This is a genomic window from Pseudaquabacterium inlustre, assembly GCF_038066595.1.
In the GTDB taxonomy this organism is placed as follows: Bacteria; Pseudomonadota; Gammaproteobacteria; order Burkholderiales; family Burkholderiaceae_C; genus Pseudaquabacterium; species Pseudaquabacterium inlustre.
This window is the reverse complement of record NZ_JBBUTH010000009.1, coordinates 228676-283620: the sequence shown is the minus strand read 5'-3', so window position 1 is coordinate 283620 and position 54945 is coordinate 228676. Positions and strand designations below refer to the sequence as shown.

The window sequence follows — 54945 nt, the reverse complement described above, 5'->3', positions numbered from 1 at the left end:
CCGAGGCCACGGCGGCCAAGCACCGCCACGGCATGGACGCGGCCTGAGCGCCACCAGCACAACACCACCGCGAAACACGCGTTCTCTCTCTCTTCCTTTCCACCCCGCCACCACCCCGCGAGGCACCGCATGATCATCGACGTCCACGGCCACTACACCACGGCGCCCAAGGCGCTGGAGAACTGGCGCAACCAGCAGATCGCCGGCATCAAGGATCCCGCCCTGATGCCCAAGGTGAGCGACCTGAAGATCAGTGACGACGAACTGCGCGAGAGCATCGAGCTGAACCAGCTGGCGAAGATGAAGGAGCGCGGCAGCGACCTGACCATCTTCAGCCCGCGCGCCAGCTTCATGGCCCACCACATCGGCGACTTCAATGTCTCCAGCACCTGGGCGGCGATCTGCAACGAGCTGTGCTACCGCGTGAGCCAGCTGTTCCCCGACCACTTCATCCCGGCCGCGATGCTGCCGCAAAGCCCCGGCGTGGACCCGGCCACCTGCATCCCCGAGCTGGTGAAGTGCGTGGAGCAGTACGGCAACGTCGGCATCAACCTGAACCCCGATCCGTCGGGCGGCCACTGGACCTCGCCGCCGCTCTCCGACAAGAGCTGGTACCCCATCTACGAGAAGATGGTGGAGTACGACATCCCGGCGATGATCCACGTCAGCACCAGCTGCAACGCCTGCTTCCACACCACCGGCGCCCACTACCTGAATGCCGACACCACGGCCTTCATGCAGTGCCTGACCTCGGACCTGTTCAGGGACTTCCCGACGCTGAAGTTCCTGATCCCGCATGGCGGCGGTGCCGTGCCCTACCACTGGGGCCGTTTCCGTGGCCTGGCGCAGGAGCTGAAGAAGCCGCTGCTGAAAGACCACCTGCTGAACAACATCTTCTTCGACACCTGCGTGTACCACCAGCCGGGCATCGACCTGCTGACCAAGGTGATCCCGGTGGACAACATCCTGTTCGCCAGCGAGATGATCGGCGCGGTGCGCGGCATCGACCCCGAGACCGGCTTCTACTACGACGACACCAAGCGCTACATCGAGGCCAGCACGCTGCTGACCGCAGAGCAGAAGCAGCAGGTGTACGAGGGCAATGCCCGCCGCGTGTTCGGCCGTCTTGACAAGCACCTGAAAAGCAAGGGCCTGTGACCGCTGGCTGATGCCGCTTCACGCCGTCGCCCGCCAACCAAGTTAGGAACCAAGCCATGTACGAACTCGGTGTCGTCTACCGCAACATCACCCGCACCGACCGCGCCACCGCCGACGCGCTGGCGGCCCTGGGCAGCGCCACGGTGCACGAGGCCATGGGCCGCGTGGGCCTGCTCAAGCCCTACATGCGGCCGATCTTCCCGGGCGCGCAGGTCTCGGGCACGGCCGTGACCGTGCTGCTGCACCCCGGTGACAACTGGATGATGCATGTGGTGGCTGAAGCCATCCAGCCGGGCGACATCGTGGTGGCCGCGATCACGGCCGAGTGCACCGACGGCTACTTCGGCGACTTGCTGGCCACCAGCTTCCAGGCCCGCGGTGCGCGTGCGCTTGTCATCGACGCTGGCGTGCGCGACGTCAAGACGCTGAAGGAGATGAACTTCCCGGTGTGGAGCAAGGCCATCAGCAGCAAGGGCACGATCAAGGCCACGCTGGGCTCGGTGAACATCCCGGTGGTGTGCGCCGGCATGTGGGTGACGCCCGGCGACGTGATCGTGGCCGACGACGACGGCGTGGTCTGCGTGCCGCGCGCCAAGGCCGAGGAGACGCTTGCCGCCGCGCAGGCCCGCGAGGCCAACGAAGGCGCCAAGCGCGAGAAGCTGGCCAGCGGTGTGCTGGGCCTGGACATGTACAAGATGCGCGAGCCGCTGGCCGCCGCCGGCCTGAAGTACATCGACTGAACGAGCGCAGCGATGACCCGCGTTGATCGCCGCTCCCTGCTGCTGTCGGCCACGGCTGCGGCCATCCCGGGCCTGGCTTCGGCCCAGGCCGGTGGCAAGCCGGTGAAGATCCTGGTGGGCTATGGCGCCGGTGGCGCGGTGGACGTGATCGCGCGTGCCATCGCCCAGCGCCTGCAGGCCGACCTGGGCCTCCTCTTCATCGTCGACAACAAGCCCGGCGCCGGCAGCAACCTGGCGATCAAGGCCACCATCGACGCGCCGGCCGATGGCAGCACGCTGCTGATGGCGGCCAATGCCGTGGCCGCCAACATGGCGCTGTACCAGCCGCAACCTTTCGATGCCGAACGGGATCTGGTGGCCATCTCGCTGGTGGGCCGGGTGCCGGTGGTCATCGCGGTGAACCCGGCTTCGCCCTACCAGACGCTGGCGCAACTGGTGGCGGCCGCCAAGGGCAAGCCCAACACCATCAACTACGCCACGCCGGGCAACGGCGCCACGCCGCATCTGGCGGTGGAACTGTTCACCCGCGCGGCGGGCATCGACCTGTTCCACGTGCCCTACAAGGGCGGTGCCCAGGCCATCACCGATGTCATCGGTGGCCAGGTGCCGGTGCTGGCCGTCAATGCGCTGGAGGTGCTGCCGCACGCGCGCAGCGGCAAGCTGCGCGTGCTGGCGGTGCTGAGCGCCAGCCGCGCCGCCACGCTGCCCGATGTGCCGACCATCGCCGAGAGCGGCTATCCCGGCTTCGAGGCCTCGGTGTGGTACGGCCTGATGGGGCCGGCGGCGATGCCCAGGGACAAGGTGGCGCAACTGCACGGCGCCGTGCAACGCGCGCTGGCCACGCAGGACATCAAGGACCGCCTGGCCGCCGTGGGCGGCGAGGTGGCGCCGGCCACGCAGGAGGCTTTTGCCGCCCACCTGAAGGCCGAGCATGCGCGCTACGAGCGGCTGATCCGCGCCGCCAAGATCACCCCGGATTGAACCGAGCATGAACACCGATCCCAAGCAATGGCGTGTGGGCCTCGTCGGCTACGGCGAGGTGGGCAAGATCCTGGCCGAGGACCTGCGCGTCCAGGGCGTGGCAGTCAGCGCCTGGGACCTGAAGTTGGCCAGCCCGGCCCCCTCTGAGGTTCGCGAGCCGCTGCGCAGCCATGCCGCACAGCACGGCGTGGTGCTGGCCGCATCGGCCGCCGAGTTGGCGGCGGGCAGTGACTTCATCGTCAGCGCCGTCACCGCCAGCCAGGCCGTGCCGGTGGCCGCCGATTGCGCGCCGCACATCGCCCGCGGCGCCTTTTTCCTCGACTTCAACTCGGCCTCGCCCGGCGCCAAGCAGCGCGCGGCCGCGCTGATCGACGGGGCAGGGGGGCGCTACGTGGAAGGCGCGGTGATGACCAGCATCCCGCCGTACCGCATCAGGGTGCCGCTGCTGCTGGGCGGCGCCTCGGCCGCCGAGCTCAGCCCGCTGATCAATGCGCTGGGCTTTGCCAGCAAGCTGGCCAGCGAGCGCCTGGGCGTGGCCAGCGCCACCAAGATGTGCCGCAGCGTGATGATCAAGGGCCTGGAGGCCATGGTCATCGAGAGCTTCACCGCCGCGCGCCACTACGGTGTGGAAGACGCGGTGGTGGCCAGCCTGGTCGAGACCTTTCCCGGCATCGACTGGGAGAAGCAGGCGGCCTACTTCTTCCAGCGCGTCATCGAGCATGGCCGGCGCCGCAGCGAAGAGGTGCGCGAAGTGGCCGAGACGGTGAAGGACGCCGGGCTCACGCCCTGGAGCGCCAGCGGCACGGCCGAGCGCCAGGCCTGGGTGGCCGACCTGGGCGATGCCGGCCTGTTCGGCACCCGGGGTGCGGCCGGCTTCGCCCGCAGCGCCGATTGGCGCACCGAGGCCGACCGCATCCTGGCCCACGTGAATTCAAAGAAGGATTGACCCCCATGAGCCAAGCCAACGACAAGCCCACCTCGGGTGACTTCACCAAGACCGCCGGCTGGCTGGACTGGTACACCGGCCCCGCCAAGCCCAGGTTCCAGCTGCCCGCCGGCGCGGTGGATGCGCACTGCCACGTGTTCGGCCCCGGCGCCGAGTTCCCGTATGCGCCCGAGCGCAAGTACACGCCGTGTGACGCCAGCAAGGCGCAGCTGTTCGCGCTGCGCGACCACCTGGGCTTTGCGCGCAACGTGGTCGTGCAGGCCACCTGCCACGGCGCCGACAACCGCGCCATGGTCGATGCCTGTCTCGCCAGCGGCGGCAAGGCGCGCGGCGTGGCCACCGTGCGGCGCAGCATCACCGATGACGAGCTGCAGCAGCTGCACGCCGCCGGCGTGCGTGGCGTGCGCTTCAATTTCGTCAAGCGCCTGGTCGACTTCACGCCCAAGGACGAGCTGATGGAGATCGCCGGCCGCATCGCCCAGCTGGGCTGGCATGTGGTGATCTATTTCGAGGCGGTGGACCTGCCCGAGCTGTGGGACTTCTTCACCGCGCTGCCCACCACCGTGGTGGTCGACCACATGGGCCGGCCGGATGTCAGCAAGCCCATCGACGGCCCGGAGTTCCAGCTGTTCCTGAAGTTCATGCGCCAGCATCCCAACGTGTGGAGCAAGGTCAGCTGCCCCGAACGTCTGAGCGTCACCGGTCCCAAGGCGCTGAACGGCGAGCAGGCGGCCTACCGCGATGTCGTGCCGTTTGCGCGCAAGGTGGTGGAAGAGTTCCCCGACCGCGTGCTGTGGGGCACCGACTGGCCGCACCCCAACCTGAAGGACCACATGCCCGACGACGGCCTGCTGGTCGACTTCATCCCGCACATTGCCCCCACGGCCGAGCTGCAACGCAAGCTGCTGGTCGACAACCCGATGCGCCTGTACTGGCCTGAACTTTGACTCCCCCCGAAGCGGCTTCGCCGCGTCCCCCCAGGGGGCGCCGCCAGCGGCCCGGCGAAGCCGGTTCCGCGGCGACTGCTGGGTGGGGTCAGTGACCTCGCAGCGTTCGACACAACAGGACCATTTCAGGAGACAAGCATGGCCCACCGACTGATTGCCACCACCGCTGTAGCCGCCGCAGCCGCCACGTTGGCGGGCTGTTCCTGGATGTCGTCCAAGCCCGACAGCACCCCGGCGACGGCCGGCGCCACGGCGCCGATGCGCAACGTGGCGGACACCTGCCGCAGTCTGGCCGGCCAGATCATCGAACCGGGCCAGATCGGCGCCAGCGCCAAGCTGGCCAGCGGTCCGGCGCGCATCGACTCGGCCAGCTGGCAATCGGCCGCGCCCATCGCCGTGGCCGAACGCGGGCCCACGCCCGCGGCGCTGATCACCCCGGCCACGCCGGCCTACTGCAAGGTGCTGGGCCAGATCGCGCCGGTGGATTTGAAGGCGCCACCGATCCAGTTCCAGATCAACCTGCCGGCGCAATGGAACGGCCGCTCGGTGCAGTACGGCGGTGGCGGCTTCAATGGCACGCTGATCACCGGCCTGGGCCTGCTGCCTGCGGCGCGCTTCGACCAACCGGCGCCGCTGGCCCGGGGCTATGTCACCTACGGCACCGATTCGGGCCACCAGACCAAGCCCGGCGAGGCACCCCAGGCCTTTGCGCTGAACGACGAGGCGGCGCTGAACTTCTTCCACGCCTCGTACAAGAAGGTGCGCGATGTGGCTGTGGCGGTGATGGGCCAGGCCTATGGCCGCGCGCCGGACAAGCTGTACTTCGTGGGCAGCAGCGAGGGCGGGCGCGAGGGTCTGATGATGGCCCAGCGCTACCCGGCCGACTTTGACGGCATCTTCAGCCGCGTGCCGGTGCTGCACTGGACCGGCCTGCAGTTTGCCGGCGCGCGCAACGGCATCGCCACGATGGACGGCGGCTGGATCCGCCCGGCCCAGGTGAAGCTGGTGCACGAGGCCGTGCTGGCCGCCTGCGACGCCGCCGACGGCGTGGCCGATGGCATCGTCAGTGACGCGGCGGGCTGCCGCGGGCGTTTCGACGTCAGCCGCCTGCGCTGCCAGACCAGCGGCGGCGCGCCGGCCAGCGACAACTGCCTCAGCGATGCCCAGGTCAAGGCGGTGCAGGCCCTGCATTCGCCGTACCGGTTCCCGTTCACACTGGCCAACGGCCTGACCGACTACCCCGGCTGGGGCGTCTCGGGCGAGAACACCACCAGCTACGGCCCCACCGGCGGCTGGCTGAGCTGGTGGCTGGGCAAGGCACCGCCGGCCGTGCCGCCCGCGGCCGACAACAGCATCGCCTGGGTGTACGGCGCCGGTGCGCTGCAGTACGTGTACGCGCGCGACCCCAAGATCGACCCGCGCCAGGTCACGCCAGAGAAGTACGCCGCCCGCGTGCGCGAGGTGTCGGCTTTGATGGACGCCACCAACCCCGACCTGTCGGCCTTCCATGCCCGCGGCGGCAAGCTGATCGTGCTGGAGAACATGGCCGACTACGCGCAGAGCCCGTACGCCGGCATCGGCTATGTCGAATCGGTGCAGGCCCGCATGGGCGCGGGCAAGACGGCCGAGTTCCTGCGCCTGTACACCGCGCCCGGCGTCGACCATGTGGGCAGCGGTGCGCCGTCGCAGGTGGACATGCTGCAGGCCCTGGCCGACTGGGTGGAGAAGGGCCGCGCCCCGGCCGGCCTGCAACTGGTGGAGCAGGCACCCAAGGCACCCTTCACCGTGCAGCGCGCCCGCCCACTGTGCGAATGGCCGGCCTGGCCGCGCTACCAGGGCAGCGGCGATGTCAACGCCGCCGCCAGCTTCGCCTGCACACGCTGACCCACTACAAGCACCCACAAGGAGGCCGCGATGGCACTCGACAAGCCGTACAAGGACATCCCCGGCACCACCATCTTCGATGCCGAGCAGTCGCGCAAGGGCTACTGGCTCAACCAGTTCTGCATGAGCCTGATGAAGGCCGACAACCGCGAGCGCTTCAAGGCCGATGAACGTGCCTACCTCGACCAGTGGCCGATGACCGAGGAGCAGAAGCAGGGCGTGCTGACGCGCGACCTGAACCGCTGCATCGCCGCCGGCGGCAACATCTACTTCCTGGCCAAGATCGGCGCCACCGATGGCAAGAGCTTCCAGTACATGGCCGCCAGCATGACCGGCATGACCCAGGAACAGTACGCCGCCATGATGCTGGCCGGCGGCCGCTCGGCCGAAGGCAACCGCTACATCGGCGAGAAGGCCGCCACGCAATCGAACAAGGAACAAGCCTGATGGCCAAGATCACCGCCAGCGTCTACACCTCGCACGTGCCGGCCATCGGCGCCGCGCTCGACCTGGGCAAGAGCAGCGACCCGTACTGGCAGCCGCTGTTCAAGGGCTACGAGCCCAGCAAGCAGTGGATGAAGGACAACCGGCCCGACGTGGTGTTCCTGGTCTACAACGACCATGCCACGGCCTTCAGCCTGGAGCTGATCCCGACGTTTGCCATCGGCTGCGCGGCCGAGTTCAAGCCGGCCGACGAAGGCTGGGGCCCGCGCCCGGTGCCGGTGGTGCAGGGCCATCCCGAGCTGGCCTCGCACATCGCCCACAGCGTCATCCAGGACGAGTTCGACCTGACCATCGTGAACAAGATGGACGTGGATCACGGCCTCACGGTGCCGATGTCGCTGATGTTCGGCCAGCCCGAAGCCTGGCCGGTGAAGGTGATCCCGTTCGCGGTCAACGTGGTGCAATATCCGGTGCCTTCGGGCAAGCGCTGCTTCGCACTCGGCCAGGCCATCCGCCGCGCGGTGGAGAGCTTCGACGAAGACCTGAACGTGCAGATCTGGGGCACCGGCGGCATGAGCCACCAACTGCAGGGCGCGCGCGCCGGCCTGATCAACCGCGAGTGGGACAACGCCTGGCTCGACCAGATGATCGCCGACCCGCAGGCCTGCAGCCAGGTGCCGCACATCGACTACGTGCGCGAGGCCGGCAGCGAGGGCATCGAGCTGGTGATGTGGCTGATCGCCCGCGGCGCGATGGCCGATGTGGCCGGCGGCCCCAAGCCCACGGTCAAGCACCGCTTCTATCACGTGCCTGCCAGCAACACTGCGGTGGGCCATCTGATTCTGGAGAACAACTGACATGACCATCAAAGTCGCACTCGCCGGCGCCGGCGCCTTCGGCATCAAGCACCTGGACGGCATCAAGAACATCGCGGGCGTCGAGGTCGTCTCGCTCGTCAGCCGTGATCTCGACAAGACCAGGGAAGTGGCCGCCAAGTACGGCATCGGCCATGTCAGCACCGACCTGGCCGACAGCCTGGCGCTGCCCGAGGTGGATGCGGTGATCCTGTGCACGCCCACGCAGATGCACGCGCAGCAGGCCATCGCCTGCATGAAGGCCGGCAAGCATGTTCAGGTGGAGATCCCCCTGTGCGACATGCTGGCCGAGGGCGAGGAAGTGCTGCAGGTGCAGCGCGAGACCGGCAAGGTGGCCATGTGCGGCCACACCCGCCGCTTCAATCCCAGCCACCAGTGGGTGAACCACAAGATCAAGGCCGGCGAGTTCAACATCCAGCAGATGGATGTGCAGACCTATTTCTTCCGCCGCACCAACATGAACGCGCTGGGCCAGCCGCGCAGCTGGACCGACCACCTGCTGTGGCACCACGCCGCGCACACGGTGGACCTGTTCGCCTACCAGGCCGGCAGCCCCATCGTGAAGGCCAATGCCATCCAGGGCCCGATCCATCCGACGCTGGGCATCGCGATGGACATGAGCATCCAGCTCAAGGCCGCCAACGGCGCGATCTGCACGCTGAGCTTGAGCTTCAACAACGACGGCCCGCTGGGCACCTTCTTCCGCTACATCGGCGACACGGGCACGTACATCGCGCGTTACGACGACCTGTTCAACGGCAAGGAAGAGAAGATCGACGTGTCCAAGGTGGCGGTGTCGATGAATGGCATCGAGCTGCAGGACCGCGAGTTCTTCTCGGCAATAGCCGAGGGCCGCGAGCCCAATGGCAGCGTGGCCCAGGTGCTGCCCTGCTACCAGGTGCTGCACCAGCTCGAGCAGCAGCTCAACGCGGGCTGAACGCAATGGCACTGCCCCAGCGGCGCATCGGCGCCTTCGAGGTCTCGGCCATTGGCTTGGGCTGCATGAACCTCAGCCATGCCTATGGCGCGCCGGTGTCGGCCGAGCAGGGCGAGCGCGTGCTGCTGGCGGCACTCGATGCCGGTGTGACGCTGTTCGACACCGCGGCGCTGTACGGCTTCGGTGCCAACGAGTCGCTGGTCGGCCGCGTGCTCAAGGCCCACCGCAGCCGCATCACGCTGTGCAGCAAGGGCGGCATGACCGGCCAGCCGGTGGGGCCCGGCGGTGCCTTGCAGCGCGTGATCGACGGCCGGCCTGCCAGCATCCGCCGCGATGTCGAGGCCAGCCTGCAGCGCCTGGGCACCGACGTGATCGACCTGTACTACCTGCACCGCTGGGACAAGCAGGTGCCCATCGAGGACTCGGTGGGCGAGATGGCGCGCCTGCAGGCTGAGGGCAAGCTGCGGGCGCTGGGTTTGAGCGAGGTGTCCACCGCCACGCTGCGCCGCGCCCATGCCGTGGCGCCGATGGCCGCGCTGCAGAGCGAGTATTCGCTGTGGAGCCGCAATGCCGAGCTGGGCACGCTGGCCGCCTGTTCCGAACTGGGCATCGCCTACGTGGCCTTCAGCCCGGTGGCGCGCGCCTACCTGACCGGCACATTGCGCGATGTGAGCGGCTTTGACGCCAAGGACATCCGCCGTGCGATGCCGCGCTTCACGCCCGGCAACTACGCCAACAACCTGAAGCTGCTGGACGGCCACGCCGAGCTGGCGCGCGAGGCGGGCTGCACACCGGCCCAGCTGGCCATGGCCTGGCTGCTGCACCGCGGCCCGCATGTGCTGCCCATCCCCGGCACCACCTCGGTCGAGCACCTGCACGAGAACCTGGGCGCGGCCAGTGTGCGCCTGTCGGCCGACCTGATCGCCCGGCTGGACGCACTGTTCGCACCGCAGGCCATCCACGGCGCGCGCTACAACGCCACCAACTCCGCCGAGGTCGATACCGAAGCGTTCGCCGAGGGATCCGCGCCCGGTGCTTGAACTGGTCAACCTCACCGGGCCGATCTTCGCGCTGATCGGCCTGGGCTGGCTGGCTGTGCGCCACGGCGGCATCGAGCGCACCATGCTGCCCGCGCTGGGCCGCTTCGTGATGTTTTTCGCCCTGCCGGCCTTGCTGGTGCGCACGCTGGGCCAGCGTGATCCGGTGGAGGTCATCAACGGCCGCTTCCTGCTGGCCTATGCCGCGGGGTCGCTGCTGGCCATGGGCGCCGGCCTGCTGTGGGCGCGCAGCCAGGGCCAGCCGCGGGAGCGCGCGGCCATCACCGCCATGGGCATGTGCTGCTCCAACTCGGCCTTCGTGGGCTTTCCGCTGGCGGTGCAGCTGGTGGGCCACGAGGCCGCCGTGGCGCTGGCGCTGTGCATGCTGGTGGAGAACTTCCTGATGATTCCGCTGTGCCTGGCGCTGGCGGATTCGGCCTCGGCGCGCCAGCAGCCCATGCACCGGGCCATCGGCAGCGCGATCTGGGGCCTGCGCAGGAACCCCATCGTGCTGGGCATGGTGGCCGGCGTGCTGGTGGGCACGCTGCGCACCCATGCGGGGCTGACGCTGCCGGCCGTGCTGCACAAGGCCATCGAGCTGCTGGCCGGCGCCTCGGCGGGCGTGTCGCTGTTCTACATCGGTGGGGCACTGGTGGGCCTGCAGCCAGGGCAGGGCGTGCGCATACAGGTGCTGTCGGTGGCGGCGGGCAAGCTGTTGCTGCATCCGCTGGCCGTCGGTGCGCTGATGCTCAGCCTGCCGGGCGTGCCGGTGTCGCTGGCCTGGGCGGGCGTGGTGCTGGCCGGCGCGCCGATGCTGGGCATCTACCCGATCCTGGGCCAGCGCTACGGCCTGCAGGCCCTGAATGCGGCCTGCATGCTGGGCGCCACGCTGGGCTCCTTCGTCACGCTGGGGCTGGTGATCTCGGCGCTGCGGGCGCTGCTGGGCGCACCCCACTGAGCCGCCGCGCATCCGGCAGGGCTTGACCCCGCTATCCATCATGTTGGATGATTGATTCCAACATGATGGATGACACCGATCTCAACCACCGCATCGCCGCCCGCGTGCGCCAGCTGCGCCAGGGCGCCGGCCTGTCACTCGATGGCCTGGCGGCGCGCTGTGGCGTCAGCCGCTCGATGCTGTCGCTGATCGAACGCGGCGAGACCAGCCCCACGGCGGTGGTGCTGGAGCGCGTGGCGCATGGCCTGGGCCTGGCGCTGGCCGAGCTGTTCCAGCTGCCGCCGGCGGGTGCCGCGCCGCAGCCGGTGGCGCGCCGTGCCGACCAGGCCGAGTGGACCGATCCGGCCTCGGGCTACCGCCGCCGCAACCTCACGCCACCCGGCGTGGACACGGTGATGCAGCTGGTGCAGGTGCACTTTCCCCCCGGCGCGCGCGTGGCCTACGAGACCGGCGCGCGTGAGCCGGCCGTGCAGCAGCAGGTGTGGCTGATCGCCGGCGAACTGCAGGTCACCGTGGGCGCGCAAACCCACCACCTGGCCGCCGGCGACTGCCTGGCCATGCGCCTGGACGCCCCCACCGCCTTCCACAACCCAGGCCGCGAGCCCGCGCAGTACCTGGTGGCGCTGGCCACGCTGCCGGCGCGCTGAACCCCTTGGCAGGAGCCCGCATGACGCCTGACCCCCTCACCGTGCACGAACTCACCGCGCCCAGCCGCAGCGATGTGGCCGGCCTGGCCGCGGTGCTGCTGGACTGCGTGGCCGGCGGCGCCTCGGTGTCCTTCATGGCCGATCTGACACCGGCGCAGGCCGAAGCCTTCTGGCAGGGTGTGGCCGACGACGTGCAGGCCGGAAAGCGTGCGCTGCTGGTGGCCCGCGACGCGGCCGGCGCGATCGTCGGCACCGTGCAGCTGGTACTGTCGCAGCCCGACAACCAGCCGCACCGCGCCGACCTGGCCAAGATGCTGGTGCACCGCCGTGCCCGGCGCCAGGGCCTGGCCGAGCGCCTGATGCGCGCAGCCGAAGCGCTGGCCCGCGAGCGCGGCAAGTCGCTGCTGGTGCTGGACACCGTGACCGGCGGCGACGCCGAGCGCCTGTACACGCGGCTGGACTGGCAGCGCGTGGGCGTGATCCCCGACTACGCCTTGTGGCCCGACGGCCGGTACTGCGCCACCACGGTGTTCTTCAAGCGGGTCTGAATCCGGCTCAGACTTCGTCCGCCACCAACCCCGCGGCCACCTCGTCCAGCGTGCGCCGCAGCCACTGGTGCAGCGGATCGGCCTGGTGCCGCACATGCCAGATGGCGTACATCGGCATCGTGGGGCAGGGCAGGGGCGGCGCCACGCTGGCCAGGCCGCGCAGCAGGCCCGCACTCAGCCGGCTGGGCGCGGTGCACAGCCAGGCCGAGCCGCGCACGAAGGCCGGCACCCCAGCAAAGCCCGGCACGCTGGCCACGAAGCGCCGCGCCACACCCTGCTCAACCAGCCACTGGTCCAGATCGAGCGCGCGGCGCGGCTCGTAGACCACGGTGACATGCTCGGCCGCCAGGTAGTCGGCCAGGCCGGCCGGGGCAGGGCGCTGCTCGGCGTCGTAGAACACCGCGTAACGGTCCTCGAACAGGCGCTTTTGCACCAGGTCGGCGGCCTCGGGCGGGCGCGGGCTCAGCACCAGCTGGCAGGCGCCGTCGCGCAGCATCTCGGGCGTGGGCACGCCCGAGGGGATCACGCGCAGAACGAGCCCCGGCGCCTGGGCACGCAGCCGGCGCAGCCAGGCCGGCAGCAGCAAATCGCGCTGCAGGTCGTTGGCGGCCACGGTGATGCAGCCCTCGAAGCGCCCCGCATCGAAGCCGCCCGCGGTGGCAAAGCCGCGCATCTGCTCCAGCAGCAGCCGCGCCTGCTGCACCAGGGCCTCGACGCGCGCGGTGGGCACGATGCCGCGGCCCGAGCGCACGAACAGCGCGTCGCCCACGATGGCGCGCAGCTTGTCCAGCGCATGGCTCACGGCCGATTGCGTCAGCCCCAGGCGCTGCGCGGCGCGCGTGACCGACTGCTCCTCGGCCACGGCCAGCAGCAGGCCCAGCAAGTGGCCGTCCAGGTCCAAATGATCGAAATGACTCATGGGTTGTATCGATCAACGCGTCTTTTTCTGAATCATGCCTGAAGCCACACTGCCGTCATGGCTTGGGCGGCGTGCCTTCCCGCGCGGTTTGAGCCACCACAAACCCCACCCGGAGACCGCCATGTCCATCAACGAGCCGCCCATCCCCGGCACCGTGATCTTCGACGGCGAGATGGCCCGCAAGGGCTATGCGCTGAACAAGATGTGCTATTCGTTCAACGACGCGGCCAACCGCGCGGCCTTTCTGGCCGACGAGGATGCCTACTGCGCCAAGTACGGCCTGAATGCCCAGCAGCGCGAGGCCATCCGCGCCCGCAACGTGCTGCAGTTGATCGCGGCCGGCGGCAACGCCTACTACCTGGCCAAGTTCGCCGGCATCTTCGGCCTGGACATGCAGGACATCGGCGCACAGCAGACCGGGCTCACGAAGGAGCAATTCAAGGCCAAGCTCATGGCCGCCCGCGGCTGAACAGGGAGACATCGACCATGGCCAAGATCATCGGTGGCATCACCACCTCGCACGTGCCCGCCATTGGCGGCGCCATCGCCAAGAGCCTGCAGCAGGACCCGTACTGGAAACCCTTCTTCGACGGCTTCGGCCCGGTGCGCCAGTGGCTGGCCGAAACCCGGCCCGACACCGTGGTGCTGGTCTACAACGACCACGGGCTGAACTTCTTCCTGGACAAGATGCCCACCTTCGCCATCGGCGCGGCGGCCGAGTACCGCAATGCCGACGAGGGCTGGGGCATCCCGCAGGTGCCGCCGTTCCAGGGCGATCCGGCGTTCAGCTGGCACTTGATGGAATCGCTGGTGGCCGAGGAGTTCGACCCGGTCAGCTGCCAGGAGATGACGGTCGACCACGCCTTCACGCTGCCGATGGCCCTGCTGTGGCCCGACCAGAAGTGGCCCGTCAAGGTGATTCCGGTGTGCATCAACACCGTGCAGGCGCCGCTGCCGAGCGCCAAGCGTTGCTGGAAGCTGGGCGAGGCCATTGGCCGCGCCGTGGCCTCATGGGCCGGTGACGAGCGCGTGCTGGTGCTGGGCACCGGGGGCCTGAGCCACCAACTCGATGGCGAGCGCGCCGGCCACATCAACAAGCCATTCGACCTGCAGTTCATGGACAGCCTGGTGGGCGCGCAACCCGACTGGGCGACGAAGTTCAGCACGCGCGAGATCGTGGAACTGGCCGGCACGCAAGGTGTGGAACTGCTGATGTGGCTGACCACCCGCGCCGCACTCGGCGCCAAGGTGACCGAGCTGCACCGCAACTACCACATCCCGATCTCCAATACCGCAGCGGGACTGATGCTGCTGGAACCCAGCGTCTGAGCGGCTACAGCCTGACCGTGCGCGGATCCGGCACGTTGCTGTACAGCGCGATCACCTCGGCCGCGCGGCGCGCCAGCACCGCGCGCTGGTTGATGTAGCCTTTGTCGGTGATTTCGCCGGCGTCCACGCTGGGCGGCTCATCCAGCACCCGGGCGCGGGTGGGCGCCTGCGACGAGCCCCCGTGCTCGGCGCGCATGGCCACCAGCGCGGCGCGCACGCGCTCGGCCAGCAGATCGGGCGACAGGTCCTTGGCCGCCGGGCTGGGAAAGACCAGGATGCCCACCTCCTCGCGGTCATGCCCGGTCACCACCACATCGGTGGCCAGCGGGGTGAGGGCGGTGACGGCGCGCACGCGCAGCGTGCCCACCGACACCCAGGTGCCGCTCATCAGCTTGAAGTCCTCGGCCACGCGGCCGTCGAAGGCCACGCCCTGGCTCGGATCGGCCTCGTCCACCAGGCGGCCGGCATCGCCGATCAGGTAGTAGCCGTCCTCGTCGAAGGCCTTGGCCGTGAGCTCGGGCGCGTTGCGGTAGCCCGGAAACACGTTGGGCCCGCGCACGCGCATCTCCAGCTTGCCGGCGTTGGGCTCGCACTTGATCTCGGCACCCGGCAACGGGCCGCCGATGCAGCCCGCGCGATCGAGTCGCCAGTACACCGAGGTGATGGCCGGTGCCGTCTCGGTGGAGCCCCAGGCCGAGGTGAACCACACCGGCCGGTCGCGGCCGCGCACGCGCTCGGCCACGCTTTCCAGCCGCTGCCACAGGCTCTGGGGCAGGGCGGCGCCGGCGTAGAACACGCCTTCCAGGTTCTCGAAGAAGTCGGCCGCAAAGGACGCGTCCTGTTCGAGGTAGGGAAGCAGCATGTCGAAGCCGCGCGGCACGTTGAAGTAGAAGTTGGGCTTCACCGCGCGCAGGTTGGCGACTGTCTTCTCGATCAGACCTGGCGCCGGCCGCCCTTCGTCGATGGTCAGCGAGCCGCCATGCGCCAGCACCATGTTGAAGTTGTGGTTGGCGCCGAAGGTGTGGCTCCAGGGCAGCCACTCCAGCAGGTTCAGCCGGTGGCGGTTCAGGAACGGCCACACCTGGGCGATCTGCTGCTGGTTGGCAGTCAACATGCGGTGGGTGTTGATGACCGCCTTGGGCAGACCGGTGGAGCCACTGGTCAACAGGTACTTGGCATGGTCGTCCGGCCGCACGCCGTGGTAGGTGGCCAGCACGGCCGGCGTCTCACGCGTGGCCAGCAGATCGGCGAACGCCCAGGCCCCGGGCACCGTGTCAGCGCCCTGTCCGAACACGCGCAAGGCCTGGCCGCCCCAGCCATCCAGCGCCGGGCCGTACACCGCTGCATCGCTGGCATAGACCAGCGCCGGTTGCAGCGCGTCCAGCATGCCGCGCACCTTGGTGAAATCCTTGGTCAGGCGGCTGTAGGCGCTGGAGATGGTGCACACCGGCCGGCCCACATGCATGGCGGCCAGCAGCAGCAGCGCGTGGTCCACCGAGTTGTCCGACAGCACCACCACCGGCGCACGCTCGGGCAGGCCCCAGTTCAGCAGGGTTTGCGCGATGCGGCCGACCAGGCGCCTCGTCTCGGCATAGCTCAGGCGGCGCCAGCCATCGGCCGCGCGGGCGTCGCGCTCGGCCAGGAACTGCGCATCGGGCGTGGTGGCCGCCCAGTGCTCCAGCCAGGCGCCGATGCAGCGCGCATAGGGTTGCAGCGGCTCGGGATGGCGCAGCACGAAGCCGCCGCCGGGCAGGTCTTCGCGCACCGCGCGCTGCGGTGCCAGCGCGAAGGCGTCGCCGAAGAGGCGCATCGCAGAAGGGCGCTCGGCGCTCATCGCGCGGCTTCCTTCTCGCGCAGCTTGAAGCGCTGGATCTTGCCAGTGGCGGTTTTGGGCAACTCGTCCATGAACTCGATCTGCCGCGGGTACTTGTGCGGCGCCAGGCGCTCCTTCACGAAGGCCTTGAGCAGGCTTTCGGTCTCGGAATCGGCCTGATGGCCGGCGCGCAGCACCACGAAGGCCTTGCTGCGCGTCAGGCCCTCGGCGTCGGGCACACCGATCACGGCCGCCTCCAGCACGGCCGGGTGCTGCACCAGCGTGGCCTCCACCTCGAACGGGCTGACGTACTGGCCGCTCACCTTGAGCATGTCGTCGGAGCGGCCGGCATAGGTGTAGTAGCCCTCGGCGTCGCGCACGTACTTGTCGCCGCTCTTGGTCCAGGTGCCCTGGAAGGTCTCGCGCGACTTGTCGCGGTTGCCCCAGTACATCAGCGCCGCGCTGGGGCCGGCGATGTAGAGATCACCCACCTCGCCGTCGGGCACCGGCCGGCCGTCCTCTCCGCGCAGCTCCACCTCGTAGCCGGCCACCGGCTTGCCGGTGGTGCCGTAGCGCACGTCGCCCGGGCGGTTGGACAGGAAGATGTGCAGCATCTCGGTCGAGCCGATGCCGTCGATGATCTCGGCGCCGTACTGCGCGGTGAAGCGCTCGCCGATGTCGCGCGGCAGGGCCTCGCCGGCCGACGAGCACAGGCGCAGCGCCACCTGGCTGCGCGCCGGCAGGTTCGGCGAGGCCAGCATGCCGGCATAGCCGGTGGGCGCGCCGAAGAACACGGTGGGCTGGTGCATCGTCCAGCGCTTGAACACCGCATCGGGCGTCGGACGCTCGGCCATCAGCACCACCGTGGCGCCTACGAAAAGCGGAAAGCTCAGGCCATTGCCCAGGCCATAGGCGAAGAACAGCTTGGCGGCCGAGAAGCAGATGTCGTTCTCGCTCAGGCCCAGCACCGGGCGCGCATACAACTCGGCCGTCCACCACGGATTGGCATGGGTGTGCACGGTGCCCTTGGGGCGGCCGGTGGAGCCGGACGAATACAGCCAGAAGCCGATGTCGTCCCCCTGTGTGGTCGCCGGCTCGTGCAGTGGCGCGGCGGCTTCCAGCACGTCGGCCAGCGCGCGCGTGCCGGCGGGCAGGGTGCTGGCATCGGTAGGGCGGCTGACCCACACGCCTTTCAGTTCGTGTCCGCCCTTGCCCATCGCCGTTTCCAGCGTCGGCCGCAGCGCCTCGCTGACCAGCGCCCACTGGGCTCGGCTGTGGCGCAGCATGTAGGCGTAGTCGTCGGCGGGCAGCAGCGTGTTCACCGCCACCGGCACGATGCCGGCGTACAGCGCGCCCAGAAAGCACACCGGCCAGTCGGCGTTGTCGTGCATCAGCAGCAGCACGCGCTCCTCGCGGCGCACGCCGGCCGCCAGCAGTGCCGCGGCGCAGCGGCGCACGCGCTCGGACAGTGCGTCGTAGCCGAGCGTGCCGTGGTCGTCGATGAAGGCCGGTTTGGACCCACGGTGCGCATTCAGCGCCAGCAGATGGGCCGCGAAGTTGAAGGGCTGGCCGGGCTGCGGGGCAGGCGGGACGGAAACGGTGTGCGAGGGCGCGCTCATGTCGGTCTCCAGACATGCCGTGGCGGGCACTGGGACACCCGATGCTGGCATGCACTATTATGCGTATCGATGCACGATAGCCAGAGCCATCGACAGGGTCAAGCACAATACTGCATATTGCGGGAATACCCTGTGGGCACGACCGAGACGCGCCGCCGGCGTTGCCACGCGGCCCGACAGCCCGGAAAGCGCGAACAGCCTGCGGCGCAAGGCCTGCAGGCTGTTCGAAGAGACGGCACGCCAACGCCGGGCACCGGCCAGATTGGCCGCGCGCCCGTTTCAGCGCACCGAAGTGTGAAGCGACCGGTGAAGGATCAGCGCTTGGCGGCGGCGCTGGCCTCGTCGGCCTCCTTGCAGCTGGGCGAGCAGACGAACTGCGCCTTGCCCAGCAGACGGCGGGACTTCAGCTGGCTGCGCGGACGATGCTTGCCGCACAGGAAACACGACATCGTCGCCGCGCCAAAGGCGCCGGCCGCCGTGAACGGGGAACCGGGCGCCTTGCTGCGGTAACGCAGTCCGTCGGAATCAATGGTGGTCTTGGTATCGGCTTTGGCCATGGTCAACAGCGTTGTCGGGCAGTTGGGAATATGAGGTTGGCCGCACGGTGCCTGGCCGCGAGGCCAGACAACCCTCCAGTGCATGCACAACATTGCCCGGGTGACGTATTATGCCATGCCTAGTTTATTTAACATAATCATCATCGTCGCGGTTTCAGGCGTGCAAAAACGGCGCAGGGCCTGCCACCCGCGGCAAGCGCTGCGCCGTGCATCGCCACGCGACCGCTGCCCGGCCGGTGCCGGCTCGATCGCGTTCGGTTCTAGTACGTCAACACCGGTGCGCTGGACGCCCGCATCGGTTTGCGCGCCGACACGGGCTGCGGGGCCGGGCCCGGCGCCGGCTCGGCGGCCGAGCGCACGGCGGCGCGGCTCAGTGCAGCCGTCAGGCCGTCGCGCAACTCGCCTTCGCCCACTGGTGCGGCACTGCCCGACGCCTTGGGCTGGCCGTGCGCCGCCAGGCCCTGGGCGGCCGACTGCGATGCTGCGGCGGCCGGTGGCACCGGTTCCGGCAGACGGGCCAGCTGGCCGCTGCCCGGCGTGGCCTGGCACAGCACCAGCAACTGCGCGTCATGGCGCGGCGGCGCGACGGTGGTCTGCGTGGCCTGCCACCAGCGGCCGTACCAGGACTCGGCCGGCGGGCTGCCGCGGGCGCCGTCGATGCGCTGCGACTGGCGCAACACCTCTGCGCCATTCGGGCACAGGCGTTGCGCTTCGTCACGCAGCTGCGCCATCGAGCCGCCGCCCAGCGCATAGGCCGGCCGCTCCACCTCACCGGTGGCCAGCGTGCGCACCTGCACCTGGCCGCAGGCGGCCAGCGTCAGCAGGCTGCATGCCAGGGCACCGCGCCGCAGCGCCGGCGCCCGCGCGGCGGGCGTGTGGCGCAGTCGCGGCATCACTCGAAATCGCTGTCCGATGCGTCGTCGTCGATGGCGCGGTCATGCGCCGCCACGTCGCCCGCGGCGGCGGCCGAGCCGGCCAGCAGCGGCCGGTCCAGCGGCCGACACACACGGCGGTGCAGACGTTCCAGGCGCTCGGAGTGCTCGATCTGGGCCAGCACGGCCTGCGGGTCCAGCATCAGGGCGAAGGGGTTGGCAGCACGGCGTGAGGCTTGCATGACGGGTTTCCAGCAGCGGGTTGCGATGGAAGTGACTCTAGGTCGCCACCCATTTCCGCTGTAGTCGGCCGCCCGACAAGGCGCGTGTCGGAATTTGCCTGACAGCCGCGTCGGGCCGGCGCCCGGTGCCTTGCTGCCGGCCGTGCGCTCACCTGCCGCGTTGGGCCAGCGCCTCGGCCAGCTTCTCGCGGCCCGCCTGGCGCGCGAAATCGGCCGCCGTCAGCTGCTGCTCGTTGCGCAGCGAGGCGTCGGCCCCCTGCTTGAGCAGCATGGCCACTGATTCCTCGCTGCCATTGCGCGCGGCCATCATCAGCGGCGTGCTGCCGTTGGGCGAGCGTGCGTCCACCTTGGCGCCGTGTTCCAGCAGCAGCTGCACCACGGCCACGGCCGGGCCGCTGGCGGCGTAGTGCAGCGGCGTCCAGCCCTCACGCTCCAGCGCCGCGCCGCGGTCCAGCAGCTGCCGCACCGCATCCAGGCGCCCTTTCAGCGCGGCGATCATCAGCGGCGTCTCGCCGGCGGCATTGGCCAGGTCGATGCGGGTCTGCGGGTGCGACAGCAGCGCCGCCGCCACCTGGCCCGAGCCCTCGCGCAAGGCGGCATACAGCGCCGTCTGGCCCCGCGGATCGCGTGAATTGGGGTCGAAGCCGCGCTGCAGCAGCGCCACCACGCCGCTGGCGTTGTCGACCTCCAGCGCGCGGAAGAAGTCTTCGTAGGCGCCGGCGTGGGCGGTCGACAGGCCCAGGGCCAGCAGCAGGCCGGCGAACAGTGGGACGGTGGGGCGCAGCATGGGTTGGCGTTCCTTCAGGCCAGTGCCGGCAGCCCGAACAGGCGCTCGGCATTGCGGCTGGTGGCCTCGGCCACGGCTTCGATGGACAGGCCCTTGGCCTTGGCCAGTTCGGCCGCCACGTGCGGCACCAGCGCCGGGGTGTTGGTCTTGCCGCGCATCGGCACCGGCGCCAGGTAGGGGCTGTCGGTCTCGATCAGGCAGCGGTCCAGCGGCACGAAGGCCGCCACGTCGCGCAGATCCTGCGCGTTGCGGAAGGTGATGATGCCGGAGAACGAGATCATGAAGCCCAGGTCCAGCGCCGCACGCGCCACCTCGGCGGTCTCGGTGAAGCAGTGGAACACGCCGCCGGGGCCGCCGTGCACCACCCCGCCCTGCTCCTCGCGCAGCACGGCCAGCGTGTCGTCGCTGGCGCTGCGGGTGTGGATGACCAGCGGCTTGGCCAGCTCGCGCGCCACGCGGATGTGCACGCGAAAGCGCTCACGCTGCCAGGCCATGTCGGCCACGCTGCGGCCGTTCAGGCGGTAGTAGTCGAGGCCGGTCTCGCCGATGGCCACCACCTTGTCGCGGCGGGCCAGCGCGGCCAGCGTGGCCTGGTCGGGCTCGGTCACGCCCTCGTTGTCGGGGTGCACGCCGGCGGTGGCCCAGAAGTTGTCGTAGCGCATGGCCAGGCCGTGCACGGTCTCGAACTCTTCCAGCGTGGTGCAGATGACCACGGCGCGGTCCACCCGTGCGGCGGCCATGTCGGCCCGGATGGCGTCGACGCGCTCGCGCAGTTCAGGGAAGCTCAGGTGGCAATGCGAGTCGACGAACATGGGCAGGAACAGCAACAAGCAGCATGGTGCCGCCCCGGCGGGACCGGCAAAGCCGCGAAAAACTGGGTGCGTGGTGCAGCGGATGCCGGACGCGGGGCCGGCGAGGCCCTGCCGGCGGCGCGCGCCGCGCTCAGACGGTCTGCGTGGGTTTGGCCGAGGAGATCTGGGTGCCCAGGATCTCCTCGATGCGCAGGCGCAGCAGGCGCGCCTTTTCGTCGGTGGGAAAGCGCACGCCCACGCCCTGGGTGCGGCCACCCGAGGCATTGGCCGGCGTGATCCACGCCACCTTGCCCGCCACCGGGTAGCGCTGCGGGTCCTCGGGCAGCGACAGCAGCAGGTAGATGTCCTCGCCCAGCTTGTAGTCGCGCGTGGTGGGCACGAACAGGCCGCCGTCGGCCAGCATCGGGATGTAGGCGGCGTACAGCGCGCCCTTCTCTCGAAACACCAGCTGGATCACGGCCGGGCGCGGGGTGGCCGCGGCGGTGGCCAGCGGGCCGGGACGGGAGGTGGGCTCGTTCATCGCGGCGAGTGTAGCGAAGCCCCCGCCGCCCGGCCACCAGGCTGGCCGCGCTGCGGTGCCCGCGCCGCCACCGGCCAGGCCGCGGCGGCCTGGCTGACCAGCGATTCGATCAGCAGACCGGCGTTCCACGGGTGCTCGTCGTGCCGTGCCGCGCGCAGCAACTCGCGCTGCCAGGCCACCAGGGCCGGCAGGTCGCCACCCACCGGCAGGCTGGCCGCGGCGTAGTGGCGCGGCGCACCGCCCACGGCCAGGGCCATCGCGTCGTGGGCCAGCTTCAGCAGCAGTTCCACCACCCGCGGGATCGGGCGGCCCTGCAGCACGGCCGGGTCACCCGCAGCCACGCGGCGCGGCAACTCGGCCAGCACCTCGGGCGTCAGGCCTTCGGCGGCCAGCGCCAGGGCTTCCAGCGGGCTGCCGCCGGCCAGCGCCAGCAGCGGGCCGGGCTCGGCCAGGCCCTGGGCGCGCAGCCAGGCGGCGGCCTGCTCGGGCGCCGGCAGTGCCAGCGGCACGCGCTGGCAGCGGCTGCGCACCGTGGGCAGCAGGCGCTCGGGGTCGGCCGTGGTCAGCACAATGCGCAGCTGGCCTGGCGGCTCTTCCAGCGTTTTCAGCAGCGCGTTGGCCGTGGTGGTGTTCATCGCATCGGCCGGGTGGATCACCAGGGCCTTGCCGCGGCCGCGGCCGCTGGTGCGCTGGGCCCAGTCGATGGCCTCGCGCAGCTGGGCGATGCGGATCTCGCGGCTGGGCTTGGCCTCGCCCTTGGGCTTCTCGTCGTCGTCGGCCCAGCCCAGCTGCAGGCGCAGTGCCTCGGGCAGCACCACCAGCAGGTCGGGGTGGCTGCGGCTGCGCACCAGGTGGCAGCTGTCGCAGCGGCCGCAGGCCATGGCCGGCACCGCGCCGTGCCCGGCACTTCGCTGCGAATCTGGCCGCTCGCACAGCCAGGACTGGGCCAGCAGCAGGCCGAATTCCAGCTGGCCGACGCCGGCCGGGCCATGGCCCAGCAGTGCGTGGGCATGGGTCAGGGCATGGGCGCGCTGCAGGGCGTCGCCCAGCCAGGGCAGCGGCAGCTGGCCCTCGGGCCCCACGCCGATGGCGGCGCCCACGTTCACGCCCATGGCTGGGTCTCCAGCGCGTGCTGAACCTGCTGCCACACGGCGGGCAGGCTTTGGTGGCTGTCGATGCGCACGAAGCGCTGCGGCTCGCCGGCGGCGCGTGCGGCGTAGCCCTCGCGCACGCGGCCGAAGAAGTCGAGGTCTTCGCGCTCCAGCCGATCGGCGGCGCGCGCGGCGGCGCGGCGTTCGGCGGCCACCTCGGCCGGCACGTCGAACCACAGCGTCAGGTCGGGGGCGATGAACCCTTCGCCCGGCTGCGGCGCGGTCTGCACCCAGCGTTCGAGCTGGCCCAGCACCGCGCCATCGAACCCGCGGCCGGCGCCCTGGTAGGCGAAGGTGGCGTCGGTGAACCGGTCGCACAGCACGAACTCGCCACGCTGCAGCGCCGGCACGATCACCTGGGCCAGGTGGTCGCGCCGGCCGGCAAAGACCAGCAGCGCCTCGGTCAGCGCGTCCATCGGCTGCGTGAGAAACAGGCTGCGCAGCGCCTCGGCCAGCGGTGTGCCGCCGGGCTCGCGCGTCAGCAGCACGCGGTGGCCGCGGCCGCGCAGCCAATCGGCCAGCGTGGCGATGTGCGAGGACTTGCCGGCACCGTCGATGCCCTCAAAACTGACGAATCTGCCGCGAGCGGTCATGCGAGAAGGGTCATGGGCGCGCGGCGGGTGCAGCCTGCCCGCGCTGGTATTGATTGACCGCGCGATTGTGCGCGCCGAGGTCGTTGCTGAAGACGCTGCTGCCGTCGCCGCGGGCCACGAAATACAGCGCCTGGGTGGCTTCGGGCTTCACCGCGGCGCGCAGCGCGGCCAGGCCCGGCATCGCGATCGGCGTGGGCGGCAGGCCGCGGCGGGTGTAGGTGTTCCACGGCGTGTCGGCCTGCAGGTCGCGCTTGCGCAGGTTGCCGTCGAAGGCCTCGCCCAGGCCGTAGATCACGCTGGGGTCGGTCTGCAGCGGCATGCCGATCCTCAGCCGGTTGACGAACACGCCGGCGATGCGGCCGCGATCAGCCGCCTGGCCGGTCTCCTTCTCGACGATGGAGGCCAGGATCAGCGCCTGCTCGGGCGTGGTGATCGGCAGGCCGTCGGCGCGCTGGGCCCAGGCGGCGTCCAGCTGGCGCTGCATGGCCTGGGCGGCGCGGCGCAGCACGGTGAGGTCGCTGACGCCGCGGCTGTACAGGTAGGTGTCGGGGTAGAAGCGGCCTTCGGCACTGGTGGCGCCGGCCAGCGCCGGCAGGTTCAGCGCGGCCAGCAGCTCGGCCTCGCTCATCTGCGCGGTGCTGGGCTTGAGGTGCGGCGCCTTGGCCAGCGCGGCGCGAAACTGCCGCAGCGTCCAGCCCTCGATCAGGCGCACGCGCTCGTAGCTCTCGTCGCCCTGCACCATCTTGGCCAGCAGGCTGCGTGGCGTGATGCCGGCTTCCACCTCGTAGCTGCCGGCGCGGATGCGCCGGGCCTGGCCGCTGGCGCGGAACCACTGGTACAGCGCCCAGTCGGGCGTCTGCACACCGGCGCGCACCCAGGCGCCGGCCACCTCGCGCGGGCTCATGCCGGGCTCGATGGACAGTTCCACCGCGGCGCCGGCCAGCGGCAGCGGCCGATCCAGCCACCAGGCGATGCTGCCGGCGGTGGCGCCCACGGCCAGCAGCAGCACGACGAGAACAAGACGCCAGGGCTTCATGCCGCACCAGCCAGGACAGGAACACCGAACACGAAGGGAGCGGCCGACCAGCCGACTGCGGTATGGGGCGCTGATGATAATCGGCGCCATGAGCACCGAACCCGTCACCGCCGCCCCCGCCCTGCCCGCTGTGGCTGCCTCTGCCGATGGCGCGCTGCGCCTGGCCGACTGGGGCCTGATCCGCGCCGAAGGCCCGGATGCCGCCACCTTCCTGCACGGCCAGCTGACCCAGGACATCCAGAACCTGAAGCCCGGACAGGCCCGCCTGGCCGGCTACTGCTCGGCCAAGGGCCGGCTGCTGGCCAGCTTCGTGGTGTGGCGCGAAAGCGCCGAGACGCTGTGGCTGGCCTGCAGCGCCGACCTGCTGGCGCCCACGCTCAAGCGGCTGTCGATGTTCGTGCTGCGCGCCAAGTGCAAGCTCAGCGACGCCAGTGCCGAGCGCGCGCTGTGGGGCGTGGCCGGTGCGTCGGCCGCCCCGCTGCTGGGTGGCGCCGCCGTGTGGGCCACGGCCGAGGCCGAGGGCGGCACGCTGGTGCGCCTGCCCGATGCCGCCGGCCTGCCGCGCGCGCTGCTGTGCCGCCCGGCCGAGGCCCCGGCTCCCGCCCTGCCCGCGCTGGACGCCGGCACCTGGGCCTGGCTGGAGGTGCATAGCGGGGTGGCCCGCGTGGTGGCGGCCACGGTGGAGCAGTTCGTGCCGCAGATGGTGAACCTGGAACTGGTGGGTGGCGTCAACTTCCAGAAGGGCTGCTACCCCGGCCAGGAGGTGGTGGCGCGCAGCCAGTACCGCGGCACGCTCAAGCGCCGCGCGATGCTGTTCGACAGCCCGGCTTCGCTGAGCGTGGGCCAGGAAGTCTTCCACGACGCCGACCCCGGCCAGCCCGCCGGCCTGGTGGCCCTGGCCGCGCCGCGGCCCGAGGGCGGCAGCAGTGCGCTGATCGAGGTGAAGCTGGCCGCGCTGGAGGGTGGCAGCCTGCACGCCGGCGCGGCCGACGGCCCGCTGTTGGCGCGTGGCGCCCTGCCCTACGCGCTGCCGCAGGACGCGGCCTGAGGCGTGCGGCTCTACGTCTATTACCGCGTGCCCGAGCCGGCACTGCCCGGCGTGCTGTCCCAGGTGCGGGCCATGCAGGCACGGCTGGTCGAAACCCACCCAGGCCTGCGGGCCGAGGTGCTGCGCCGGCCCGAACTGCGCGAGGGCCAGGTGACGCTGATGGAAACCTATGCTGGCGCGGTGGACCAGGCCTTCGTCAGCGCGCTCGACGCCGCCGCCGCCACGCTGCCGCAGCCGCGCCACACCGAGCGCTTTGTTCCGCTGGGCTGAGCGGCAGCGTTCAGGTCACAGCGAGCGCACCATCTCGATGTGCGGGATGCCGGCTTCCTCGAACTCCGGCCCGCGCGGCGCGAAGCCGGCGCGGGCATAGAAGCCGGCGGCCGAGGTCTGTGCATGCAGGATCACCTCGCGGTCGCCGCGGGCGCGGGCGGCCTGCATCAGCGCGTCCAGCACCGAGCGGCCGATGCGGGTGCCGCGCATCGGTGGCAGCACGGCCATGCGGCCGATCTTGGCCACGCCGGGCACGTGCTCCAGCAGCCGGCCGGTGGCCAGCGGCCGGCCCAGGCGGTTGTAGGCCACGGCATGCACGGCCACCGCGTCGGCGGCGTCCCACTCCATCTCGGCCGGGATCTTCTGTTCCTCGACGAACACGGTGGTGCGGATGGCGCCGGCCTCGCGGCCCAGTTCGTCCCAGGCGCCCACACGCACGTCGACCATCGGCTTGCCGGCCTCGAAGCCTTCGAGCAGGTCGCGCAGCTGTTGCGGCACCGGGCGGCTGCTCATCGTGGCGGGATCGGCGAACACGTAGACCAGCTCGCCGCTGACCAGCAGCTGGTCGCCGCGGAACACCGCGCAGGCCAGCACCATGGATGAATTGCCGATGCGCTGGGTGCGCACGCCCACGTCGATCAGGTCGTCGTAGCGGGCCGAGCCGTTGTACTCCAGCGTGGACTTGCGCACGTACAGATCGCCGTCCAGGTACTGCATGGTCTCCTGGTAGGGCAGTGCCATCGCGCGCCAGTAGCCGGCCACGGCGGTGTCGAAGTACATCAGGTAGTGGCCGTTGAAGACGATGCCCTGCATGTCGATCTCGGCCCAGCGCACGCGCAGGCGCTCGAAGTGGCGGTAGTCAGCTCGGGTCGTCATGCGCTTGTCTCCAGGTTCCAGGCTTTCTTCAAGGCGTCGGCAGCCAGCTGCTGCGCAGCGCCCGCCTCCTTCAGCGCGCGGCCCATCTTGATGAAGTCGTGCACCACGCCGCGGTAGATCTCCAGATCCACCGCCACGCCGGCCGCACGCAGCTTGTCGGCATAGGCGATGCCCTCGTCCACCAGCGGGTCGCATTCGGCCAGGATCACGCAGGCCGGCGCCACGCCGTCCACGTCGCTGGCCTCCAGCGGCGCGAAGCGCCAGTCGCGCCGATGCTGGTGCGGGATGTAGTGGTCGAAGAACCAGGCGATGTTGGCCGCGTCGAGCAAAAAGCCGTTGGCGAACAGGTGGTGCGAGGCCGTGTCGGCATGCGCCGTGGTGCCGGGCGTGATCAGCAGCTGCAGCGCCACCGGGATGCCAATGTCGCGCGCATGGATGGCCGTCACTGCGGCCAGCGTGCCGCCCGCCGAATCGCCGCCCACCGCGATGCGCTCGCTGTCCAGCCCCAGGCGGCGTGCCTGCTCGCTGGCCAGCCAGCGCAGCGCGGCCCAGGCATCGTCCACCGCGGTGGGAAACGGGTGCTCGGGCGCCAGCCGGTAGTCGAGCGCCAGCACCGCGCCGCCGCTGCGTGCGGCCAACTGCCGGCACAGGTTGTCGTGCGTGTCCGGCCCGCCGATGCAGAAGCCCCCGCCGTGCAGGTACAGCAGCACCGGCAGGTGGCCGGCGTGGCCGGGTTCCACCGGGCCGTACAGCCGGGCCGGCAGTGGCGTGCCGTCGGCGGCGGGCAGGTGCAGGTCCTGCACCCAGGGCAGCACCGGGCGCGGCGGCTCCAGCACCTCGGCGGCCTTCAGGTAGGTGGCACGCGCCTCGGCGGGTGTCATGGCATGGAAGGGCACGCGCTGGGCGCGCTGGATGCGCTCCAGCAGGCCGGCCATGGCCGGCGTCAGCAAACGGGTGGTCACCGGGATCGGGAGGGTGGCGGAGGACGGTCGAGCATACCGCCCGCGGCCTGGCCGGCCTGGGCCTGGTTCTTGCACGCCGCCGCGCCACCCGAACCGATCTGCCGCATGCCGATGTCCCTGACCACCCTGCGTCCCGATCCCGACACCCGCCCGATGCTCGAAAGCGAGCGCCTGGGCCTGGCCGCGCACCTGCATGTGGCATTGCGCCGCCGGGTGGGGCGCGTGACCGATGTCGAATGGCTGACGCGTGACGCCACCTACGCCCGGGAGATCCTGGCGCTGGCGCGCGATTGCGGCCATGTCGATGTGCAGGAGTGCGCGCGCAAGCTCGAGCTGGCGCTGGCCCCGCTGCTGCGCCGGCCCGCCGCCGAGCCGGCGCCGGCTCGCGCGCCGGCCACGGCGGTCACATCGCGCGACACGCTGGCGCAGCGCTACATCGGCCGGCTGCGCTGAGCGGCCCCCCCGGCTGCGCGCCGGGCGTCGCGCGCATGACGCCTGCGCGACGCGGCCATGGGCATACTCGGCGTCCCCTGTTGACGCCTGTTGGAGTGCGCCCGTGGCCCGCATCCTGTACCTGACCCAGATCGAGATCGACCATGGCGCGGTGCGCCTGCTGCCCGAGGAATGCCAGCGCATCGGCATGAAGAAGCCGCTGGTCGTCACCGATGCCGGCGTGCGCGCCGCCGGTGTGCTGGATCTGGCGCTGGCCGCGCTGGGCGGCGTGCCGCATGCGGTGTTCGACCAGACGCCCAGCAACCCCACCGAGGCGGCCGTGCGCGCGGCGGTCGAGGTGTACAAGGCCCACGGCTGCGACAGCCTGATCGCCGTGGGCGGTGGCTCCAGCATCGATCTGGCCAAGGGCGTGGCCATCCTCGCCACCCATCCGGGCGAGCTGAAGACCTACGCCACCATCGAAGGCGGCAGCCCGAAGATCAGCGAGGCCGTGGCGCCGCTGATCGCCGTGCCCACCACCGCCGGCACCGGCAGCGAGGTGGCGCGCGGCGCCATCGTCATCGTCGACGACGGCCGCAAGCTGGGCTTCCACAGCTGGCACCTGATGCCCAAGGCCGCCATCCTCGACCCCGAGCTGACCCTGGGCCTGCCGCCGGTGCTGACTGCGGCCACCGGCATGGACGCGATCGCGCACTGCCTGGAGACCTTCATGGCCCCGGCCGTCAACCCGCCGGCCGACGGCATTGCGCTCGATGGTCTGACCCGCGGCTGGGCGCACATCGAGCGCGCCACCCGCGACGGCCAGGACCGCGAGGCGCGCTGGCAGATGATGAGCGCCAGCATGCAGGGCGCGATGGCGTTCCAGAAGGGCCTGGGCTGCGTGCACAGCTTGAGCCACAGCCTGGGCGGCGTGAACCCGCGCCTGCACCACGGCACGCTGAACGCCATGTTCCTGCCGGCGGTGGTGATGTTCAACGCCGCGGCCGAGAGCATGCAGCGCGACCGCCGGCTGCAGCGCATCGCCCACGCCATCGGCCTGCCCGGCTGCGACAGCCTGGGCACCGAGGTGGCCGAGGCCATCCGTGCGCTCAACGCCCGCCTGGGCCTGCCCAGCGGCCTGCGCGCGATGGGCGTGACCGAAGACCTGTTCGAGCGCGTGATCGACGGCGCCATGGCCGACCACTGCCACAAGACCAACCCGCGCATCGCCACCCGCGACGACTACCGCGCGATGCTCGCCGCGTCGATGTGATGCGCTGAGCGCCACCGAGCGCCACCAAGCGCGGGCGACGCCCTGTCGCCCGCCGCTGCAGTCTGTCGCAGCGCGCTCGCCGCGCGCCGGCCCCGTCGTTATGGTGTGCTACCTCAGCAACACACCCGACGGAGACCCGGCACCATGCAGCCCCACTGGGATCACCGCGCACCCATCTACCAGCAGCTGGCCGACCGCTTGGCCGCGCGCCTGCTCGATGGCGACATCGCCGAGGGCGACGCCATGCCCTCGGTGCGCGCGCTGTCGGGCCAGTACCTGCTGAACCCGCTGACCGTCAGCCGGGCGCTGGCCGCCCTTGGCGACGCCGGCCTGCTGGAAAACCGCCGCGGCCTGGGCCTGTATGTGCGGCCCGGCGCCCGCCTGCACCTCCGCCGCACTGAACGCGAGCGCTTTCTGCACGACGAATGGCCGCAGCTGCGCGAGCGCCTGCGCCGGCTGGACATCGCGGCCACCGATCTGACCTGGGAGGAATGAACGCATGGAACCCCTGATCCGCGCCCGCGGCCTGACGCTGGACTACGGCCGGGCGGGCCGCACGCCCAAGCGTGCGCTCGACGACGTGAGTTTCGAGATCCCGCCCGGCCGCGTGGTGGGCCTGCTGGGCCACAACGGCGCTGGCAAGACCACGCTGATGAAGGCCCTGGTGGGCCTGGCCGCCGCCCAGGGCGAACTCTCGGTGCTGGGCCTGGACCCCTGCCGCGACCGCGTGGCCCTGCTCGAGCAGCTGAGCTACATCCCCGACGTGGCCATCCTGCCGCGCTGGGCCCGGGTGCGCGAGCTGGTCACGCTGATGGCCGGCCTGCACCCGCGCTTTTCGGCCGAGCGGGCCCGCACGCTGCTGCGGCGCACCAGCGTGGGCCTGGACGACAAGGTCAAGGCCCTGTCGCGCGGCATGGTGGTGCAGGTGCACCTGGCGCTGATCGCCGCCATCGACGCGCGGCTGATGATCCTGGACGAGCCGACGCTGGGCCTCGATGTGCTGTCGCGCAAGGCCTTCTACGAGATGCTGCTGGACGAGTGGTGCGACGGCGAGCGCAGCGTGCTGATCAGCACCCACCAGGTCGAGGAGATCGAGACCCTGCTGTCCGATGTGCTGATGCTCAACGAGGGCAAGCTGGTGCTGTCCATCAGCCTGGAGGACATCGACCGCCGCTTCGTCGCGCTGGGCCACGACCCGGCCGCCGCCGAGGCCATGGCCGCCGCGCACCCGCTGCTGCGCTATCGCGCGCCGGGCGCGGCCGGCGGCCAGGCGGCACTGTTCGACGGCGCGCCGCCGCCCGAGGTGCAGGCCCTGGGCCAGCGCCTGCGGCCCAGCCTGGTGGACCTGTTTGTGGCGCTGACGCGCCAGCCCGAGATCAACCGCCGCAGCGGCCTGTGAGCGCGCTGCAGGAGAACGATGCCATGACCGCCTCCACGCTTCCCGTCGGCCCGGCCGGCCCCGCCGCCTTGCCCGCGCACGGCCCGTCGCGCACGCAGCGCTTTCTCACGCTGATGCGGCGTGAGTGGCTGCAGCACCGCATTGGCTGGTGGGTGCTGCTGCTGGCGCCTACCGTGCTGTTGCTGGTGCTGGCGCTGTACGACAAGGGCCTGATCGATGTGCAGATAAAGCGCGGCGACGGCACGGCGGTGGTGGGATCCATGACCCAGCTGCCGGCCTTGGCGCAGGTGATGCTGCTGAATGTTGGCGTGACGCTGGCCACGGTGGTGCTGGCCCTGCTGGCCATCGGCTTCCAAATGCCCGGCCTGGCGCGGCGCGATGTGCAGGACCGATCGATCGAGTTCTGGCGATCCCTGCCCACCTCGCACAGCCAGAGCATTGCAGCCACGTTGCTGGTGCACCTGCTGCTGCTGCCCTGGTTGGCGCTGGCCGTGGGTGCGCTGGGCTCGCATCTGGTGGGCCTGGTGACCGTGATCAGCAACCATGGCCTGGCGGCCTGGCTCACCTTGCCCTGGCCCAGCCTGCTGGCCGGGTTGGCTGCCCTGGTGATGCGTGGCGCATGGGGACTGTTGTTGGCGCTGCTGTGGTTGTCGCCGCTGCTGCTGCTGACCATGGCCGCGTCAGCGTGGCTCAAGCGCTGGGGCTTGCCGGTGGTGGCCGCGGCCGCACTGGCCGGAGTGGAGTGGTTGGATCCGCGCCTGCCGCAGGCTGTGGTTCGTCCGGCGCTGGAGCGTCTGCTGCACGAGGCCGTCCGTGCGGTGCAGGCGGTGCCCTCGGTCGAGCAGGTTCGCCTGAATGGCCACGACGACGTGGCCGAATGGCTGCTCGGCCTGCCGGCCTGGGCAGCGCGCGATGCAGCGTCCGCGCTGTCTGCACTGGCCTCGCCCGCCTTCGTGGCGGCCCTGGCCGTGGCGGCCGCAGGCTTTGCGCTGCTGGTGTGGCGCCGCCGCGTGCATTGAGCGCGCGAGGACCGACCGGCCACAAAAAAGGCCCGGCATGTGCCGGGCCTGTCAACCGCGACCCGGGGTAGCCGGGCCACGTTCTCTCTCTCTAGCGGTTCACGCGGCCAGCCACTGCCTGCGCAGCGGCTGGCGGGGGTGGATCAGTGGAACTGTTCTTCCTCGGTCGAGCCGGTCAGCGCCTTGACGCTGGACGAGCCGCCCTGGATCACGGTGGTCACGTCGTCGAAGTAACCGGCGCCCACTTCCTGCTGGTGCGACACGAAGGTGTAGCCGGCTTCGCGGGCGCGGAACTCGGGCTCTTGCACCATTTCGGTGTAGTGCTTCATGCCTTCGCCGCGGGCGTAGGCGTGGGCGAACTGGAACGTGTTGTACCAGTTGATGTGGATGCCGGCCAGGGTGATGAACTGGTACTTGTAGCCCAGCGCCGAGAGCTCGTCCTGGAACTTGGCGATGGTCTTGTCGTCCAGGTTCTTCTTCCAGTTGAAGCTGGGCGAGCAGTTGTAGCTCAGCAGCTTGCCGGGGCTCTTGGCGTGCACGGCCTGCGCGAACTCACGGGCGAAGCCCAGGTCGGGCGTGCCGGTTTCGCACCACACCAGGTCGGCGTAGGGGGCGTAGGCCACGCCGCGGCTGATGGCCTGCTCCAGACCGTTCTTGACGCGGTAGAAGCCTTCCTGCGTGCGCTCGCCGGTCAGGAAGGGCTTGTCGTTGGCGTCGTGGTCGCTGGTGATCAGGTTGGCGGCTTCGGCATCGGTGCGGGCCAGCACGATGGTGGGCACGCCCATCACGTCAGCGGCGAAGCGCGCGGCGATCAGCTTCTCGCAAGCCTCTTGCGTCGGCACCAGCACCTTGCCACCCATGTGGCCGCACTTCTTCACCGCGGCCAGCTGGTCTTCGAAGTGAACGCCGGCGGCACCCGCGGCGATCATGTTCTTCATCAGCTCGAAGGCGTTCAGCACGCCACCGAAGCCGGCTTCCGCATCGGCCACGATGGGCAGGAAGTAGTCGATGAATTCCTTGTGGTCGGGGCCGATGCCGCGGCTCCACTGGATCTCGTCAGCGCGCTTGAAGGTGTTGTTGATGCGGCGGACCATGGTGGGCACCGAGTCGTACGCGTACAGCGACTGGTCGGGGTACATGGTTTCGCTGGTGTTGCCGTCGGCGGCGACTTGCCAGCCGCTCAGGTACACGGCTTCCAGGCCGGCCTTGGCCTGCTGCATGGCCTGGCCGGCGGTGATGGCGCCGAAGGCGTTCACGTAGCCCTTCTTGGCGCCGCCGTTGATCTTGTTCCACAGCACCTCGGCGCCGCGCTGGGCGAAGGTGTACTCGGGCTGCAGGCTGCCGCGCAGACGCACCACGTCAGCGGCGCTGTAACCACGCTTCACGCCCTTCCAGCGGGGGTTTTCGGCCCAGTCCTTTTCGAGGGCGGCGATCTGCTGTTCGCGGGTGAGCTTGCTCATGCTGAAACTCCTTGGGGTGGATGAGAGGGGAGAGGAAGCACTCTTGATGGGCTCTAGCGTACCGCTGACGCGAACTCACTGGAAGACTTATGTCTTATAGAAGAGTGAAATTTGTTCTTATTAAAATCAACGACTTAGACCCGACGTTCCATGTGGCGAAACCAAGTTCTCCGTAATGGAAAACTCTGCTGCGGCGCAGCATCTCATGGTTTCGCATTGCGAAAGACATTTTTCCTGATGTGAAAGCAGCGCAGCAGCCAGAACGGAACGCGCCGCGATGAACCGAGCTTCTCGCATCCCCGAGGTCCGTCATGGTTGCGCCGTGCGGCGGAATTGATGCGGCGCAAGAACCGCAGAGCCCACAGGCGAAGAATGGGCCTCACCCCAAGCTCACAAGGACGAGGTGAACCCCATGGCTGCACGTACCGCCCGCGCCGCAAGACCGGCCCGCACCGCCCCCCCACCCCTGCCCCCGCTGGAGGCGCTGGACCGCACCCACCACGAGATGATGGGCGTGCTGGTCGACCTGACGCACCTGGTCGATCACCTGGAGAACCACGGCGTCGATGCCATCGCGCGCAAGAGCGCCAAGGCCATCTGCGCCTTCTTCACCGGCGCCGCGCGCCAGCACCATGCCGACGAGGAGGCGCTGATCTTCCCGGTGCTGATCCGCAAGGGCGACGCCCAGCTCACCCAGCATGTGCTGCGCCTGCAGCAGGACCACGGCTGGCTGGAAGAAGACTGGCTGGAACTGGCGCCGCAGCTGCAGGCCGTGGCCGAGGGCTACAGCTGGTACGAACTGGACGCGCTGCGCCATGGCGTGGGCGTGTTCACCACGCTCTACCACGAGCACATCGCGCTGGAAGAGTCGCTGATCTACCCCGAGGCCAAGCGCGCCATGGCCGCCGAGGCCGCCAGCCGCGACCAGCGCGTGACCACTGGCGCGGCCTGAGGCAGCACCGCCGGCCGCGGCCGGTGGGCCTAATCCTGCAGCGGCAGCGCCGTGGTGCGCTTGACCGTGCGCAGCACCAGCATCGAGTTCGAGCGTTCCACACCCGGCAGGCGCATCAGCACCTGGGTGTGGAAGCGCTCCAGGTCCTCGGCATCGCGGTAGCTGAAGCGGATCAGGTAGTCGTTGCTGCCGGCCACGTAGAAGCAGTCCAGCACCTCGGGGTGGTCGCGCACGGCCTGCTCGAAGGCGCCCAGCACCTTGTCGTTCATCGTCTGCAGGTTGATGATCGAAAAGCAGGTGCCATGCTGGCCCAGGGCCTTGGCATTCAGCAGCGCCACATAGCGGTCGATCACGCCCGCATCCTCCAGCGCCTTCACGCGCCGCAGGCAGGCTGAAGGGCTCAGGTGCACACGCTCTGCCAGGTCCACGTTCGACAGCCGGCCGTCGGCCTGCAGCTCACGCAGGATCTCGCGGTCGATCGCATCGAGTTGCGGCTTCTGGCTGTCTGTTCGCATTTCGTGTTGCACCTAGTCGGTTGCTTCGCATTTTATTGCGCCGCCGCGTGTTCGGCCCCCAGATTGCGCACGCACATTGCGCGCCAGGCTGTCTAGACTGACACGCATCCTGCGGCATGGCCCCGCGCCTTGCCGCAACCGCCCTGCCCTTACCGCCTGAATCAGGAGCCCGACCCCGATGCGCAAGCCCAACCTCGACGCCTACTGGATGCCCTTCACCGCCAACCGCCAGTTCAAGAAGGCGCCGCGGCTGTTCGTCAAGAGTGAGGGCATGTACTTCACCACCGACGAGGGTCGGCAGGTGCTCGACGGCATCGCCGGCCTGTGGTGCGTGAACGCCGGCCACGCCCGGCCGAAGATCGTCAAGGCCATCCAGGAGCAGGCCGCCGAGCTGGACTACTCGCCGCCGTTCCAGATGGCCCACCCCAAGGCCTTCGAACTGGCCGACCGCGTGGCCCAGCTGCTGCCCGAGGGCCTGAACAAGGTGTTCTTCACCAACTCGGGCTCCGAGAGCGTGGACACCGCGCTGAAGATGGCGCTGGCCTACCACCGCGTGCGCGGCGAAGGCCAGCGCACCCGCCTGATCGGCCGCGAGCGCGGCTACCACGGCGTGAACTTCGGCGGCATCTCGGTGGGCGGCATGGTGGCCAACCGCAAGATGTTCGGCGCCATGCTGGCCGGCGTGGACCACATCCGCCACACGCACGACCCGGCGCGCAATGCCTTCACCGTGGGCCAGCCGGCGCATGGCGCCGAGTTTGCCGACGACCTGCTGAACCTGTGCGCGCTGCACGACCCCAGCACCATCGCCGCGGTCATCGTCGAGCCGGTGGCCGGCTCCACCGGCGTGCTGATCCCGCCCGCGGGCTATCTGCAGAAGCTGCGCCAGATCTGCGACCAGCACGGCATCCTGCTGATCTTCGACGAGGTGATCACCGGCTTCGGCCGCACCGGCAATCCCTTCGGCGCGCAGACCTTCGGCGTCACGCCCGACCTGATGGTGATGGCCAAGGGCATCACCAACGGCTGCGTGCCGATGGGTGCGGTGGCCGTCAAGGGCAGCATCCACGATGCCTTCATGACCGGGCCCGAGCACCTGATCGAGTTCTTCCACGGCTACACCTACAGCAGCCACCCGCTGGCCTGCGCCGCCGGCCTGGCCACACTGGATACCTACGAGGAAGAAGGTCTGCTGACCCGTGCGCAGCAGATCGGCGGCTACTTCGCCGAGGCCGTGCATTCGCTCAAGGGCGAGCCGAACGTCATCGACATCCGCAACATCGGCCTGGTGGGCGGCATCGAGCTGGCGCCCATCGCCGGCAGCCCGGGCAAGCGTGCCTTCGACATCTTCCTCGACTGCTACGACAAGGGCGTGCTGATCCGCACCACCGGCGACACCATCGCGTTGAGCCCGCCGCTGATCATCGAGCGCGAGCACATCGACCGCATCGTCGACACCGTGCGCGACGCGATCCGCCGCCACGCCTGACGCGCAATCTGAGCGACACTGTTCACCACGCACGAGGGCACTGCCTAGCGCACGACGAATCCCGCCGGGGTGCCCGGTGCCATGGCCTCCACCCAGTTCCACCATGACGCAGAACCCCGACGCCTCCGCCCTGCTGCCGCGCAAGCCCGTGGTGCTGGTGCCCGCCTGCAACAAGCCGCTGGGCGATCACCCGTTCCACGTGGCTGGCAAGAAGTACGTGGACGCCGTGCGCCTGGCCGGCTGCACGCCGCTGATCGTGCCCACCGCGCTGCCCGAAGAGATCGGCCCGCTGCTCGACCTGGCCGACGGCGTGCTGCTCACCGGCAGCAAGAGCAATGTGCACCCCCGCCACTTTGACGAGGCGGTGCACGATCCCAGCCTGCCGCTGGACCCCGACCGCGACGCCTGGACGCTGCCGCTGATCCGCGAGGCGGTGGCGCGTGGCATGCCGCTGTTCGGCATCTGCCGCGGCGCGCAGGAGGCCAACGTGGCCTTCGGCGGCAGCCTGCATCAGGCGGTGCAGGAATCCACCGGCCCGCAAGGCCCGTATGCCGACCACCGCGCGCCGGATGGCACGGTGGACGAGCAGTACGGCCCGGCCCACCCGGTGGACGTGGTGCCGGGCGGCCGGCTGGCCGAGATCCTGAACCTGGCGCGCTTCGACGTGAACTCGCTGCACGGCCAGGCGGTGAAGTCGCTGGCGCCGGGCCTGCGCGTGGAAGCCCGCGCGCCCGATGGCCTGGTGGAGGCCTTCTCGGTGGCCGAGGCCAAGGGCTTCAACCTGTGCCTGCAATGGCACCCCGAATGGCAGGCCGCCGGCAACCCGGTGTCGATGGCGCTGCTGCAGGCCTTTGGCGCGGCCTGCCGCAGCTGGCGCGACCGCAAGCAACCCCAGGCCCCCGTGCCTGCCCACCGCACGCCCGTGCCCTAGTGTCGGCCGCACACCCCGACACGCGAGCCGCCGCCCCAGCGCGGCTCGGATGCCCGGCCCGCCGCCCAACCGGAAAGCGGCGCACCCCGGGCCAACGAACCCCACAGGTGATGCATGACGACGACGACCCGAGAGAACTTCAGCTTCGCGGACCTGGAGCAGTGGCTCAACCAGCGCCGCGTGACCGAGATCGAATGCCTGGTGCCCGACCTCACCGGCGTGGCCCGCGGCAAGATCCTGCCGCGCGAGAAATTCACCGAAGACCGCGGCATGCGCCTGCCCGAGGCCGTGGTGGCCATGGGCGTGACCGGCGAGTTCCCTGAAGAGGGGCCGTACTACGACGTCATCACGCCCACCGACCGCGACATGCACCTGAGGCCCGATCCCAGCACGGTGCGCATCGTTCCCTGGGCCACCGATCCCACGGCCCAGGTGATCCACGACTGCTTCGACCGCGATGGCCAGCTGGTGCCGTTCGCGCCGCGCTCGGTGCTGCGCCGCGTGTGCGACCTGTATGCCAGCCAGGGCTGGAAGCCGGTGGTGGCGCCCGAGCTCGAGTTCTACCTGGTGGCGCGCAACACCGATCCCGACATGCCGCTGAAGCCACCGATCGGGCGCAGCGGCCGCAGCGAGACCTCGCGCCAGGCCTACTCGATCGACGCGGTCAACGAGTTCGACCCGCTGTTCGAGGACGTGTACGACTACTGCGGGAAGATGGAGCTCAATGTCGACACGCTGATCCACGAGATCGGTGCCGGCCAGATGGAGATCAACTTCTTCCACGACCACCCGCTGGGCCTGGCCGACGAGGTGTTCCTGTTCAAGCGCACGGTGCGCGAGGCGGCGCTGCGCCACGACATGTTCGCCACCTTCATGGCCAAGCCCATCGCCGGCGAGCCCGGCAGCGCCATGCACATCCACCAGAGCGTGGTGCGTGAGGGCGATGGCGGCAACCTGTTCAGCCTGCCCGACGGCTCGCCCAGCCCCGAGTTCTTCTGGTACATCGGCGGCCTGCAGAAGTACATCCCGGCCTGCATGGCGCTGTTCGCGCCCTATGTGAACAGCTACCGCCGGCTGGCCCGCTACACCGCGGCGCCGATCAACATCCAGTGGGGCACCGACAACCGCACCGTGGGCATCCGCAGCCCGGTGGCGCCACCGCAGGCGCGGCGCATCGAGAACCGCGTGATCGGCGCCGATGCCAACCCCTATGTGGCGCTGGCCGCCACGCTGGCCTGCGGCTGGCTGGGCATCCGCAACCGCATCGAGCCCTCGCCCGAGTGCAAGGGCGACGCCTACCTGGGCGACTACCAGCTGCCGCGCAGCCTGGGCGAGGCGCTGGAACTGTTGCGCGCCGAGAAAGACCTGCACGAGGTGCTGGGCGAGGCCTTCATCACCGTCTACACCGAGGTCAAGGAAACCGAGTACGCCGAGTTCATGAAGGTCATCTCGCCGTGGGAACGCGAGCACCTGCTGCTGCACGTCTGAACACCCGGCCGACCGACAAGGAATCCACCATGATCCCCACCCGTACGACTCGTGAATGGCAGGCCGCCGATTCGGCCCATTTCCTGCACCCCTTCACCGACTACCAGAGCCTGGCCAGGAAGGGCTCGCGCGTCATCACGCGCGCCGACAACATCTACCTCTGGGACAGCGAGGGCCACAAGATCCTCGATGCGATGAGCGGCCTGTGGTGCGTGAACGTGGGCTACGGCCAGCGCGCGCTGATCGATGCCGCCACGCAGCAGCTGGCCGAGCTGCCGTTCTACAACAGCTTCTTCCAGACCACCACACCGCCGGCCGTGGCGCTGGCCGAACTGCTGGCCGAGGTGACGCCGCCGCAGTTCAGCCACGTGTTCTTCGCCGGTTCGGGCTCGGAAGGCAACGACACCGTGGTGCGCATGGTGCGCCGCTACTGGCAGGTGCTGGGCCAGCCCGAGCGCCAGGTCATCATCAGCCGCCACAACGCCTACCACGGCAGCACCATGGCCGGCGCCTCGCTGGGCGGCATGGCGGCCATGCACGAGCAAGGCGGTCTGCCGATCCCGAACATCACCCACATCGACCAGCCCTACTGGGTGCAGCACGGCCAGGGTATGAGCCGCGACGACTTCGGCCGCCTGGCCGCCTCGTGGCTGGAGCGGAAGATCCTTGAGGTGGGCCCCGAGAAGGTGGCGGCCTTCATCGGCGAGCCGGTGCAGGGTGCCGGCGGCGTGATCATCCCGCCCGAGACCTACTGGCCCGAGATCCAGAAGATCTGCGACCGCTACGGCATCCTGCTGGTCAGCGACGAGGTGATCTGCGGCTTCGGCCGCACCGGCCACTGGTTCGGCTGCGAGCGCTTCGGCTTCCGCCCCGATCTGATGACCTTTGCCAAGGGCGTCACCAGCGGCTACATCCCGCTGGGCGGCGTGATGGTGGGCGACCGCGTGGCCCGGGTGCTGATCGAGCAAGGCGGCGAGTTCGAGCATGGCTACACCTACAGCGGCCATCCGGTGGCCTGCGCGGTGGCGCTGGCCAACATCCGGCTGATCCAGCAGCTGAAGCTGGTGGAGCATGTGCACGACGACGTGGGCCCCTACCTGGCCCAGGCTTTCGCGCAGCTGGCCGAGCACCCGCTGGTGGGCACGGCCGAGACCTGCGGCCTGATGGGGGCACTGCTGCTGGTCAAGGACCAGGCGAAGCTGACGCCCTTCGACCCCGCGGTGGGCATCGGCATGGTGTGCCGCGGCCACTGCTTTGCCAACGGCCTGATCATGCGCGCCGTGGGCGACCGCATGATCATCGCGCCGCCGCTGGTCATCACCCGCGCGCAGGTCGACGAGATGGTGGCGCTGATCCGCCGCTGCCTGGACCTGACGCTGGCCGATGCGCAGCGCCAGGGCTGGCTGCAGGGCTGAGGGCCGTCAGGCGCACGCGGGCTTCACGCCCGCGACACGGCACTGTCGCAGCGCGGCAACGTTGGGCTGGCAAAGCGCGTGCGGCACTCATCTTGCTGGGCCTTCGCCGATAGCATCCGCTCGCGAACTGCAATGCCCTGGAGGATGGACATGCGAACCCTGAAAGCCCTCGTGTCGGCCCGCGCCGGCTTCCTGACCCCCGTGGCCGCCGCCGCTGCGCTGGTGGCCGCCAGTGGGGCCACGCCGGTGCAGGCCCAGGAGGCCGCGACCAGCCGCGTCGTGATCACCGGCTCGCACATCCGCCGCGCCGACAGCGAGACGCCCAGCCCGGTGCTCACGCTCAGCGCGCAGGACATCGCCCGCTCGGGCTACAGCTCCATGGCCGACGTGCTGGGCAGCCTGTCGGCCAACAACATGGGCTCGCTGGGCCAGGCCACGCCGGCGGCCTTCGGCGCCGGTGGCAGCGGCATCTCGCTGCGCGGCCTGACCGTGGGCGCCACGCTGGTGCTGATCGACGGCCAGCGCATGGCCTCGTACCCGCTGCCCGACGACGGCCAGCGCGACTTCGTCGACATCAACTCGATCCCGATCGACGCGGTGGAACGCATCGAGGTGCTGAAGGACGGCGCCTCGGCCATCTACGGCTCCGATGCGATGGCCGGCGTGGTCAACGTCATCCTGAAGAAGTCGCACAAGGGCACCACGCTGCATGCCGAGCTGGGCGGCGCCCAGCATGGCGGCGGCCGCTCGGTGCATGTGTCGGGCATCCGCGGCTTCGGTGACCTGGCCAAGGACGGCATCGCCGGCTACCTGTCGGCCGACTTCCGCGAGCGCCGCCCCATCCTGCTGAGCCAACGCTCCTACCTGACCACCAGCGACTACAGCGCCTGGGGCGGCATCTCCGACGGCTACCCGCCCGACAACGGCGAACTGCAGGTGGCGCCGCGCACGCGCACCTACAGCGTGCTGGGCCGTCTGACCACGCGCCTGGCCGGCGACTGGACGGCCGACCTGTCGGCCTCGATGCTGGGCAGCCAGGCCGAGCAGGTGGGCCTGCTGAACTGGGTGTCGCCGTCGGCCGGCATCACCAGCTTCCGGTTCGGCGCAAGCAACCCGAACCCGGTGCCCACCACGCTGAACGGCACCAACATCATTGACCCCGCCACCGGTGCGCCGGTGGATGCCACGCTGAGCGACCTGGGCGCCCAGCGCAGCAAGACCGACAGCCGCTCGTACCGCCTGGTGGCCACCGCCGGCGGCACCTGGCGCGACTGGGACGTGCAGGCCAGCCTGGGCCTGACCCGCGTCAGCACCCGGCTGGACATGCACAACTACGTCAGCCTGCCGCTGCTGCAGGCGGCGCTGAACAACGGCAGCTACGTGGTGGGCGGCAGCAACAGCGCCGCGGTGATCGCCGGCCTGACGCCGCGCGCCAGCAGCACCAGCACCAACGACCTGCAGTTCGTGAACCTGCGCGCCACGCGCGAGATCGGCAAGCTGCCTGGCGGCGACCTGGCCATCGGCACCGGCGTCGAGCTGATGCACCGCGAGCTGAACGAGCGCTTCCCCGACGCCTTCGCCAACGGCACGCAGTCCAGCAACATCTACGCCTTCGGCGTGGGCACGCAGAACATCCAGGCCGCCTATGTGGAGCTGCATGCACCGGTCAGCAAGACGCTGCAGCTGGATGCGGCCGCCCGCATCGACCGCTATGTGGGCCAGAGCTCGTCGGTCACGCCCAAGTTCGGCGCCAAGTACACGCCCACCAAGACGCTGACGCTGCGCGGCACCTATGCCGGCGGCTTCCGCGCGCCCAACCCGGTGGAGATCGGCACCTCGGGCTCCAGCGCCGGCTTCCTGCCCGCGCTGTACGACACCGCGCTGTGCGCCGCCATCGGCCGCAGCCCGTGCGACATCGGCGTGGGCGGCACCCAGCTGCAACTGCCGGGCAAGGACCTCAAGCCCGAGAAGTCGCGCTCGTACACGCTGGGCCTGATCTTCGAGCCGACGCCGAACATCAACCTCTCGGTCGACTACTACGATGTGCGCATCAGCAACCAGATCGTCTCGGTGGGCCTGTTCGGCCAGGCGCAGATCGACAACCCCACGGCCTACGGCACCCAGCTGTACCGCGTGAACAGCCCGACGGTGGCCAACGCCGCGCCCACCGGCGCCGACGACACCATCCTGTACGGCACCTACCCGTTCCTGAACGTCGGCCAGACCCGCACCGACGGCCTCGATGTGGACCTGCGCGGCCGCTGGGAGAGCGGTGGCGACAAGTTCAGCGCGCAGATCCAGTGGACCCACATGTTCCACTACACCATCGACCGCGACGGCAAGCGCTACGAACTGGCGGGCACGCACGGGCCCAGCTTCGTGTCCACCAACACCGGCACGCCGCGCGACCGCGTCGGCCTGACGCTGACCTGGGCGCGCGGGCCGCTGGAGATCTCCAGCACCACGCAGTACACCAGCAGCTTCTCGGTGGTGGACCCCAGCTACGACATCAATGACTGCAGCGCCGCGCTGTCGTACATCTACCCCAACGGTGCGCCGTCCGGCAGCAGCCTGTGCCGCGTGGGCAGCTTCACCACCAGCAACCTGTCGCTGCGCTACACGCAGAGCCCGGCGCTGCAGTGGCGCTTCTCGGTCATCAACCTGTTCGACCGCAAGGCGCCGATCGACGCCTTCGCATCCAGCTCGTCGGGCGGCGGCGTGGCGGCCGGCGGCGCGCACTACAACCCCTCGCTGCACCAGGACGGCGCCGTGGGCCGCTACTTCAACGTGGGCATGACCTATTCGTTCTGAGCCCCACCGTCCACCGCTGCACGCCTACGCCCTGCTGGCTGCCAGCATGGCCCTGGTGGGCAGCTACGTGGGCCTGTCGCGCCTGCTGGTGGCGGTGTTCCCGGTGTTCCTGCTGGCCTGGCTGCGCTTCGGCATCGCGGCCGTGGCCATGGCGCACTGGGTCCGGCGCGCCGATGACGAGCCACCGCTGTCGGCGCACGACCGCAAGCTGCTGTTCTGGGAGAGCTTTCTCGGCAACTTCCTGTTCAGCATCTGCATGCTGTTCGGTGTGCAGCTCACCTCGGCGCTGTCGGCCGGCGTGGTGATGGCGGCCATTCCGGCGGCCGTGGCCATCCTGTCGCGCGTGTTCCTGGCCGAGCGCATCGGCCGGCGCACGGCCGCCGCCATCGCCTGCGCGGCCACCGGCATCGCGCTGCTGGCGCTGGCGCGCTCACCCGCGGCGCCCACGGCGGCGGCATCCCCTGCCCCGGCCACGACCCTGGGCGGCTGGGCGCCGCTGCTGGGCCATGCGCTGCTGCTGGGCGCGGTGTTCTGCGAGGCAGCCTACGTGGTCATCGGCAAGCAGCTCACCGGCCGCGTGAGCCCGCGCCGCATCAGCGCGCTGATCAACCTGTGGGGCCTGGCCCTGGTGACACCGCTGGGCCTGTGGCAGGCCTTGCGCTTCGACTTTGCCGCCGTGCCCGGCGCCACCTGGGCGCTGCTGCTGTTCTACGCGCTGGCCGCCAGCATGGTGACCGTGTGGCTGTGGATGAAGGGCCTGGTGCACGTGCCGGCACCGCAGGCGGGGGTGTTCACCGTGTGTCTGCCGATCGCCGCCGCCGCGGTGGGCGTGGGCCTGCTCGGCGAGGCCGTGACGCCGCTGCACGGCGTGGCGCTGGCGCTGGCGCTCACGGGGCTGGTGATGGCGACCTGGCCAGGGCGTCGCGGATCGCCGCCTCCTGCGCAGCCAGCACCCCGCGCTCGGTGATCAAGCCCGTCACCAGCCGCGCCGGCGTCACGTCGAAGCCGTAGTTCAGCGCCGGGCTGCCGTCGGGTGTCAGCTGCACCTCCACCCGCCGGCCGGTGGCGTCGCGGCCGGTGATGTGCGTCACCTCGCGTGGCGAGCGGGCTTCGATCGGGATCTCGGCCAGGCCGTCGTTCAGCGTGGGGTCCAGCGTCGAGAACGGCATGGCCACGTAGAAGGGCACGCCGTTGTCGTGCGCGGCCAGGGCCTTCAGGTAGGTGCCGATCTTGTTGCACACGTCACCGCGGGCGCTGACCCGGTCGGTGCCCACGATCACCACGTCCACCAGGCCGTGCTGCATCAGGTGGCCGCCGGTGTTGTCGGCCACCACGGTGTGCGGGATGCCGGCCTGGCCCAGTTCCCACGCCGTGAGGCTGGCGCCCTGGTTGCGCGGTCGCGTCTCGTCCACCCACACATGCACGGCCAGGCCGGCCTCGTGGGCCTGGTAGATCGGGGCGATGGCCGTACCCCAGTCCACCGTGGCCAGCCAGCCGGCATTGCAGTGGGTCAGCACGTTCAACGGGCGGTGCGGGTGGCGCGCGGCCAGCGAGCGCAGGATGTCCAGTCCGTGGCGGCCGATGGCGGCGTTGGTGGCCACGTCCTCGTCGGCCAGCGCGGCGGCCAGCGCCCAGGCGGCGCTGGCGCGCTCGGCCTCGGGCAAGGCGCGCAGCGCGCTCACCATGCGCTCGGTGGCCCAGGCCAGGTTCACGGCTGTCGGTCGCGCGCCGTCGAGGTAGGCCTTGGCTTCAGTCAGCGCGGCATCGGTGGCGGCATGGCGGCATTGCAGCGCCAGGCCATAGGCTGCGGTCACGCCGATCAGCGGCGCGCCGCGCACCCACATGTCGGCGATGGCATGGTGCACCGCGTCGATCTGCGCCAGCCGTGCCACGCGCCATTCGTGCGGCAGGTGGCGCTGGTCGATGATCTCCACGGCCTCGCCGTCCTCGGTCGGCCAGATGGTGCGGCGGTGGACGCCGGCGACCTTCACAGCACCCTCCCGGCGATGGTGCGCAACCGTGCCACCACCGCCGGGTCGCGTGCGGTGGGGGCGGTGATCAGCGCATGGTCCAGCGCGCGGCGGCAGGCGCAGCCGGGCCCGTGGCCATCGGCGGCGATGCCTGGCGCGCTGTGCGCCACCAGGGTCTTGGCGTTGCCGGCGTTGCCGCTCAAAGCGGCGATCACGGCTTCCACGGTCACATGGTCGTGGTCAGGGTGCCAGCAGTCGAAGTCGGTCACCATGCTCACGCTGGCATAGCAGAGCTCGGCCTCGCGGGCCAGGCGCGCTTCGGGCAGGTTGGTCATGCCGATCACGTCGGCATTCCAGCTGCGGTAGAGCCGGCTCTCGGCCAGCGTGCTGAACTGCGGCCCCTCGATGGCGATGTAGGTGCCGCCACGCACATGCGGCACGCCGATGGCGCCGAGCGCCGTCTGCACATGGTCGCCCAGCCGGCTGCAGGTGGGATGCGCCAGCGACACATGGGCCACCAGGCCGCTCTCGAAGAAGCTGGCCGCGCGGCCCACGGTGCGGTCGATGAACTGGTCGACGACGACGAAATGCCCCGGCGGCAGATCGGCCCGCAGGCTGCCCACGGCGCTGAGCGAGAGCACGTCGGTGCAGCCCAGCATCTTCAGCGCCGCGATGTTGGCGCGGTACGGCACCTGGCTGGGCGTGAGCCGGTGGCCCCGGCCGTGGCGCGGCAGGAAGGCCAGGCGCACGCCACCCTGCGGTGTGGGCAGCGTGCCGGTGAACACCTGGTCGCTGGGCGCGCCCCAGGGGGTGTCGACCGTGGTCCAGGCGGTGTCGGTCAGGCCCGGCAGGTCGTACAGGCCGCTGCCGCCGACGATGCCGATCTGGGCTGTGGGAAGGGTCATGGGGGCTGTTGTGCTGCGTACAGGAGCCCCGATGATGCCTCGGCCCCGGGCCCTTGATTCAGGCCGTGCGCGCGTGCAGCGCCTGGCGTGCCACCTCGGCGGCCGGCTCGCCCTTCAGCCGGTGGTCGCTCCACACCTGGCGCCAGCGGCGTGCACCGGGGCGGCCGTTCCACAGGCCCAGCATGTGGCGGGCGATGTGGGCCCACGGCGTGCCGCGTTCGGCCTGCTGGCGCGCCATGTAGGCCACCATCTGCTGCTCGATGGCCAGGCGCCAGTCGTCGTCGGCGTCCAGGCGCGTGCCATCGCCGAAGAAGCGCGCATCCCAGCCGGCCATCACCGCGGGGTTGTGGTACGCCTCGCGGCCCACCATCACGCCATCGAGTGCGGCGCCGGCCGGGTCCAGCTGCTCGGCGATCTGCACGTCGGTGGCCAGGCCGCCGTTGATCGCGATGGTGAGCTGCGGAAACTCGCGCTTGAGCTGCGCCACCAGGTCGTAGCGCAGCGGCGGGATCTCGCGGTTCTCCTTCGGGCTCAGGCCCTGCAGCCAGGCGTTGCGCGCATGCACGATGAACACCGTGCAGCCGCCCTCGGCCACGGTGCCGACGAAGTCGCGCACGAAGCCGTAGGCCTCGATGCGGTCGATGCCGATGCGGTGCTTCACGGTCACCGGCAACGCGCCGCCCAGCGCGTCGTTCATGGCCTTGACGCCGTCGCGCACCAGGGCCGGCTCGGCCATCAGGCAGGCGCCGAAGGCGCCGCGCTGCACCCGCTCGCTGGGGCAGCCGCAGTTCAGGTTCACCTCGTCATAGCCCCGCTGCTGCGCGAAGCGGGCGCAGGCGGCCAGGTCATCGGGCTCGCTGCCGCCGAGTTGCAGCGCCACCGGGTGCTCTTCGGCATTGAAGTCGAGGTGGCGGTGCTGGTCGCCGTGGATCAGCGCGCCGGTGGTCACCATCTCGGTGTACAGCCGGGTGTGGCGCGTGATCAGTCGGTGGAAGAAGCGGCAGTGGCGATCGGTCCAGTCGAGCATCGGCGCGACGGACAGGCGCCAGGGGCTGGGCGCGGGGGCGGAGGCGTTCTCGTACACCCCCGGATTATCCCCGGTGCCTGCGGCGGGCCGGGGTCAGCGCGTGGCGGGTGGTCAGGCGCTTGGTCCGGCGCGCTGCGCATTGCCGGCGATCAGCGCCGCGATGCGCGGCAGCAGCGCCAGCGGCAGGTCGTGGCCCATGCCGTCGATCAGTTCCAGCTGGGCGCCGTGGATCTTGCGCGCCAGGTCGCGCCCGCCCTCGGGCGGCACCAGCGGATCGGCGGCGCCGTGGATCACCTGGGTGGGTGCGTGGATCTGGCCGAGCAGCGGACTGCGGTCGCCATCGGCCGCCACGGCCACCAGTTGGCGCGCGGTGCCGGCGGGGTTCCAGGCGCGGCGCACCGAGGCTTCCATGCGTGCCTTCACCCGCGCCGGGTCGTCGCGCCAGCCCGGGCTGCCGATCAGGCCGAACAGGCTGGTCAGGTGCGCCACCACGTCGGCGACGGATTCGCTGCGCGGGCGGCGCAGCAGGGCTTGGCGCACCGTCCAGCCCGGCTGCGGCAGGCGCCAGTGGCCGCTGGTGGTCATGATCAGCGTGAGGCTCTTCACCCGCTGCGGGTGCCGCGCCGCCACATGCTGGGCGATCATCCCGCCCATCGAGGCGCCGCACACATGGGCGCTGGCGATGCCCAGCGCATCGAGCACGGCCACGCTGTCCTCGGCCATGTCGCGCAGCCGGTAAGGTGACGACACATGCAAGTGCAGCGTGTGGCGCAGCGCGGCGCGCCACAGGCTGGGCAGGCCGGCGTCGTCGAAGCGCTGGCTGAGGCCCGCGTCACGGTTGTCGAAGCGGATGACGCGGTGGCCGCGTCCGGCCAGGTCGGCCACCAGTTCGTCGGGCCAGCCGGTGAGCTGCATGCCCAGGCCCATGATCAGCAGCAGCGGCTCGCCGTCGGCCGGGCCCTGGATGTCGACTTCGATGGCGATGCCGTTGGCGCTGATCCTCATGCCCTGCCCTGCGCGTGGTGGTGCGTGTCAGGGCCGATCATCGCAGGCCGGCGGCCTTGGCCTTCTTGCGCGCGGGTGCCTTGCCGGTCTTGGCGGCCCGGCCCGCTTTCACCGGCTGGGCCGGCTTGGCGCCGGCCTTGCCGGTGCGCGCCGCCACCACACCTTGCACAGCGCCACGCACCACGCCCTGGGTCACGGTGTCCACGGCCGACTTGACCACGCCGCCCACGCGCTGCATCACGCCCTCGGCCACCTTGCCGGCCATGCGGCCCGCGATCTGCCCCGCCACCTGACGGCCGGTGCGCGCCAGTTCGGGCAAGGCGGCGGCGCCGGTGGGGCGTTGGCGCGGCGCCAGCAGCGGCAGTTCGTCGAACGCGGCCTGCAGCGCCTCGGCCAGGCGGCGCATGTCGGCCGCGGCGGTGGCATCGGCCACCAGGCCGAACTCCATCTGGTCGGCGTAGCTCTCGACCGTGATGTTCAGCGCCACGCCATGCGCCACGATGGACGTGGGCCAGTTGCTCAGCATGCGCGCGCCGGCCATGTACAGCGGCACCGGCGGGCCGGGCACGTTGCTGATCACCACATTGGCCAGCTGGGGCACGCGCTCGGCCACGCGGGCCTTGCCGTACAGCGCGGTCAGCGCCTCCATCAGCCAGGGCACGCCGATCGACGGAAAGTCGGTCGGCAGTACGCTCTTCAGGCTGCCCATGGTGGCCTTCATCGCGGCGGTGGCGGCCTTGATGTGGGCGAGGCGCCGGCGCGGATCGGACAGGTGCGTGCCCAGGCTCACCTGGCTCATCGAGGCCTGGTTGTCGGCCGTGGTATCGCCCTTGGCGCGCAGCGAGATCGGCACCGCCGCCACCAGGCTCTTGCGCGGCAGCGCCTGGTGGTGGGCCAGGTAGCGGCGCAAGGCGGTGCTGCACAGGTACAGCACGATGTCGTTGAGCGTGGCCTCGTGGGCGTGGGCCACATCCTTCAGCGTGTGCAGCGGCAGGCTCAGGCCGGCAAAGGCGCGGCCGGTGCCCACGTTGACGTTGAACGGCGTGCGCGGCGCCAGGCTCAGGTTGCCGAAGGCGCTGCCGCGGCCATCGCCCAGCAGCGCGCTGTGCTTGAGCGCATCGCCTGCTGCGCCGGCCAGCGTGCCCACGGTGCCGGGCAGGCCCTTGACGATGCGCAGCACCTGCGCCGCCTCGTTGGCCAGCGCACTGCGCAGCATGGTGGCCGAGCCCAGCTCGAACACCTTCTGGCGCTTGCTGGGCCGCAACTCGATCTTGCGGCCCTCGGGCTGCAGGTCCAGCAGCACCTGGGCCAGGGCCACGGCGGCCTGGCCATCGGCGGCGGCATGGTGCATCTGAATGTACAGGCCCAGGCGACGCTGGCCCTGGGGGCCGGGCGGCAGGCCCTCGACGACGTGCATGCGCCACAGCGGGCGGCCGCGGTCCAGCCGCGTGGCGTGCAGGCGACCGATCACCGCTTCCAGCGCCGCCTGCGGGCTGGGCGCGCTGGCGGGCAGCTTCTCCTCGACCACATGCCACTTCAGGTCGGGCTCGGCATCCACCCAGGCCGGATTGGCCAGGTTCAACGGCATCCACCACAGGCGCTGGCGCAACACCGGCGACAGCGGCACGCGCTCGGCCATGTGCTTGCGCAGCCGCGTGACGAACTTGCCGCGCGTGCCCGGCGGCAGCTCGAACACATGGGCCGAGCCCACGTGCATCGGCATCTCGTCGGTCTCGAGGAAGAGGAAGGTCGCGTCCAGGCCGCTGAGCTGTTTCATGGACTCATGGTAGGCCGCGGGCTGGCCGCGTCGGCCCGGTGTTGTCCCCAGGCCGCGGACGGTGCTTGACCTGAATCAGCGCCCGGCGGGCTGGGCCAGCAGGTGGTCGACCCAGTGCGCCAGGCTGTCGTGCACCGCGTCGGCGGCAGCCTCGTCGGCGGGCTTCGGGGCGTGGCCGCTGCGCACCAGCACGCCGTAGCCCACGCCGGCGGCGCGGCCGGCCTGCAGGTCGGAGCCCTTGTCGCCCACGATCACCGAGGCCGGCAAGTCCAGGCCGAGTTCGGCCGCGGCATGCAGGATCATCCCGGGCGCCGGCTTGCGGCAGTCGCAGTCCTGGCGGTAGGCCGCCACCGTGGCATCGGGCAGGTGCGGGCAATGCAGCACCGCGTCCAGCGTGACGCCATGGCGGGCCAGCTCGGCGCGGATGTGGGCGGTGAGTGCCTGGTAGTCGGCCTCGGTGTAGTAGCCGCGGGCGATGCCGCTCTGGTTGGTGACCACCACCAGCGCCCAGCCGGCCGCCTGCAGCCGCGCCAGGGCCTGCGGCGTGCCGGGCACGAAGGCGAAGTCGGCGATGCGGTGCAGGTAGTCGACCTCGGTGTTGATGACGCCGTCGCGGTCGAGGAAGACGGCGCGGCGCAGCGGCTCAGCCACGGCCGGGCTCGCCGGCGCGGATGCGCTGCACCAGCGAGGTGGTGGAGTAGCCGTCGACGAAGGGGATGGCCAGCGACTGCCCGCCCCAGCCGCGCACCAGGCGGGTCTCTTCCAGCGTCTCCATGTCGTAGTCGCCGCCCTTGACGTAGACGTCGGGCCGCACGCGCTCGATCAGCGCGCAGGGCGTGCGCTCGTCAAAGGGCAGCACGAAGTCCACCGCTTCGAGGGCGGCCAGCACCACGGCGCGGTCGGCGGCGGTGTTCAGCGGACGGTCGGGGCCCTTGCCCAGCAGCTTGGCCGAGCTGTCGCTGTTCACCGCCACCAGCAGTGCGGCGCCCAACTCGCGGGCACGCGCCAGGTAGCTGACATGGCCGCGGTGCAGCACATCGAACACGCCGTTGGTGAAGACCAGCGGCCGCGGCCAGGTGTTGTCGAGCAGGTGCTGCTGCGCCGCGCGCAGCTTGGGGTGATCGGCCAGAAGCTCCATGCGCGGCAGTGTAGCCAGCCGGCACAATGCCGCAGACCCTTCCTCCGACCCTGGACACCCCCGCCGTGAGCTCCCTGTTCCTCGCCTTCCTGGACGAACACCGCCGCCTGTTCGCGACGCTCGACACGCTGGCCCCGTCGGTGGGCGCGGCCGCCCTGGTGATGGCCGACAGCCTGCGCCAGGGCGGCAAGCTGATGTTCTGCGGCAATGGCGGCTCGGCGGCCGACAGCCAGCACCTGGCCTCCGAGTTCACCGGCCGCTTCGTCAACGACCGCCGGCCGCTGGCCGCCATCGCGCTGAACACCGACAGCTCGCAGATGAGCTGCATCGGCAACGACTACGGTTTCGACCAGGTGTTCGAGCGCCCGCTGCGCGGCCTGGGCCGCGCGGGTGACGTGCTGGTGGCCATCTCCACCTCGGGCCACAGCCCGAACGTGCTGCGCGCCGTGCAGGCGGCCCGTGAACTGGGCATTCACGTGATCGGCCTGCTGGGCCGCGACGGCGGCGCCATCGGGCCGCTGTGTGACGTGGCCCTGGTGGTGCCCAACCCGGTGACCGCCCGCATCCAGGAGGCGCACATCCTGATCGGCCACAGCCTGTGCGCCGAGGTCGAACGGATGGTGGCCGACGCATGACGTCACTGTGCCTGCGCCGTGCCCTCGCCGGCCTGCTGCTGGCCGCATTCGCCTTGGGCGCCCTCGCCCCCGCCTCGGCCCAGACGCTGCGCGAACGGCTGGGCGCCAGGCGCGGTGGCGAAGGCGAGCCGCTGAGCCTGGTGCACGCCGGCCAGACCCGCCTGTACCGCGTGCATGTGCCGGCCGGCCTCACGCCCGGCCAGCCGGTGCCACTGGTGATCGCGCTGCACGGCGGCGGCGGCAACATGGACGTGCAGGCCAACGACCGCTTCTACGGCTGGATCAGCCAGGCCGAGCGCAGCGGCTTCATCGTGGTGTTTCCCAACGGCTTCAGCCGCCTGCCGGGCGGCCAGCTGGCCACCTGGAATGCCGGCGGCTGCTGCGGCGCGGCACGCGACCAGGGCAGCGACGACGTCGGCTTCATCCGCGCGCTGGTGGCGCAGCTGAAGGGCCGATACGCCATCGACGGCCAGCGCATCTTCGCCACCGGCATGTCCAACGGCGGCATGATGGCCTACCGCCTGGCCTGCGAGATGGCCGACACGGTGCGCGCCGTGGCCGCGGTGGCCGGCACCGACAACACCCGGAAATGCACGCCGTCGCGCCCGGTGGCCGTGCTGCACATCCACGCCCGCGACGACGACCATGTGCCCTTCGACGGCGGCCTGGGGCCGCGCAGCCTCACGCGCGCCGAGCACCCGCATGCCAGCGTGCCCGACACGCTGGCCCGCTGGCGCAGCCGCGACGCCTGCCCCGACACGCCGCCGCGCACCGTGCTGGACACGCCCGGCGCCCGCTGCGAACTGAGCGGCCCGTGCCGCGATGCCAGCGTGGTGCAGGCCTGCATCACCGAGCGCGGCGGCCATTCCTGGCCCGGTGGCACGCAGCCGCGCGGCCATGCCGAGCCCTCCACCGCCCTCGACGCCACGCCCCTGATCTGGAACTTCTTCGCCAGCCTGCCGGCACGGCCTTGAGCCTTGCGCGACACTGGCGCGGCCATGAACCTGCCCGCCTCCCCTTCTGCCCCGGCCCCGCGGCGCCTGCCGCCCTTGTTGCTGACCGCCGGCCTGATGGCCGCCAGCGCGGCGGCTGCCTGGGCCGGCGGGGCGCTGCCGCTGGCCGGCGCGTGGCGCGGGCTGGGCGCGGCCGTGCTGCTGGCCGGTCTGGCGCTGATGCTGTGGGCGGCACTGCACTTCCGCCAGGCCCGCACCACGCTGGACCCGCGCACGCCGGACCGGGCCAGCAGCCTGGTGCGCGGCGGCCCGTTCGGCTTCAGCCGCAACCCCATGTACCTGGGCATGGCGCTGATGCTGGGCGGCTGGTCGGCGGTGCTGGCCACGCCGCTGGGCGTGCTGGCGCTGCTGGCCTTCGTGGCCTGGATCGACAGGCGCCAGATCCCGCCTGAAGAGGCCGCGATGCGGTCGCTGTTCGGCGCCGACTACGTGGCCTACTGCCAGCAGGTGCGGCGCTGGCTTTGAGCGCGCCGGACGGCGGGTGGGTGGCGGGCGCCTGGCGGGTGCACCCGACTCAGGCCACCGGCTGCTTCAGCAGCCAGTCCACATAACGCGCCACGCCGCTGGCCACATCGGCGAAGGCCACGTCGCAGCCGGTGGCGCGCAGCGCGGTCAGGTCGGCCTGGGTGAAGCACTGGTACCTGCCCACCAGGGCCTGCGGAAAGTCGACGTACTCGATCAGCCCGCGCGCCACCAGTTCGGCCAGGCTCAAGGGCGCCTCGCCGGCCGCGGCACGGCAGCCGTTGACCACGCCCACCGCCACGTCGTTGAAGGGCTGGGCGCGGCCCGAGCCCACGTTGACGATGCCACGGGCCTGCGGGTTCATCAGGAACCACAGGTTCACCGCCACCACGTCGTCCACGTAGACGAAGTCGCGCGACTGCTCGCCCGGGCCATACCCGTTGTAGGCGCCGAAGAGCTTGACCTTGCCGTCGGCGCGGAACTGGTTGACATGGTGGAAGGCCACGCTGGCCATGCGGCCCTTGTGCTGCTCGCGCGGGCCGTAGACGTTGAAGTAGCGCAGGCCCACCACCTGGTGCGGTGCCGCGTCGATCATGCGGCGCACCACCTGGTCGGTGAGCAGCTTGCTGTAGCCGTAGACGTTCAGCGGCGCCTCGTTGTCTGGGTGCTCGGTGAAGCGATCGCCGCCGCCATAGGTGGCGGCCGACGAGGCGTAGATCAGGCGCACGCCCTGGCGCTGGCAGGCATCGAGCAGGTCCTTGGTGCAGCGGTAGTTCTGCGCCAGCATGTACTGGCCGTCGTGCTCCATGGTGTCGGAGCAGGCGCCCTGGTGTAGCACGGCATCGACGCGGCCGAAGTCGCCACGGGCGAAGCGGTCGTAGAAGTCGGCGCGGTCGTAGTAGTCCGCGAAACGTGCGGCCTGGGGGCTGCCCAGCAGGTTGCGGTACTTGGGGCCGTCGGTCAGGTCGTCGACGGCGATGATGTCGTCGATGCCGGCCGCGTTCAGGCCGTGCAGCAGGTTGCTGCCGATCATGCCGGCGGCGCCGGTGACGATGACTTTCATGGCGTGGTGCCCTTGTCTTTCGGATCGTTCTCGAACAGTTCGTCGTAGCGCACGGCGGCGGTGCCGAAGCGGCTGACCACGATGCCGCCGGCGCGGTTGGCGATCGGCACCGCCTCGCGCAGCGGCAGGCCGGCGGCCAGCATCGCGGCCAGCGTGGCAATCACCGTGTCGCCGGCGCCGGTGACGTCGAACACCTGGCGCGCCTGGGCCGGCTGGTGCAGATGGCCAGATTGGCCCGGCAGGCCATCCGGGCCGTCGTCGAACAGCGTCATGCCCTCCTCCGAGCGCGTGACCAGCAGGCCGCCCAGGCGCAGCTCGGTGCGCAGCGCATGGGCGCGCCGGTGCAGGTCGGCCTCGTCGGTCCATGGGCCCACAGCCTGCGCCAGCTCGGCCCGGTTGGGCGTGATGACGGTGGCGCCGGCATAGCGGCTGTAGTCGCGGCCCTTGGGGTCCACCAGCACCGGTTTGCCGGCGGCCACGGCCAGGCCGATCATGCGTTCCACATGGGCCAGGCCGCCCTTGCCGTAGTCGCTGAACAGCACGGCGTCGTGCTGCGGCAAGGCGGCCTCGTAGTCCGTGAGCATCTGCGCCAGCAGCTCATGGTCGGGCGCGGTCTCGAAGTCGACGCGGATCAGTTGCTGCGCGCGGCCCACCACGCGCAGCTTCACGGTGGTGCGCAGCGCGGCGTCGCGGCCCAGCAGCGTGGCCACGCCCTGCTCGGCCAGCAGGCGCTGCAGCACACGGGCGGGCTCGTCGTCGCCCACCACGGTCAGCAGCGTGGCCTGTACCCCGAGGGCGCGCACGTTCCAGGCCACGTTGGCGGCGCCACCCAGGCGCTCCTCCTCGCGCTGCACGTGCACCACCGGCACCGGCGCCTCGGGCGAGATGCGGTCGACGTTGCCGAACCAGTAGCGGTCGAGCATGGCATCGCCCACCACCAGCACGCGGGCGGCAGCCAGGCGCTCGGCGCTGGGCCGGGCCAGCGGATTCAATGAAGAGACGGCAGCGGTCATGCGGGCTGGATCAGATCCCAGCGGTTGCCCCAGGGATCCTCGAACACGGCCACGGTGCCATAGGGCTCGTGGCGCGGGGTTTCGGTGAAGCGCGCGCCGTGAGCAGTGAGCCGCTGGGCATCGCGCGCGAAATCGTCGGTGCGCAGGAACAGCCACACCCGGCCCGCGCCCTGGCGGCCGATGGCGGCCTGCTGCTCGGGCGTGGCGGCGCGGGCCAGCAGCAGCGCACTGCCCTGCCCGCCCGG

59 protein-coding genes (2 of these 59 cut by a window edge) are annotated in these 54945 nt (G+C 70.7%); 33 read left to right on the top strand and 26 right to left on the bottom strand.

Features of this window, described 5'->3' with window-relative positions:
- From AACH10_RS18760 to AACH10_RS18695, 14 genes are all read left to right on the top strand, one after another.
- A protein-coding gene (locus AACH10_RS18760; RefSeq protein WP_341412013.1) for a substrate-binding domain-containing protein crosses the window boundary here: on the top strand, positions 1-47 show its end. It extends 658 nt beyond the left edge of the window; only the last 47 of its 705 coding nucleotides appear in the window; its start codon lies beyond the left edge, outside the window; the stop codon is at positions 45-47.
- Between the two features lie 82 nt (positions 48-129).
- Positions 130-1158 (top strand): amidohydrolase family protein, encoded by a 1029-nt coding sequence (locus AACH10_RS18755; protein ID WP_341412012.1) that lies wholly within the window; start codon positions 130-132, stop codon positions 1156-1158.
- Positions 1159-1214: 56 nt separating this feature from the next.
- Positions 1215-1898 (top strand): 4-carboxy-4-hydroxy-2-oxoadipate aldolase/oxaloacetate decarboxylase, encoded by a 684-nt coding sequence (gene ligK, locus AACH10_RS18750; RefSeq protein WP_341412011.1) that lies wholly within the window; start codon positions 1215-1217, stop codon positions 1896-1898.
- Positions 1899-1910: 12 nt separating this feature from the next.
- Positions 1911-2879: a Bug family tripartite tricarboxylate transporter substrate binding protein gene (locus AACH10_RS18745; RefSeq protein WP_341412010.1), complete on the top strand. Its 969-nt coding sequence runs from the start codon at positions 1911-1913 to the stop codon at positions 2877-2879.
- Positions 2880-2886: 7 nt separating this feature from the next.
- Positions 2887-3825 (top strand): NAD(P)-dependent oxidoreductase, encoded by a 939-nt coding sequence (locus tag AACH10_RS18740; RefSeq protein ID WP_341412009.1) that lies wholly within the window; start codon positions 2887-2889, stop codon positions 3823-3825.
- Positions 3826-3830: 5 nt separating this feature from the next.
- The gene (locus tag AACH10_RS18735; RefSeq protein WP_341412008.1) at positions 3831-4772 is read left to right on the top strand and encodes an amidohydrolase family protein; all 942 of its coding nucleotides are present in this window, start codon (positions 3831-3833) and stop codon (positions 4770-4772) included.
- Positions 4773-4910: 138 nt separating this feature from the next.
- Positions 4911-6656: a tannase/feruloyl esterase family alpha/beta hydrolase gene (locus AACH10_RS18730; RefSeq protein ID WP_341412007.1), complete on the top strand. Its 1746-nt coding sequence runs from the start codon at positions 4911-4913 to the stop codon at positions 6654-6656.
- 30 nt (positions 6657-6686) lie between these two features.
- Entirely contained in the window at positions 6687-7103 is a 417-nt protein-coding gene (gene ligA / locus AACH10_RS18725) for a protocatechuate 4,5-dioxygenase subunit alpha (RefSeq protein WP_341412006.1), read from the top strand.
- Positions 7103-7957 carry a class III extradiol dioxygenase subunit beta gene (locus AACH10_RS18720; protein ID WP_341412005.1) on the top strand — a complete coding sequence of 285 codons (855 nt, stop codon included), beginning with the start codon at positions 7103-7105 and terminating at the stop codon, positions 7955-7957. Before ligA ends, AACH10_RS18720 begins: the two co-directional genes overlap by 1 nt.
- A 1-nt stretch (position 7958) precedes the next feature.
- On the top strand, positions 7959-8912 hold the full coding sequence (locus tag AACH10_RS18715; RefSeq protein ID WP_341412004.1) for a Gfo/Idh/MocA family oxidoreductase: 954 nt from the start codon (positions 7959-7961) through the stop codon (positions 8910-8912).
- 5 nt (positions 8913-8917) lie between these two features.
- The gene (locus AACH10_RS18710; RefSeq protein WP_423228626.1) at positions 8918-9952 is read left to right on the top strand and encodes an aldo/keto reductase; all 1035 of its coding nucleotides are present in this window, start codon (positions 8918-8920) and stop codon (positions 9950-9952) included.
- Positions 9945-10907 carry an AEC family transporter gene (locus tag AACH10_RS18705; RefSeq protein ID WP_341412003.1) on the top strand — a complete coding sequence of 321 codons (963 nt, stop codon included), beginning with the start codon at positions 9945-9947 and terminating at the stop codon, positions 10905-10907. The genes AACH10_RS18710 and AACH10_RS18705 overlap by 8 nt, the downstream gene beginning before the upstream one ends.
- 65 nt (positions 10908-10972) lie before the next feature.
- Positions 10973-11554, top strand: a complete 582-nt coding sequence (locus tag AACH10_RS18700; RefSeq protein ID WP_341412002.1) for a helix-turn-helix domain-containing protein — start codon at positions 10973-10975, stop codon at positions 11552-11554.
- 20 nt (positions 11555-11574) lie between these two features.
- Positions 11575-12102 (top strand): GNAT family N-acetyltransferase, encoded by a 528-nt coding sequence (locus tag AACH10_RS18695; RefSeq protein WP_341412001.1) that lies wholly within the window; start codon positions 11575-11577, stop codon positions 12100-12102.
- 7 nt (positions 12103-12109) lie between these two features.
- Here AACH10_RS18695 and AACH10_RS18690 read toward each other — a convergent pair whose 3' ends face one another.
- The gene (locus AACH10_RS18690) at positions 12110-13030 is read right to left on the bottom strand and encodes a LysR family transcriptional regulator (protein ID WP_423228634.1); all 921 of its coding nucleotides are present in this window, start codon (positions 13028-13030) and stop codon (positions 12110-12112) included.
- Between the two features lie 112 nt (positions 13031-13142).
- Here AACH10_RS18690 and AACH10_RS18685 point away from each other — a divergent pair, with 112 nt between their 5' ends.
- Positions 13143-13490, top strand: coding sequence for a protocatechuate 4,5-dioxygenase subunit alpha (locus AACH10_RS18685; RefSeq protein ID WP_341411999.1), 348 nt, complete (start codon positions 13143-13145; stop codon positions 13488-13490).
- A gap of 17 nt (positions 13491-13507) precedes the next feature.
- Positions 13508-14350: a class III extradiol dioxygenase family protein gene (locus AACH10_RS18680; protein ID WP_341411998.1), complete on the top strand. Its 843-nt coding sequence runs from the start codon at positions 13508-13510 to the stop codon at positions 14348-14350.
- A gap of 4 nt (positions 14351-14354) precedes the next feature.
- On the opposite strand, the gene AACH10_RS18675 is transcribed toward AACH10_RS18680, so the two are convergent.
- The 11 genes from AACH10_RS18675 to mltG all read right to left on the bottom strand — a co-directional run bounded on the left by AACH10_RS18675 (position 14355) and on the right by mltG (position 24352).
- A complete protein-coding gene (locus AACH10_RS18675) occupies positions 14355-16184 on the bottom strand; it encodes a feruloyl-CoA synthase (RefSeq protein WP_341411997.1) in 1830 nt (609 codons plus the stop codon).
- Entirely contained in the window at positions 16181-17782 is a 1602-nt protein-coding gene (locus tag AACH10_RS18670; RefSeq protein WP_341411996.1) for a benzoate-CoA ligase family protein, read from the bottom strand. Before AACH10_RS18670 ends, AACH10_RS18675 begins: the two co-directional genes overlap by 4 nt.
- Before the next feature lie 314 nt (positions 17783-18096).
- Positions 18097-18339: a hypothetical protein gene (locus AACH10_RS18665; protein ID WP_341411995.1), complete on the bottom strand. Its 243-nt coding sequence runs from the start codon at positions 18337-18339 to the stop codon at positions 18097-18099.
- Between the two features lie 260 nt (positions 18340-18599).
- Complete coding sequence (locus AACH10_RS18660) at positions 18600-19232, bottom strand: hypothetical protein (protein WP_341411994.1); 633 nt, start codon at positions 19230-19232, stop codon at positions 18600-18602.
- Positions 19232-19453 carry a hypothetical protein gene (locus AACH10_RS18655; RefSeq protein ID WP_341411993.1) on the bottom strand — a complete coding sequence of 74 codons (222 nt, stop codon included), beginning with the start codon at positions 19451-19453 and terminating at the stop codon, positions 19232-19234. The genes AACH10_RS18660 and AACH10_RS18655 overlap by 1 nt, the downstream gene beginning before the upstream one ends.
- Positions 19454-19601: 148 nt before the next feature.
- Positions 19602-20240 (bottom strand): ankyrin repeat domain-containing protein, encoded by a 639-nt coding sequence (locus AACH10_RS18650; protein WP_341411992.1) that lies wholly within the window; start codon positions 20238-20240, stop codon positions 19602-19604.
- A 14-nt stretch (positions 20241-20254) separates the two neighbouring features.
- Entirely contained in the window at positions 20255-21052 is a 798-nt protein-coding gene (locus AACH10_RS18645; protein WP_341412317.1) for a TatD family hydrolase, read from the bottom strand.
- Positions 21053-21182: 130 nt separating this feature from the next.
- Positions 21183-21572, bottom strand: a complete 390-nt coding sequence (locus tag AACH10_RS18640) for a PilZ domain-containing protein (RefSeq protein WP_341411991.1) — start codon at positions 21570-21572, stop codon at positions 21183-21185.
- A complete protein-coding gene (locus AACH10_RS18635) occupies positions 21569-22684 on the bottom strand; it encodes a DNA polymerase III subunit delta' (RefSeq protein WP_341411990.1) in 1116 nt (371 codons plus the stop codon). The genes AACH10_RS18640 and AACH10_RS18635 overlap by 4 nt, the downstream gene beginning before the upstream one ends.
- Positions 22675-23316 (bottom strand): dTMP kinase, encoded by a 642-nt coding sequence (tmk, locus tag AACH10_RS18630; protein ID WP_341411989.1) that lies wholly within the window; start codon positions 23314-23316, stop codon positions 22675-22677. The genes AACH10_RS18635 and tmk overlap by 10 nt, the downstream gene beginning before the upstream one ends.
- A gap of 10 nt (positions 23317-23326) precedes the next feature.
- Positions 23327-24352, bottom strand: coding sequence for an endolytic transglycosylase MltG (mltG, locus tag AACH10_RS18625; protein WP_341411988.1), 1026 nt, complete (start codon positions 24350-24352; stop codon positions 23327-23329).
- Between the two features lie 88 nt (positions 24353-24440).
- On the opposite strand from mltG, the gene ygfZ reads away from it, so the two are divergent.
- A complete protein-coding gene (gene ygfZ, locus AACH10_RS18620; RefSeq protein WP_341411987.1) occupies positions 24441-25400 on the top strand; it encodes a CAF17-like 4Fe-4S cluster assembly/insertion protein YgfZ in 960 nt (319 codons plus the stop codon).
- Between the two features lie 3 nt (positions 25401-25403).
- Positions 25404-25670 (top strand): DUF4936 family protein, encoded by a 267-nt coding sequence (locus AACH10_RS18615; RefSeq protein WP_341411986.1) that lies wholly within the window; start codon positions 25404-25406, stop codon positions 25668-25670.
- A 15-nt stretch (positions 25671-25685) separates the two neighbouring features.
- On the opposite strand, the gene AACH10_RS18610 is transcribed toward AACH10_RS18615, so the two are convergent.
- Together AACH10_RS18610 and AACH10_RS18605 are read right to left on the bottom strand one after the other, a co-directional pair.
- On the bottom strand, positions 25686-26546 hold the full coding sequence (locus AACH10_RS18610; protein ID WP_341411985.1) for a YbgC/FadM family acyl-CoA thioesterase: 861 nt from the start codon (positions 26544-26546) through the stop codon (positions 25686-25688).
- Positions 26543-27481 (bottom strand): alpha/beta hydrolase, encoded by a 939-nt coding sequence (locus tag AACH10_RS18605; RefSeq protein WP_341412316.1) that lies wholly within the window; start codon positions 27479-27481, stop codon positions 26543-26545. Before AACH10_RS18605 ends, AACH10_RS18610 begins: the two co-directional genes overlap by 4 nt.
- A gap of 132 nt (positions 27482-27613) precedes the next feature.
- On the opposite strand from AACH10_RS18605, the gene AACH10_RS18600 reads away from it, so the two are divergent.
- From AACH10_RS18600 to AACH10_RS18580, 5 genes are all read left to right on the top strand, one after another.
- Complete coding sequence (locus AACH10_RS18600; RefSeq protein ID WP_341411984.1) at positions 27614-27961, top strand: hypothetical protein; 348 nt, start codon at positions 27614-27616, stop codon at positions 27959-27961.
- A gap of 103 nt (positions 27962-28064) precedes the next feature.
- Complete coding sequence (locus AACH10_RS18595) at positions 28065-29213, top strand: iron-containing alcohol dehydrogenase (protein ID WP_341411983.1); 1149 nt, start codon at positions 28065-28067, stop codon at positions 29211-29213.
- 144 nt (positions 29214-29357) lie between these two features.
- Positions 29358-29708 carry a GntR family transcriptional regulator gene (locus AACH10_RS18590; protein ID WP_341411982.1) on the top strand — a complete coding sequence of 117 codons (351 nt, stop codon included), beginning with the start codon at positions 29358-29360 and terminating at the stop codon, positions 29706-29708.
- A 4-nt stretch (positions 29709-29712) separates the two neighbouring features.
- Positions 29713-30612: an ABC transporter ATP-binding protein gene (locus AACH10_RS18585; RefSeq protein WP_341411981.1), complete on the top strand. Its 900-nt coding sequence runs from the start codon at positions 29713-29715 to the stop codon at positions 30610-30612.
- 23 nt (positions 30613-30635) lie between these two features.
- The gene (locus tag AACH10_RS18580; RefSeq protein WP_341411980.1) at positions 30636-31631 is read left to right on the top strand and encodes a hypothetical protein; all 996 of its coding nucleotides are present in this window, start codon (positions 30636-30638) and stop codon (positions 31629-31631) included.
- Between the two features lie 143 nt (positions 31632-31774).
- On the opposite strand, the gene aceA is transcribed toward AACH10_RS18580, so the two are convergent.
- Positions 31775-33091 (bottom strand): isocitrate lyase, encoded by a 1317-nt coding sequence (aceA, locus tag AACH10_RS18575; RefSeq protein WP_341411979.1) that lies wholly within the window; start codon positions 33089-33091, stop codon positions 31775-31777.
- A gap of 412 nt (positions 33092-33503) precedes the next feature.
- On the opposite strand from aceA, the gene AACH10_RS18570 reads away from it, so the two are divergent.
- Positions 33504-34043 carry a hemerythrin domain-containing protein gene (locus AACH10_RS18570; RefSeq protein ID WP_341411978.1) on the top strand — a complete coding sequence of 180 codons (540 nt, stop codon included), beginning with the start codon at positions 33504-33506 and terminating at the stop codon, positions 34041-34043.
- Between the two features lie 29 nt (positions 34044-34072).
- On the opposite strand, the gene AACH10_RS18565 is transcribed toward AACH10_RS18570, so the two are convergent.
- Entirely contained in the window at positions 34073-34558 is a 486-nt protein-coding gene (locus AACH10_RS18565) for an Lrp/AsnC family transcriptional regulator (RefSeq protein WP_341411977.1), read from the bottom strand.
- A gap of 178 nt (positions 34559-34736) precedes the next feature.
- Between AACH10_RS18565 and aptA the strand changes: the two genes are divergently transcribed.
- The 6 genes from aptA to AACH10_RS18535 all read left to right on the top strand — a co-directional run bounded on the left by aptA (position 34737) and on the right by AACH10_RS18535 (position 43659).
- On the top strand, positions 34737-36047 hold the full coding sequence (gene aptA / locus AACH10_RS18560; RefSeq protein ID WP_341411976.1) for an omega-aminotransferase AptA: 1311 nt from the start codon (positions 34737-34739) through the stop codon (positions 36045-36047).
- Positions 36048-36150: 103 nt separating this feature from the next.
- Positions 36151-36978, top strand: a complete 828-nt coding sequence (locus AACH10_RS18555; RefSeq protein WP_341411975.1) for a gamma-glutamyl-gamma-aminobutyrate hydrolase family protein — start codon at positions 36151-36153, stop codon at positions 36976-36978.
- 114 nt (positions 36979-37092) lie between these two features.
- Entirely contained in the window at positions 37093-38466 is a 1374-nt protein-coding gene (locus AACH10_RS18550) for a glutamine synthetase family protein (protein WP_341411974.1), read from the top strand.
- A gap of 29 nt (positions 38467-38495) precedes the next feature.
- Positions 38496-39881, top strand: a complete 1386-nt coding sequence (locus tag AACH10_RS18545; RefSeq protein WP_341411973.1) for an aspartate aminotransferase family protein — start codon at positions 38496-38498, stop codon at positions 39879-39881.
- A 150-nt stretch (positions 39882-40031) separates the two neighbouring features.
- Positions 40032-42692, top strand: a complete 2661-nt coding sequence (locus AACH10_RS18540) for a TonB-dependent receptor plug domain-containing protein (protein WP_341411972.1) — start codon at positions 40032-40034, stop codon at positions 42690-42692.
- Between the two features lie 46 nt (positions 42693-42738).
- Complete coding sequence (locus tag AACH10_RS18535) at positions 42739-43659, top strand: DMT family transporter (RefSeq protein ID WP_423228625.1); 921 nt, start codon at positions 42739-42741, stop codon at positions 43657-43659.
- On the opposite strand, the gene mtnA is transcribed toward AACH10_RS18535, so the two are convergent.
- From mtnA to rfaE2, 7 genes are all read right to left on the bottom strand, one after another.
- Positions 43580-44683: an S-methyl-5-thioribose-1-phosphate isomerase gene (gene mtnA / locus AACH10_RS18530; RefSeq protein WP_341411971.1), complete on the bottom strand. Its 1104-nt coding sequence runs from the start codon at positions 44681-44683 to the stop codon at positions 43580-43582. The two genes, AACH10_RS18535 and mtnA, sit on opposite strands and share 80 nt — an antisense overlap.
- Positions 44680-45567: an S-methyl-5'-thioadenosine phosphorylase gene (locus AACH10_RS18525; RefSeq protein ID WP_341411970.1), complete on the bottom strand. Its 888-nt coding sequence runs from the start codon at positions 45565-45567 to the stop codon at positions 44680-44682. Before AACH10_RS18525 ends, mtnA begins: the two co-directional genes overlap by 4 nt.
- Positions 45568-45625: 58 nt before the next feature.
- The gene (gene dusA, locus AACH10_RS18520) at positions 45626-46651 is read right to left on the bottom strand and encodes a tRNA dihydrouridine(20/20a) synthase DusA (RefSeq protein WP_341411969.1); all 1026 of its coding nucleotides are present in this window, start codon (positions 46649-46651) and stop codon (positions 45626-45628) included.
- Positions 46652-46705: 54 nt separating this feature from the next.
- The gene (locus AACH10_RS18515) at positions 46706-47599 is read right to left on the bottom strand and encodes an alpha/beta fold hydrolase (RefSeq protein WP_341411968.1); all 894 of its coding nucleotides are present in this window, start codon (positions 47597-47599) and stop codon (positions 46706-46708) included.
- 37 nt (positions 47600-47636) lie between these two features.
- On the bottom strand, positions 47637-49376 hold the full coding sequence (locus AACH10_RS18510) for a wax ester/triacylglycerol synthase family O-acyltransferase (protein ID WP_341411967.1): 1740 nt from the start codon (positions 49374-49376) through the stop codon (positions 47637-47639).
- Positions 49377-49451: 75 nt separating this feature from the next.
- On the bottom strand, positions 49452-50027 hold the full coding sequence (gene gmhB, locus AACH10_RS18505) for a D-glycero-beta-D-manno-heptose 1,7-bisphosphate 7-phosphatase (protein ID WP_341411966.1): 576 nt from the start codon (positions 50025-50027) through the stop codon (positions 49452-49454).
- Positions 50020-50514 carry a D-glycero-beta-D-manno-heptose 1-phosphate adenylyltransferase gene (gene rfaE2, locus AACH10_RS18500; RefSeq protein ID WP_341411965.1) on the bottom strand — a complete coding sequence of 165 codons (495 nt, stop codon included), beginning with the start codon at positions 50512-50514 and terminating at the stop codon, positions 50020-50022. The genes gmhB and rfaE2 overlap by 8 nt, the downstream gene beginning before the upstream one ends.
- A gap of 65 nt (positions 50515-50579) precedes the next feature.
- On the opposite strand from rfaE2, the gene AACH10_RS18495 reads away from it, so the two are divergent.
- The 3 genes from AACH10_RS18495 to AACH10_RS18485 are packed head-to-tail and all read left to right on the top strand — an operon-like array spanning position 50580 to position 52627.
- Positions 50580-51149: a D-sedoheptulose-7-phosphate isomerase gene (locus AACH10_RS18495; RefSeq protein ID WP_341411964.1), complete on the top strand. Its 570-nt coding sequence runs from the start codon at positions 50580-50582 to the stop codon at positions 51147-51149.
- Complete coding sequence (locus AACH10_RS18490) at positions 51146-52123, top strand: extracellular catalytic domain type 1 short-chain-length polyhydroxyalkanoate depolymerase (protein ID WP_341411963.1); 978 nt, start codon at positions 51146-51148, stop codon at positions 52121-52123. Before AACH10_RS18495 ends, AACH10_RS18490 begins: the two co-directional genes overlap by 4 nt.
- A gap of 24 nt (positions 52124-52147) precedes the next feature.
- The gene (locus AACH10_RS18485; protein ID WP_341411962.1) at positions 52148-52627 is read left to right on the top strand and encodes a methyltransferase family protein; all 480 of its coding nucleotides are present in this window, start codon (positions 52148-52150) and stop codon (positions 52625-52627) included.
- A gap of 49 nt (positions 52628-52676) precedes the next feature.
- Here AACH10_RS18485 and rfaD read toward each other — a convergent pair whose 3' ends face one another.
- The 3 genes in view from rfaD to AACH10_RS18470 are tightly spaced (each overlapping or abutting the next) and all read right to left on the bottom strand, a layout consistent with a single transcriptional unit that may run on beyond the window.
- Positions 52677-53687 carry an ADP-glyceromanno-heptose 6-epimerase gene (rfaD, locus tag AACH10_RS18480; RefSeq protein WP_341411961.1) on the bottom strand — a complete coding sequence of 337 codons (1011 nt, stop codon included), beginning with the start codon at positions 53685-53687 and terminating at the stop codon, positions 52677-52679.
- On the bottom strand, positions 53684-54700 hold the full coding sequence (gene rfaE1, locus AACH10_RS18475; RefSeq protein WP_341411960.1) for a D-glycero-beta-D-manno-heptose-7-phosphate kinase: 1017 nt from the start codon (positions 54698-54700) through the stop codon (positions 53684-53686). The genes rfaD and rfaE1 overlap by 4 nt, the downstream gene beginning before the upstream one ends.
- On the bottom strand, positions 54697-54945 hold the 3' portion of the coding sequence (locus tag AACH10_RS18470; protein ID WP_341411959.1) for a VOC family protein. Its footprint extends 144 nt past the window's final position; the window shows 249 of its 393 coding nt (coding positions 145-393); its start codon lies beyond the right edge, outside the window; it ends in the stop codon at positions 54697-54699. The genes rfaE1 and AACH10_RS18470 overlap by 4 nt, the downstream gene beginning before the upstream one ends.

Bases quoted from the DNA above. Each gene is read 5' to 3' on its own strand.
- AACH10_RS18565 (WP_341411977.1), bottom strand. From the start codon at position 34,558: ATGCGAACAGACAGCCAGAAGCCGCAACTCGATGCGATCGACCGCGAG.
- AACH10_RS18550 (WP_341411974.1), top strand. From the start codon at position 37,093: ATGACGACGACGACCCGAGAGAACTTCAGCTTCGCGGACCTGGAGCAG.
- aceA (WP_341411979.1), bottom strand. From the start codon at position 33,091: ATGAGCAAGCTCACCCGCGAACAGCAGATCGCCGCCCTCGAAAAGGAC.
- AACH10_RS18710 (WP_423228626.1), top strand. From the start codon at position 8,918: ATGGCACTGCCCCAGCGGCGCATCGGCGCCTTCGAGGTCTCGGCCATT.
- rfaE1 (WP_341411960.1), bottom strand. From the start codon at position 54,700: ATGACCGCTGCCGTCTCTTCATTGAATCCGCTGGCCCGGCCCAGCGCC.
- AACH10_RS18665 (WP_341411995.1), bottom strand. From the start codon at position 18,339: ATGGCCAAAGCCGATACCAAGACCACCATTGATTCCGACGGACTGCGT.
- AACH10_RS18720 (WP_341412005.1), top strand. From the start codon at position 7,103: ATGGCCAAGATCACCGCCAGCGTCTACACCTCGCACGTGCCGGCCATC.
- ygfZ (WP_341411987.1), top strand. From the start codon at position 24,441: ATGAGCACCGAACCCGTCACCGCCGCCCCCGCCCTGCCCGCTGTGGCT.
- AACH10_RS18580 (WP_341411980.1), top strand. From the start codon at position 30,636: ATGACCGCCTCCACGCTTCCCGTCGGCCCGGCCGGCCCCGCCGCCTTG.
- AACH10_RS18675 (WP_341411997.1), bottom strand. From the start codon at position 16,184: ATGAGCGCCGAGCGCCCTTCTGCGATGCGCCTCTTCGGCGACGCCTTC.
- ligK (WP_341412011.1), top strand. From the start codon at position 1,215: ATGTACGAACTCGGTGTCGTCTACCGCAACATCACCCGCACCGACCGC.
- mltG (WP_341411988.1), bottom strand. From the start codon at position 24,352: ATGAAGCCCTGGCGTCTTGTTCTCGTCGTGCTGCTGCTGGCCGTGGGC.
- AACH10_RS18755 (WP_341412012.1), top strand. From the start codon at position 130: ATGATCATCGACGTCCACGGCCACTACACCACGGCGCCCAAGGCGCTG.
- AACH10_RS18650 (WP_341411992.1), bottom strand. From the start codon at position 20,240: ATGCTGCGCCCCACCGTCCCACTGTTCGCCGGCCTGCTGCTGGCCCTG.
- AACH10_RS18545 (WP_341411973.1), top strand. From the start codon at position 38,496: ATGATCCCCACCCGTACGACTCGTGAATGGCAGGCCGCCGATTCGGCC.
- AACH10_RS18640 (WP_341411991.1), bottom strand. From the start codon at position 21,572: ATGAACGAGCCCACCTCCCGTCCCGGCCCGCTGGCCACCGCCGCGGCC.
- AACH10_RS18600 (WP_341411984.1), top strand. From the start codon at position 27,614: ATGCCGATGTCCCTGACCACCCTGCGTCCCGATCCCGACACCCGCCCG.
- AACH10_RS18490 (WP_341411963.1), top strand. From the start codon at position 51,146: ATGACGTCACTGTGCCTGCGCCGTGCCCTCGCCGGCCTGCTGCTGGCC.
- AACH10_RS18510 (WP_341411967.1), bottom strand. From the start codon at position 49,376: ATGAAACAGCTCAGCGGCCTGGACGCGACCTTCCTCTTCCTCGAGACC.
- AACH10_RS18555 (WP_341411975.1), top strand. From the start codon at position 36,151: ATGACGCAGAACCCCGACGCCTCCGCCCTGCTGCCGCGCAAGCCCGTG.
- AACH10_RS18635 (WP_341411990.1), bottom strand. From the start codon at position 22,684: ATGGGCGTGAACGTGGGCGCCGCCATCGGCGTGGGGCCCGAGGGCCAG.
- AACH10_RS18700 (WP_341412002.1), top strand. From the start codon at position 10,973: ATGGATGACACCGATCTCAACCACCGCATCGCCGCCCGCGTGCGCCAG.
- AACH10_RS18570 (WP_341411978.1), top strand. From the start codon at position 33,504: ATGGCTGCACGTACCGCCCGCGCCGCAAGACCGGCCCGCACCGCCCCC.
- AACH10_RS18735 (WP_341412008.1), top strand. From the start codon at position 3,831: ATGAGCCAAGCCAACGACAAGCCCACCTCGGGTGACTTCACCAAGACC.
- rfaD (WP_341411961.1), bottom strand. From the start codon at position 53,687: ATGAAAGTCATCGTCACCGGCGCCGCCGGCATGATCGGCAGCAACCTG.
- AACH10_RS18645 (WP_341412317.1), bottom strand. From the start codon at position 21,052: ATGTTCGTCGACTCGCATTGCCACCTGAGCTTCCCTGAACTGCGCGAG.
- AACH10_RS18670 (WP_341411996.1), bottom strand. From the start codon at position 17,782: ATGAGCGCGCCCTCGCACACCGTTTCCGTCCCGCCTGCCCCGCAGCCC.
- ligA (WP_341412006.1), top strand. From the start codon at position 6,687: ATGGCACTCGACAAGCCGTACAAGGACATCCCCGGCACCACCATCTTC.
- tmk (WP_341411989.1), bottom strand. From the start codon at position 23,316: ATGACCGCTCGCGGCAGATTCGTCAGTTTTGAGGGCATCGACGGTGCC.
- AACH10_RS18590 (WP_341411982.1), top strand. From the start codon at position 29,358: ATGCAGCCCCACTGGGATCACCGCGCACCCATCTACCAGCAGCTGGCC.
- rfaE2 (WP_341411965.1), bottom strand. From the start codon at position 50,514: ATGGAGCTTCTGGCCGATCACCCCAAGCTGCGCGCGGCGCAGCAGCAC.
- AACH10_RS18695 (WP_341412001.1), top strand. From the start codon at position 11,575: ATGACGCCTGACCCCCTCACCGTGCACGAACTCACCGCGCCCAGCCGC.
- AACH10_RS18715 (WP_341412004.1), top strand. From the start codon at position 7,959: ATGACCATCAAAGTCGCACTCGCCGGCGCCGGCGCCTTCGGCATCAAG.
- AACH10_RS18660 (WP_341411994.1), bottom strand. From the start codon at position 19,232: ATGCCGCGACTGCGCCACACGCCCGCCGCGCGGGCGCCGGCGCTGCGG.
- AACH10_RS18655 (WP_341411993.1), bottom strand. From the start codon at position 19,453: ATGCAAGCCTCACGCCGTGCTGCCAACCCCTTCGCCCTGATGCTGGAC.
- AACH10_RS18730 (WP_341412007.1), top strand. From the start codon at position 4,911: ATGGCCCACCGACTGATTGCCACCACCGCTGTAGCCGCCGCAGCCGCC.
- AACH10_RS18515 (WP_341411968.1), bottom strand. From the start codon at position 47,599: ATGAGGATCAGCGCCAACGGCATCGCCATCGAAGTCGACATCCAGGGC.
- AACH10_RS18540 (WP_341411972.1), top strand. From the start codon at position 40,032: ATGCGAACCCTGAAAGCCCTCGTGTCGGCCCGCGCCGGCTTCCTGACC.
- aptA (WP_341411976.1), top strand. From the start codon at position 34,737: ATGCGCAAGCCCAACCTCGACGCCTACTGGATGCCCTTCACCGCCAAC.
- AACH10_RS18740 (WP_341412009.1), top strand. From the start codon at position 2,887: ATGAACACCGATCCCAAGCAATGGCGTGTGGGCCTCGTCGGCTACGGC.
- AACH10_RS18585 (WP_341411981.1), top strand. From the start codon at position 29,713: ATGGAACCCCTGATCCGCGCCCGCGGCCTGACGCTGGACTACGGCCGG.
- AACH10_RS18685 (WP_341411999.1), top strand. From the start codon at position 13,143: ATGTCCATCAACGAGCCGCCCATCCCCGGCACCGTGATCTTCGACGGC.
- AACH10_RS18485 (WP_341411962.1), top strand. From the start codon at position 52,148: ATGAACCTGCCCGCCTCCCCTTCTGCCCCGGCCCCGCGGCGCCTGCCG.
- AACH10_RS18680 (WP_341411998.1), top strand. From the start codon at position 13,508: ATGGCCAAGATCATCGGTGGCATCACCACCTCGCACGTGCCCGCCATT.
- AACH10_RS18535 (WP_423228625.1), top strand. From the start codon at position 42,739: ATGGCCCTGGTGGGCAGCTACGTGGGCCTGTCGCGCCTGCTGGTGGCG.
- AACH10_RS18605 (WP_341412316.1), bottom strand. From the start codon at position 27,481: ATGGCCGGCCTGCTGGAGCGCATCCAGCGCGCCCAGCGCGTGCCCTTC.
- AACH10_RS18610 (WP_341411985.1), bottom strand. From the start codon at position 26,546: ATGACGACCCGAGCTGACTACCGCCACTTCGAGCGCCTGCGCGTGCGC.
- AACH10_RS18745 (WP_341412010.1), top strand. From the start codon at position 1,911: ATGACCCGCGTTGATCGCCGCTCCCTGCTGCTGTCGGCCACGGCTGCG.
- AACH10_RS18525 (WP_341411970.1), bottom strand. From the start codon at position 45,567: ATGACCCTTCCCACAGCCCAGATCGGCATCGTCGGCGGCAGCGGCCTG.